Here is a 57,671-nt window from a genome sequence, read left to right as displayed (position 1 = left end):
AGGATTGTGCCCAGCGCCACCCCCAGCACACCGGAGGGCAATTCCATCAATCGGTCTGCGTAGTACATCCAGGACACCGACCCGGCCACCAGAAAGGAGGCAAAAATCGTGTTGATGATCAGCGAAATCTGACTGACCGACACCCCCAAAATGGCCGGCACCATCTGTTTCATCACGCGCCATACACCGGTATCGCGCAAATTGAGGCGCGGCAGCACCAGCATGCCGATTTTTTTCAGGTGCGGGAGCTGGAACAGCAACTGCGCAAGGCCACCGGCCAGCACCGCCCAGCCCAGCGCCATTACGGGCGGGTCAAAGTACGGGGTCAGGAACAGGGCAAAGATGATCATGCTGACGTTGAGCAGCGTCGGCACGAACGCCGGCACCGAAAAGCGGTTCCAGGTATTGAGGATCGCCCCGGCCAGCGATGACAACGAGATCAGCAATATATAAGGAAAGGTCACCCGCAACATGTTGGAGGTGAGCTCAAACTTCTCTGGCGTGCTGGCAAACCCTGGCGCCGTGGCCCAGATCACCCAAGGCGCAGCCAGCATGCCCAGCACGGTGACGATGGCCAGCACCAGCGTCAGCAACCCGGCGACATAGGCCACAAACGTGCGCGCGGCCTCCTCGCCCTGCTGATTTTTGTATTCGGCCAGAATCGGCACAAACGCTTGCGAAAAAGCGCCTTCGGCGAAAATCCGGCGCAGCAGATTGGGCAGTTTAAAGGCAATAAAGAACGCATCTGTGGCCATACCCGCGCCAAACATGCGCGCCACGATGGTGTCCCGGACAAAGCCCAGAACCCTTGAAATCATGGTGATGGAGCTAACAGCAGCCAACGACTTGAGCAAATTCATTGAAAGAGTTTTTGCCTTTAGAGAAAGAGCAGGCGAACAAAGCGTTCACTTATGCGATACTGCGCGCCGCAACAGCACAGAGCCAAGCTCGCGAGTTTACAGGTCAAGCGCCGGAAATAAATCTCCCGTCTCCCTCGATCAACCACTCAGCGGCTCGAATCAATCGCCCTTGACAAGAGTTGTCGTCATCGGCATGATTCGCGGCCTATTTTGTTTGTTAATTCCAAAAGTCTTTCGAGGAGCTCGACGGTGGCCAACACACCTTCCGCCAAAAAACGTGCAAAACAGGCTGAGAAGCGTCGCAGCCACAACGCCAGCCTGCGTTCCATGGTTCGTACCTACATCAAGAATGTAGTTAAAGCCATCGACGCAAAAGACGCTGTTAAAGCGCAAGCTGCTTATGTTCTGGCTGTCCCTGTTATCGACCGTATGGCCGATAAAGGCATCATCCACAAGAACAAAGCTGCTCGCCATAAGAGCCGCCTGAATGGCCACGTCAAGGCGTTGAACCTTGCGACTGCTGCTTAAGCGATAAGCTTTTAAAAAAACCGACCCTAGGGTCGGTTTTTTATTGCCTGCGATTTGGTAAAACCTTGTAGGAGCGAGCCTGCTCGCGATCTTTTGAGGTTAAAAGATCAAAAGATCGCAGCCTTCGGCAGCTCCACACAGTCACTTACCGCTTTTATCAGCGCTGCGGCCACGGCAAGATCGGGATCGCGGTCACCGCGTTCTGCGGGCTGCCTTCGATCAGACGATCGCTGTACACCAGATACACCAGTGTGTTGCGCTTCTTGTCGAGAAAGCGCACCACCTGCATGGTCTTGAAGACCAGCGAAGTGCGCTCTTTGAACACCTCTTCGCCATCCTTCAAATCGCCCTTGAAGCTGATCGGGCCGGTCTGACGACACGCCAATGACGCTTCAGCGCGATCTTCCGCCAGGCCCAGACCACCCTTCATGCCGCCAGTCTTGGCCCGCGACAGGTAGCAGGTCACGCCATCCACCTTCGGGTCATCGAATGCCTCGACCACAATGCGGTCGTTCGGCCCAACAAATTTGAACACGGTCGACACCGTGCCAATTTCCTCAGCCGATGCCAACAAAGGCACCGCCAAGATCAAACCCAACAGACCGCTAAGCAAGCGCATTCAACACCTCAATTCACACCAGGATCAGGTTATCGCGGTGAACCAACTCTGGTTCAGCCATGTAACCCAACAAGCTGACAATCGCCTCAGACGACTGCCCAATAATTTTTTGCGCTTCAGCCGCACTGTAGTTGGCCAGGCCTCGGGCAATTTCTCGCCCGTCAGGCGCCACACACACCACCATTTCGCCACGACGGAACCCGCCCTGCACGGCTTTGACACCTACTGGCAACAAGCTTTTATGCCCTTCGGACAATGCCGCCACAGCACCGGCATCCAGTACCAGGGTGCCGCGCGTTTGCAGATGCCCGGCCAGCCACTGCTTGCGCGCCGCCAGCATGCCACGCTCAGGCGACAACAATGTACCCAGGCGCTCGCCTGCCTTCAGACGGTCCAGCACACGCTCCAGGCGACCACCCACAATGATGGTATGCGCCCCGGAACGCGCCGCCAGACGCGCCGCACGCAGCTTGGTCTGCATGCCGCCACGACCCAGCGCACCGCCGGTACCACCCGCCACTGCATCCAGCGCAGGGTCATCGGCACGCGCCTCATAGATGAGCTTGGCGTCGGGATTGTTACGCGGATCCGCATCGAACATGCCGTCACGGTCGGTCAGGATCACCAGCAGGTCAGCCTCGACCAGGTTGGCCACCAGCGCCGCCAGCGTGTCGTTGTCACCAAAACGGATTTCGTCCGTGACTACGGTGTCGTTTTCGTTGATCACCGGGATCACACCCAACTCAACCAAAGCGCGCAAGGTGCTACGGGCGTTCAGGTAGCGCTTGCGATCAGACAGATCGTCATGGGTCAGCAGAATCTGCGCCGTGTGCCGCGAATGCTCGGCAAAGCTCGACTCCCACGCCTGCACCAGGCCCATCTGGCCAATCGCAGCGGCCGCCTGCAGCTCGTGCATCGCACTGGGTCGGACCGTCCAGCCCAAGCGGCTCATGCCGGCCGCTACTGCGCCCGAAGACACCAGCACCAACTCTACGCCCGCCTCATGCAAGGCCACCATCTGCTCGACCCACACGCCCATCGCGGCGCGATCCAGGCCCTTGCCATCTGCTGTCAGCAATGCGCTGCCGATTTTCACGACCCAACGCTGCGCACCTGTCACCTTGCTCCGCATCATCATCCAACCTATGCCTGAGAGCAGCGCGACCGAGCGCCACCCATGGATTTATTCTTGATTACAGTTTCACAGATACCAAAACGCCGCTCAATTGAGCGGCGCTGTAGTTTACTGCAACGAATCAGTCGCGGACGTAAATGATTTCTGGACCATCTTCGTCATCAACATCTTCTTCGTCCCAGTCATCATCACCCATGTCATGGACGCTCTTCACGCCGCTGCGACGCAGGGCACGCTTGTCATCCAGGGCTTGAAGCTGCGCACGCGCTTCGTCTTCGATGCGCTGATCAAGATCGGCCAGCTCTTCTTTGTACACCGGATCATTGGCCAGACGGTCAGCACGATCTTCAAGATAGCGCATGATGTCGTGGCACAGCTTGTCGGTACCGATTTTGGCAATCGCCGAAATCACGTACACAGGGCCGGTCCACTCCAGACGATCAACCACTTCTTTAACGCGCGCATCGTGCTCGTCTTCCGGCAGCGAGTCGCACTTGTTCAGCACCAACCAACGGTCACGCTCAGCCAGCGACGGGCTGAACTTGATCAGTTCGTTAACGATCACTTCAGCGGTATCAGCCGCGCTGTCAGTGCCTTCAACCGGCGCCATGTCGACGAGGTGCAACAGCAGACGGGTACGCGCCAAGTGCTTGAGGAAGCGAATCCCCAGGCCCGCGCCATCCGAAGCACCTTCGATCAAGCCCGGAATGTCGGCAATCACAAAGCTCTTCCAGCGATCAACACTCACCACACCCAGGTTTGGCACCAGAGTGGTGAACGGGTAATCAGCCACTTTTGGCTTGGCCGCAGACACCGAACGAATAAAGGTACTTTTGCCCGCGTTCGGCAAGCCCAGCAGACCGACGTCAGCCAGCACTTTCAATTCCAGCTTGAGGTCACGCTGCTCACCCGGCTTACCCGGTGTGGTCTGGCGTGGCGCACGGTTGGTACTGGATTTGAAACGGGTGTTGCCCAGGCCGTGCCAGCCGCCGTGTACAACCAGCAAACGCTGACCCGGAACCGTCAGGTCACCAATGATTTCCTGAGTACCAGCGTCAATGACGGTAGTGCCCACCGGCACACGCAGTACCAGGTCTTCGCCCTTGCGGCCGGTGCAATCGGTGCTGCCACCGTTAGAGCCACGCTGCGCGTCAAAGTGACGGGTGTAGCGGTAGTCAACCAGGGTATTCAGGTTCTCGTCAGCGACCATGTAGATCGAGCCGCCGTCACCACCATCACCACCGTTAGGACCACCGTTTTCGATGAACTTCTCACGACGGAAACTCATGCAACCGTTGCCACCGTCGCCTGCTTTTACTTTGATCGATACTTCATCTACAAACTTCATAACAAAACACGCCTCTCGTCATCAGGACGAGCCGATAAAAACCAAGACATAAGACTCTTGCAAAAATGAGCGCAGCGACCCAATCAACAGCCGTTAAATCCAGCGCCTAAGCCCATACAAACAGTTTTGCAAGAGACTCACCCCACAAACGAAAAAGCCCCGTCGCAAGACAGGGCTCTTCCAGCTACCAAGCTATTACGCTGCGACGACTTCAGTCTTCGGAACGATGCTTACGTAGCGGCGACCGAAGGCGCCTTTAACCTGGAACTTGATCACGCCTTCCACTTTCGCGAACAGGGTGTGATCTTTGCCCATACCAACGCCGTAGCCAGCGTGGAATTGGGTGCCGCGCTGACGCACGATGATGTTGCCCGGAACGATAGCCTGGCCGCCATACATCTTCACGCCAAGGCGTTTGGCTTCTGAGTCGCGACCGTTACGGGTACTACCACCAGCTTTTTTGTGTGCCATGAGTCAATTCTCCTAGTGAGGAATTAGGCTGAAATTAAGCCTGAATACCGGTGATTTTGATCTCGGTGTACCACTGGCGGTGGCCCATACGCTTCATGTGGTGCTTACGACGACGGAACTTGATGATGCGTACTTTATCGTGACGACCTTGGGAGATCACTTCAGCAACAACAGTGGCGCCAGCAACAACTGGAGCGCCGATATTTACGTCGTCGCCATTGGCGACCAACAGAACGCGATCAAAAGTGACGGATTCGCCAGTAGCGACTTCCAGTTTCTCGATCTTCAGGTATTCACCCGGTGCTACTTTGTATTGCTTGCCACCAGTAACGATTACTGCGTACGACATGGTATTTCTCCGATAATCCTGCTCACCCAGCGCTTTATAGGTAAAGGTATTGGCTGGCATGGCTGCATGGGGCTGGAACGGCCCAAGTGCAATTGCGTAAGGCAGGTGCTGCCCAGGAAGTTCAGGGTGCGCGATTGTACGCAAGCCTCGCGGGTGTTGCAAGGGGCCGTCCATCGCGCCTTGACAGGCCCAGCCCCCCGACCTAGCATGCCGCGCAACCCTTCTGGAGCACCTGTCGCTGATGCAACCCCAAGCTTTCTACCGCGCGGTGGCGGACGATTTTAGCGCCGTCGACGGCATCATCAAGAAGCAGCTGACTTCACGCGTACCGCTGGTCTCAAAAATTGGCGACTACATCACTTCGGCCGGCGGCAAACGCCTTCGTCCTTTATTAGTGTTGTTGTGCGGCAAGGCCCTGGGCCGTGAAGGCGATGACCTGCGCTTGCTGGCTGCCACCATTGAGTTCCTGCACACCGCGACCCTGCTGCATGACGACGTAGTCGACATGTCCGGCATGCGCCGTGGCCGCAAGACCGCCAACGCCACCTGGGGCAACGCCCCGAGCGTGCTGGTGGGCGACTTCCTGTACTCGCGCTCCTTCGAAATGATGGTCGAGCTGGGCTCGATGCCGGTGATGAAGATTCTTTCACAAGCCACCCGCATCATTGCCGAAGGCGAAGTGTTGCAGTTGTCCAAGGTCCGCGACGCCAGCACCACCGAAGAAACCTACATGGAAGTCATCCGCGGCAAGACCGCCATGCTCTTTGAGGCATCGACCCACAGCGCCGCCGCGCTGGCCGGTGCAACCCCTGAGCAACGCGAAGCCTTGCGCACGTTTGGCGACCACCTGGGCGTGGCTTTCCAACTGGTTGACGACCTGCTCGACTACCGTGGTGACGCCGAAACCCTGGGCAAGAACGTCGGTGATGACCTGGCAGAGGGCAAACCAACCTTGCCGCTGATCTACACCATGCGTGAAGGCACGCCCGAGCAGGCCGCTCTGGTGCGTACAGCCATTCAAAAAGGCGGCATTGAAGACCTCGAAAGCATTCGTGCGGCCGTAGAAGCCTCTGGCTCGCTGGAATACACCGCACAATTGGCCCGCGACTTCGTTGCCCGCGCCATTGCCTGCCTTGAAGCCCTGCCGCCAAGCGAATACCGCGATGCGCTGGTTGAGCTGAGTGAGTTTGCGGTAGCCCGAACACACTGATCCTTGTAGCCGCTGCCGCAGGCTGCGATAAGGGCCGCAGGACCTTCAAAAATTGAGGGTCGCTGCGCAACCCATCGCAGCCTGACGGCAGCGGCTACAGTGTTCGCCGTTCTTGCCCCACCCCTTCGACACAAAAACCCTATATAATGCGCGCCTTTTAGCCATCCTGACTTTTAAGGAGCTTTAGTGAGCACGTTGCCACCCTGCCCAAAATGCAATTCCGAATACACCTACGAAGACGGCGCACAGCTGATCTGCCCGGAATGCGCCCATGAGTGGTCCGCCAACGGCGACGCTGACGAAGCCAGCGATGTAAAAGTCTACAAAGACTCCGCAGGCACAGTGCTGAACGACGGCGACACCATCACCGTGATCAAGGATTTGAAAATCAAGGGCACGTCCCTGGTGGTCAAAGTGGGCACCAAGGTTAAAAACATTCGCCTGTGCGATGGCGATCACGACATCGACTGCAAAATCGACGGCATCGGCCCGATGAAGCTCAAGTCCGAGTTCGTGCGCAAAGTCTGATCCTGTGGCTGACCTTCCTGCGTCCGCGCAGGAAGGGGTCATTCCCCGCAACACTTTCCCCGCCCCGCCCAAAAGCCAGCCGACGTTGACCCACAGCAGTTTTTACGTAGAAAAAAAAGAAATCCGCCAATAGGCACTTGCTATTAACTGAATAAGAATTATTCTCATTGTCATTCATCTAGGAGATGACAACGATGACTTATTTAATTGATGCATGGCTGGACCGTCCACACCCTTACCTGCGAATCCTGCACCGGGAAACCGGCGAAGTCTGCGCGGTACTGGAAGAAGAAGCGCTGAACGAACTGCAAGACCAGGGAGACCTGGACTTCAACGGCCTCAACTCAAGCGAGCCGCTGGTGCTCAAAGAGCTGGTGCGTAACCTGTTCCTGTTTTGCTATGCCCGGGCATTGCGCCCCATCGGCACCGCAGAACCTCACGAACACCACGCCAAAATAGAACTATGACCGCACAATGCTAAACGGCCCTGTAGGAGCGAGCTTGTCTCGCGAGCTTTTAAAAGATCAAAAGATCGCGAGGCAAGCTCGCTCCTACAGCTAGAGCGCTGTGTTCTTACAGAACGTCCAGCAGCTCAACGTCGAATACCAGCACGCTGTGCGGAGCAATGCTGCCAACGCCTTGCGCGCCGTAAGCCAGTTCGCTCGGCACGTAGATGCGCCATTTGCTGCCGGCGTTCATCAGTTGCAGGGCTTCGGTCCAGCCAGCGATCACGCCGCCAACCGGGAATTCAGCAGGCTGGCCGCGCTCGTAAGAGCTGTCGAACACAGTGCCGTCGATCAGGGTGCCGTGATAGTGAACACGTACAGTGTCTTCGCGGGTTGGCTTGGCGCCTTCGCCAGCGGTCACAACTTCAAATTGCAGACCGGAAGCCAGCGTGGTGATGCCGTCTTTCTTGGCGTTTTCAGCCAGGAAAGCCTTGCCTTCGCCGGCAGCTGCTTCTGCCTTGGCAGCCGCTTCAGCTTGCATGATCTCGCGGATCACTTTGAAGCTGGCCGACATTTCTTCTTGGCCAACACGGCTTTCTTTGCCCGCGAAAGCGTCGGTCAGGCCCGCCAGGATGGCGTCCAGGCTAACACCCGGTGGCGGGTTGTCGCGCAGTTGGTCACCCAGCTGACGGCCAATGCCGTAGCTAACGCGCGTTTCGTCGGTCGACAGATTTACTTCGGACATAACACTGCTCCGCTATAGAGCGACTCAAAAAAGCCGTTTTTCAACCGCTTTCTCCCAGCCGCCCAAAACCAAAAAAGGGCGAGCAGACTACCACAGCCCCCAAAGCCTTCGCAGCCCGGGTTCGTGTGCTGCCCGTCACGACAACCGCATCAGTGCTTGGTCAGCTTGTCGAGGTAGCCCATGGCGAACGCCGACACCACAAACGTCATGTGGATAATCACGTACCACATCAGGTATTGGGTTTCGATGTTGCGCGCATCCATGAACACCCGCAGCAGGTGGATCGAGGAGATGGCCACAATCGACGCTGCGACTTTCATCTTCAGCGAGGTAGAGTCCATAGTGCCTAGCCAGCTAAGCTTCTCTTTGTTGGTGTCGATGTCCAGTTGCGAGACGAAGTTTTCGTAGCCCGAGATCATCACCATCACCAACAGGCCGCCCACCAGCGCCATGTCGATCAGCGACAGAATGACCAGGATCAAGTCCGATTCAGTTAGCGCGAACACGTTTGGGATAACGTGAAACACTTCCTGGAAGAATTTCAACGCCAACGCCAGTAAACCCAGGGATAACCCGAAGTAAATCGGCGCCAAAATCCAGCGTGAGGCGTACATTGCATTTTCGATAAAGCGTTCCATTGAATCTCGCAGGCTGTAAAAAAAATGGGCGCGAGTATATCAGCCACAAATGGGCAGAGATAAAGCCGTAGACACAGTCAGTAAAAACATTTTCTGCTAGTGTCGACCTCATCAGCATCGTTTACGGACAGGAAAACTGAACAATGTATCTGCGATTCCCCTTGGTCTGTCTCGGGCTTTCCACCGCTTTGCTCATGACGGGCGGCTGTTCGCCTGGCGACAAACACCCACAGGCCAGCCTGGAAGAAAGAACCGCAGCGTTCGAAAAGAGCCTCGATGCCATCAAGGACCCGCAGCTTAAAGACGCCGTGGCCGACCTCGGCGGCTCATTGCTGCTGCTGGAACGCGCCCGCATCAAGCTGGACGGCAAACCGGTCGACACCGAATACGGCACTGATGAACTCGCGCAACTCAAGCACTACCCCAACAGCCAGGCCCTGAGCGACACGTACATCAACGGCCTGTTTGTGGTGCGCAAAAACTCCAGCTCCGATTACCTGACCGATCTGGAGCCGATCTTCCCCTTCAGCCAGAACAACGAGTCCGATTTTCCGTTCCCGCATGCGCTGGAATGGCAGTCCGTGACGCTGAGCAACAAGCAAGTGGTGCCGTTCCAGGCGGAATGGTCAGAGACCGATTCCGGGATCCAGCTCAGCCCCTCCAGCGCCAACCTGAGCAACCCTGACGACCTAACCATCACCTACCCCTACATCGACGGCGTCGAAACCTCGAACATCCAGCAGCCTCAGCCCGTCACGCTGCACGGCGAAGCCGAGGTCATCGCCCCCGGCAAAGTGGCCAACGTCACCCTCACCAGCAAAGACGTGGGTAAAACCCGCACCGAGGGCAACATCAGCGTCACCCTGCTGGCGCTGGGTAAAAACTTTGCGGAAGTCGACATCAACAACAGCGCCCCGCTGGCCGAAGCCGTACGCGATACCGAACTCAACCCGCTGATCATCCAGGCCCGCGACGCGACCGGGCAGTACCTGGCCCGCGCAGGCTCTATCGACGAAAACGCCGAGCAACTGGCGTTCTACCAACAGCAACTGGCCGAAATGCTCAAGCAAACAGCCTGGAGCGATGAGTTCAGCAAAAAGCTCGACGACGAACAAAAAGCCTTTGATAGCCAACACCCGCATCACTACAGCAAGGTGTATTTCAACGGCCCGATTGAAAACGTCGACATCAGCGTGCTCGACTTCTCGACCGCCAACGTCACCCGCAAGACCCTCGACCTGCCGGTGGTGCGACTCGACAAAAACGTTATAGGCAAAGACATCCAGGCGCTGCCGCTGTCGGTGGTGGTGTATGACGACCAAGCCGTCAACTATCTCAAAGACGCCACCCTGGACCCCGAGCAACTGAAAAAAAGCGTGGTTATCAGCCAGTCGGTCGATGACGCCAGCGCCGCCACCCTGGAGTTCAGCCACCCGCCGACCTTCAATGACGAACTGCTGGGCGAACTGCCTGACTCGGCTGACACCCCGGTAACCTTCTTTGCAGAAGACCAGAACGGTAAACGCGGCGAACCGCTGGAACTGCCGGCCGAAGCCTTCGACGCCGACCCGAAAACCGGCGTCATCACCTACGACCTCAACCTGTTCCCGGAAACCCCGGCCTACGCCATCGGCTCAATGCCGCTGTATGTGGCCGATATTGCCAAACACACCCTGGACGTCGCCCACCTGCCCAAAGGGCTGGAGCTAAAAGGCAACGCGCTGGTGGTTGATCAGGCGCTGTTCCCGTCCGATGCCTGGCGCTTTTACGCCAAGGACGATACCGGCAACTACCTCAAGGAAGTCCTGTCTGTTAGCCACAGCGAAGAACCCAATGGCCCGACCATCTTCGACGTGCACTACTTCTATGGCCAGCCGACCCAGATCGAGAGCTACGCACGCACCGCACTGGAGCCTGTGGAGTACGGCTTTGAGGCCAAGCTGGAGAAAGTCCCTGAAGTCACGCCACCGCGCTGACAGACGCCTCAGCGCGAAGCCGGGCGGCGCTCACCATTGATCTGACGCAACTGGGCCTGCACATGCAGGCACCAGATTTGCGGCGTGTCGGCTAACCGATAGCCGTGCAGCGTCAGGCTTTCAACAATAGATTGCAAAATGGTTTCGGCCACAAACGGGCCGCGAAACGGGCCCTGAGATTTGATCGTGGTTGGCTGCTCGCCCGACAAACCTGCCGCGAACAGCAGTGCCCACAGGCCGGTATTGCCTGCCAAAGGGCGAATACTGCACTCAATGCGGGTTTCCAGCCCCAGACATTGGCGGGTAAGGCAAAGGTTGCGCGACATGGCGGCGCCCCTCGTAGAGCCTGTCTCAGACGACACTTACCTGAGCATAGAAGCAAAACCCCACCCGCAGAAGGCGCCAAGACCAACGGCTTAACACCTGCCCGCAACGGCTCTTGTAGCCGCTGACGAGGAACGAAGGCTGCGGTGCGGGCCCAGGACCGCCGTCTGACGGTCGTTTGGCACATCTCGCAGCCTCATGCTTCGGCAGCGGCTACAGACACCAAGGGATCAAACCGGCTTTTTCGCTGCCAGGGCTTCGGCCAGCAGTTCTTTCTCGGCTTCCTTGAGGTCGTCGTCGTTGACCATTTCGGCAATCACCCGTAAACGCTCAACCACGCGGGCGTTGACGCTGCCTTCCGGGAACTGGCCTTCTTCATCCGGCTCACCGGCAGGCTCGCCCACCAGCAGGCTCAAGGCTTCGTCCGCCTGACGCACGGCGTACACGTGGAACTTGCCTTCACGCACCGCCTTGAGCACCTTCTCATCGAGCATCAAGGTGGCGACGTTGGCCTGCGGAATGATCGCCCCCTGCTCCCCGGTCAGGCCGCGGGCTTCGCAGAGCCGGAAGAAGCCTTCGATCTTCTCGTTCACCCCGCCAACCGCCTGCACTTCACCAAACTGGTTGATCGAGCCGGTGATCGCAAAGCACTGCTTGAGCGGCGTTTTGGAGAGTGCCGAGATCAACGTGCAAGCCTCACCCAACGAAGCGCTGTCGCCATCGACGTAGCCGTAGGACTGCTCCAGGGCAATGCTCGCCGAAATCGCCAGCGGGAACTCCTGGGCATAGCGGCTGCCCAGGTAGCCGGTCAAAATCATCACCCCTTTGGAGTGAATCGGCTGCCCAAGGTTAACCTCGCGCTCAATGTCGACAATGCCGCTGCCCCCCGGATACACCGTGGCCGAAATCCGCGCCGGCACACCGAATGCCGAGTCACCGACTTCCAGCACGGTCAGCCCGTTGCACTTGCCCACCGCCGCACCGTCGGTGTCGATCAGAATGATCCCCGCCAGCATGTCGTCCAGAATACGCGCCGACACGCGCCCGGTCCGGGTCGCCTTAGCCTTGAGGGCACGTTCAATGTGGCCCGCATCGGTCATTTCATCGTTGGCCAGATGGCGGATGAAGTCCGCTTCGCTGACCAATTGGAACAGGTCGCCAATGCGCGCCGACAAGCGCCCCTGATGCTCGGCCAGACGCGCGCTGTAGGTCGCCAGACGCGCCACCGCGCCTGCCGTCAGCGGCGCCATGCCTTCTTCTGATGTGCGCGTGGTCAGCAACTGGGCGAACTGCTCCAGGCTTTCATCGACCATCGGGATGTCTTCGTCGAAGTCCACCAGCACCCGGAACATCTCCTGGAAGTCCGGGTCCAGGTCTTGCAGCGTGTAGTACAGCTGACGGGCACCGATGATGATGACCTTGACCTGCAGCGGGATCACCTGCGGGCTCAAGGTCACGGTGGCCATGCGCCCCAGTTCGCCCAGCGGCGATTCCATTTTCAATTTGCGCGACTGCAACGCACGCTTCAGCGCATCCCAGACAAACGGCTCGCTGAGCATCTTCTCGGCTTCAAGAATCAAAAAGCCGCCGTTGGCGCGGTGCAAGGCACCCGGCCGCAGTTGCCGGTACGTGGTGTACAGCGCGCCTTGGTCGGTGCTGTATTCGATGCGGCCAAAGAGGTTGTCGTAGGTCGGGTGCGGCTCGAACACCACCGGCGCGCCGCCGCTCATCGGCTGGCCCACCACCAGGCTCGGCAGGTACTGCTCTTCGAGCAGCTTGCGCGCCTGGGCGTCAGTTTTGCTGTCGTCGACCAGTTGCTCCACCACCGTTTTCAGCAGGTACACCTGCATGGCCTGCAAGTAGCCGCACACCGCGCCATTTTCGGCGTACTTCTGCGATAACGGCGACAACAGGGGCTGCAAGGCCAGGGTGATGGTTTCTTCGTTCAGTTGGCGCAGTTGGTTGTTGGACTCACGTTTCCACTGCGGCAGGCTTGCCAGTTCTTCGTTGAGGCGCTCTTCAAGCCCGGAAATATCCTCGTGAAAACGCTCACGTTCTTCTTCCGGTAGCTGCGAAAACTCGGCCTCGTCCAGCGCCTTGCCGTCACTCATCGGGGTGAAGGCCACGTTGCTGCTGTCGCGGTACAGGGCCACGCCCTTTTCCAGCGCCAGACGCTCGATCACATCCAGCGCACGGTCGTAGCGCTGGTTGAAACCACGGTCGATGGCGCTTTTGCGCTGCTGGTAGGTCGGGTGCTCAAACACCGCCGGAAACGTCGCCAGCAGGTTGTCGATCAGGCCGTTGATGTCTGCGATAAAGGCACCCGCCGTGCTTGCCGGCAACTCCAGGGCGCGCGGCTCACGGGGCTCATCAAAGTTATTGACGTACACCCAGTCGCTGGGCGACTTGAGGCGCTTGCCTTCAGCCTTGAGGTAGCGCTTCACAAACGAGAAGCGCCCCGTACCCGGCTCGCCCATCACAAATACGTTGTACCCCGGACGTGGCATGGCCACACCAAACTGCAAGGCTTCGACCGCGCGCTCTTGGCCGAGAATCCCGCGAAAGGGTTCTAAATCATTGGTGGTCGAGAAGCTGAACTGTTCAGCGGAAAAAGGACGGGTTAGCGCGTCAGGCGCTAGACGCAGGCTGGCAGCAACAGAATCAGGCATCGGGCTTCCTTACATCAGGCAGGGCAGATGGCAGCATTCTGGCGCTGGCTGTACGCCACTGGCAAGGCGCGTTACACCTGAATTATCGGGGCCCAATGTTTGCGGGCGAAAAAACCTCCCGCTCAACGATTGTTTTACAAAAAACCACGGAACCTGCTGATCGTGCCTAGACTCCTAAGTGTTGCGAGGCTGGATTGATAACCGGCCCGTTCTGGCTAATGACGGCCAGATACCCTTGTCCATTGGTTGCACGCATAGAGAACAATGATATGAAACGGATTCTTCTCGGCACTCTCTTTACAGTGGTTTCCCTCAACGCCATGGCGCAAGCACCCGGCGGCCCGAACTGCGGTTGGGGCAACATGCTGTTTGAAGGTCAGCGCGGCACCCCCGCCCACTTCCTGGCCTCCACCACCAACGGCACCTCCGGTAACGCGACCTTCGGCATGACCTCAGGTACTAACGGCTGTACCACCAAAGACGCCCTGACTTACGGCGGCAAATCGTGGATTGCCATGAATGGCATGATGAACGAGCTGTCCGAAGACATGGCCAAAGGCAACGGCGAAGCACTGACCACCTACGCGGTGGTACTGGGTGTGGCCCCAGAAGACCGCGAGCATTTTGCCGCTGTCACCCACGAGCACTTCCAGCAAATCTTCAGCAAGGCTGACGTAACTGCTGACGATGTGCACACCAACACACTGGCTGTTCTCAAAGGCGATGCCCGCCTGTCCAAGTACGCAACCGTTGCGTCGTAACTGAGACTTGCCCGCTCCTTCGGGAGCGGGTACTTCTGTTTCAATTCCATTCGCCTGACAACAGTTGCTCACCATGCTCAAACGCCTTGCCTATCTGGCGCTCTGTGCCTGCGCCCCGCTGTACGCCGCGCCTCAAATCGACAATCAACGTTTGCAGCAACTCGCCAACGACCCGTTCTGGATTTCTTTAGGCCATTACGAGGCCCGCAAACTGGGCGGCTGGCGCAGCTATGTCAGCGACGACAAATTCTTTCTGGCCGCCGACGGCGCCCACCACCCCGACGCCGAACTGCGCGCTACCGTTGAGGCGTTGTATGCCCCGGTGAGCCTGGGCGACAAACACCCGCAGTGCGTATACCCGGCCCGCACCCGCTGGCTCAAAGCGCAACTGAACCTCAACGACCTGCCCAAGGTTGAATGCGCAGAGTTCACCCAGTGGTTCACCGACGTCGCGCCGCACAGCACAGTGATGATCTTCCCGGCGGCGTACCTCAACAGCCCGTCGTCCATGTTCGGCCACACCTTGCTGCGCATTGACCAGGCCGATGTGCAAAGCAACAAAACCGCGCTGCTCAGCTACGCGATCAACTTTGGCGCCTACATCGAAGGCTCCGACAACAGCATTCTGTATGCCTGGAAAGGCTTGGCCGGTGGTTACCCCGGCCTGTTTGCCCTGGTCCCCTACCAGGAAAAACTCTCGGAATACCGCAGCCTGGAAAACCGCGACCTGTGGGAATACCGACTCAACCTGACCCCCGAAGAAACCCAACGCATGGTTGAACATGTATGGGAGCTGAAACAAATTCAGTTCGATTACTTTTTCTTCGATGAAAATTGCTCCTACCGCCTGCTTGAACTGCTGCAAGTGGCCCGCCCCGGCTTGCAATTGACCACCCAGTTCCCGCTGACAGCGATCCCCACCGACACGGTTAAAGCGGTCAAAGAAGCGGGCCTGGTAGAAAGCATCGAATACCGCCCGTCTCGCGAACGCGAGCTGCTGGACCGCGCCAAAGTGCTCGACCCCGAAGAACAGCAATGGGTACTGCAAGTCAGCGCCGATCAGACGCAATTGCAGAACCCGACCTTCATGGCGCTGCCCAAAGCGCGTCAGGCACTGATTATCGACGCAGCCTATCGCCTTGAACGCTACCGGGCCAATGGCCTTGAGCGCGACACCGGGCGCTCGCAGCGCAGCTATGAACTGCTGCGCGCCATCAACCAGAACCCGGCGCCAGAGCTGCAAGTCGAACGCCCCGAGCTTCCCGAAAACGGCCACGAGTCTCGCACCTGGCAACTGGGCGCGGGCAGCCGCGATGACAAAGCGTTCGCCGAATACGGCCTGCGCATGGCCTACCACGACCTCAACGACAACGCGCCGGGCTTTCCGCTGGGCGCGCAGATTGAAATCCTCCAGCTCAAGCTGCGCCAGTACGAGGGCAATAAATGGCAAGTCCAGCAACTGGACCTGGCCAACATTCGCTCCCTGACCCCGCGTAACGCCCTGCTGCAACCCTGGTCATGGCAAGTGGGCGGCGGCCTTGAGCGAGTACTCAGCAAACATGGCAACGAGCGCTTGGTCACCCACGTCAACGGCGGCGCAGGCGGTACCTGGCAGTTAAGCGACAACCTGCTGGGCTATGCCCTGGGCACCGTGCGGGTCGAGCACAACAACGACTTCGCCGCGTTTGTTTCACCGGCAGCGGGCTACAACACCGGCGTGTTGTGGCGTAACCCGGTGGGCAACCTGAGCCTGGAAACCAAGGCCGATTACTTCACCAACGGCGAAGTGCGCCGTAGCCTGAGCCTGAATCAGCAATGGGAAATCTCCCGTAATCTCGGCCTGCGGTTGACCGCGCAGCGTGAGTTCAGCCACCTTGCCTCACCGGTGAACGAAGTGATGCTCGAACTCAAGTGGTATCACTACTGATGCCACCCGCACTGTAGGAGCGAGCTTTTGATCTTTAAAGGCAAAAGATCGCGAGCAAGCTCGCTCCTACAAGGGCTAACGGTTAACAAAGGGACTGCCATCATGAGCCGTGCATTTGTAAACGAAGACAGCGCCGCCAATCAGGCCGATACGCCGGTTGAGCGTCAGGTCAGCGAACAGCCGAACTACGTCACCGCCCTTGGCCTTGAGCAACTGCAAGCCAAGGTCGCCGAGTTACAACGCCTGCACAGCCAGGAGGCCGCCCGCAAAGACTTGCCCGATAAACAGCACCTGGCCGACATGGAACGCGACCTGCGCTACTTCAATCAACGCCTGCACAGCGCACACGTGGTCGCCCCGGCGACATCAACGCACAAGGTGCAGATTGGCAGTTGGGTGACGTATGTCGATGAACACGGCATGCAAAAGCGCGTGCAATTGGTCGGGGAAGATCAGGCCGATGCGGCGCAGGGCCTGATTAACTGGGGCTCACCGCTGGGCCGGGCGCTGTTGGGCGCGCGGCTGGGTGATGAGGTGCTGTGGATCCGGCCTGCAGGCGATCTGCAGGTCGAGATCCTCGCGATCGAACCGGCTTACACCACGCCCTGAGCCAGCATGGCGTCAGCCACTTTGACGAAGCCTGCGATGTTCGCGCCTTTGACGTAGTTGATACGGCCGTTTTCTTCGCCGTAGTGCACGCACGCATGGTGGATGGATTGCATGATGTTGTGCAGCTTGTTGTCCACTTCACCGGCCGTCCACAACAGGCGCATGGCGTTTTGCGACATTTCCAGCCCGCTCACGGCCACGCCGCCTGCGTTTGAGGCTTTGCCCGGCGCAAACAGAATGCCCGCCTCGATAAACAGATCAACCGCCTCAAGGGTGGTCGGCATGTTCGCGCCTTCGGCCACACACAGGCAGCCATTGCTCAGAAGCGTACGGGCCGCGTCGGCGTCCAGCTCGTTTTGCGTGGCGCATGGCAGGGCGATATCGCACGCCAGGTTCCACGGGTGCTGACCGGCCAGGAACTCCAGGCCAAACTGGTTGGCCAACTCGCTGATGCGGCCACGTTTGACGTTTTTGAGGTCCATCAGCGCGTCCCACTGCTCATCGTTCAGGCCCGCTTCGCAGTACAGGGTGCCTTCGGAGTCCGACAGCGAAATCACTTTGCCGCCCAGGTCCATGACCTTGCGTGCCGCGTACTGCGCCACGTTGCCGGAACCGGAGATTGCTACGCGCTTGCCATCAATGCGCTGACCGCTGCGCTTGAGCATTTCCTGGGCGAAGTACACGCAGCCAAAACCGGTGGCTTCCGGGCGAATCAGGCTGCCGCCGTAGCTCATGCCCTTGCCGGTCAGTACCGAGGTGAACTGGTTGCTCAAGCGTTTGTATTGGCCAAACATAAAGCCGATTTCCCGCGCCCCCACGCCGATATCGCCCGCCGGTACGTCAACGTCAGAACCAATGTGGCGGTACAGCTCGCTCATAAAGGCCTGGCAGAAACGCATCACTTCAGCGTCGCTCTTGCCCTTGGGGTTGAAGTCCGAACCGCCTTTACCGCCGCCCATAGGCAACGAGGTCAGGGAGTTTTTGAAGGTCTGCTCAAACGCCAGGAACTTCAGCACGCCCAGGTTCACCGACGGGTGGAAGCGCAAGCCGCCCTTGTACGGGCCAATCGCGCTGTTCATCTGGATGCGGAAACCACGGTTAACGCGGACTTTGCCTTCGTCGTCGACCCATGACACGCGGAACACAATTGCACGCTCTGGTTCGCAGATGCGTTCAAGAATGCCTGAAGTCAGATAATGCGGATTGGCTTCAAGAAACGGCCACAAACTGCGCAGGACTTCTTCCACCGCCTGGTGGAATTCTGGCTGGTCCGGGTCACGTTTTTTCAGGCGGGCAAGGAAGTGGTCGACGGATTCGATCATGGGAAAAGTCTCGGCAAATTTGTTGTCGTTAAACGGAGATTGGCCAGAACTTTAACAAGTCATGCCGCACCGCGACAGCGCAAAATGTCGCAGTTATGAATTTAAATGGTGCTTTTATATAAATCGCCCCGGTTTTATGCGGTTTTTGCGCACCAAAAAAGTGATTTATGTACCCAGTTTTGCACCAATAAAAACACGCAATCTGTAGGAGCGAGCTTGCCTCGCGATCTTTTTAAACGATCAAAAGATCGCGAGGCAAGCTCGCTCCTACAGGGTCCCCAAAAAAAACGGAGCCCCGAGGGGCTCCGTTTTTCTTGCAAACCGGCCTTACTGGGCCAGTTTTTTGTGACGCACACGGTGCGGCTGGGCGGCCGCTTCGCCGAGGCGCTTTTTACGGTCAGCTTCGTACTCGGTGTAGTTGCCTTCAAAGAAGACCGCTTGCGAGTCGTCTTCGTACGCCAGGATGTGAGTCGCGACGCGGTCAAGGAACCACCGATCGTGAGAGATCACAATGGCAGCGCCCGGGAAGTCCAGCAGCGCTTCTTCGAGCGAACGCAAGGTCTCAACGTCAAGGTCGTTGGACGGTTCGTCGAGCAGCAGCACGTTGGCGCCCTCTTTCAAGGTCAGGGCCAGGTGCAAGCGACCACGCTCACCACCGGACAGGTCCTTGACGAACTTCTGCTGATCGCCACCTTTGAAGTTGAAGCGACCCACGTAGGTACGCGACGGGATTTCGTAGTTGCCGATACGGATCACATCGGAACCATCAGAAATCGCCTGGAATACGGTCTTGCTGCCATCCAGGTCGTCACGGCTTTGGTCAACACACGCCAGTTGCACGGTGTCACCCACTTCGATGCTGCCCGAGTCCGGCTGCTCTTTGCCCATCAGCATGCGGAACAGGGTCGACTTACCGGCACCGTTACCACCGATCACGCCGACAATGGCGCCTTTAGGCATCACGAACGACAGGTTGTCGATCAGCACGCGATCGCCGTAACCCTTGGACACGTTCTTGAACTCGATCACCTTGTCACCCAGGCGCGGACCGGCCGGGATGTAGATTTCGTTGGTTTCGCTGCGCTTCTGGAATTCCTGCGATTGCAGTTCTTCGAAGCGTTGCAGACGCGCCTTGGACTTGGACTGACGCGCCTTGGCGCCTTTACGAACCCATTCCAGCTCGTCTTTCATGGCCTTTTCATGGGCCGACTGCTGCTTGGATTCCTGGGCCAGACGGTCGGACTTGGCTTCAAGCCAACCCGAGTAGTTGCCCTCGTAAGGAATACCGGCGCCGCGGTCGAGCTCCAGAATCCAGCCTGCAACGTTGTCCAGGAAGTAACGGTCGTGCGTAATCGCAACCACGGTACCCGGGAAGTCGTGCAGGAAGTGCTCCAGCCAGGCCACCGAGTCGGCGTCCAGGTGGTTGGTTGGTTCGTCGAGCAGCAGCATGTCCGGGGCCGACAGCAGCAGGCGGCACAGGGCCACACGGCGCTTCTCACCACCCGAGAGGTGTTCAATTTTGGCGTCCCAGGCTGGCAGGCGCAGGGCATCGGCTGCCACTTCGAGCTGACGCTCAAGGTTGTGGCCGTCACCGGCTTGCAGGATCGCTTCGAGCTTGGCCTGTTCAGCGGCCAGCTTGTCGAAGTCGGCATCCGGGTCGGCGTATTCAGCGTAAACCTGATCCAGACGCGCTTGCGCATCCTTGATCACGCTCACCGCTTCTTCGACCACTTCACGCACGGTTTTGCTGGCGTCCAGTTGCGGCTCTTGCGGCAAGTAGCCCACGTTGAGCTCTGGCATTGGACGGGCTTCACCGTCGAACTCGGTGTCGACGCCAGCCATGATTTTCAACAGAGTAGATTTACCCGAACCGTTCAGGCCCAGTACGCCGATTTTGGCGCCAGGGAAGAACGACAAGGAGATGTTTTTCAGGATTTCCCGCTTCGGCGGAACAACCTTACTCAGCCGATGCATGGTGAAAACGTAAGAGCCTGTTTTGCCAGTTTTGTCACTTTTGGACATGGTATGATTCGCCTTTAATCCAGTGTCTTCAGTGCTAAAGTAGTAGCGAGAAGCGCTTAGACTCGGAAAGTAAAACGTTAGGTTTTGCGCTGATCAGCCGATATGCATGACTATACTCAAAAAAGTTATGTTTTAGGAGGGGGCATCATGGGTTTCCAGATCATAGAGCAGGTGGTGAATGCTGCTCGAAGAAAGCTGCTGGTACAAGACCACATCCCGATCTACTACCCCAACCTATTCATCACCATGGAGCACTCGGGCAGAGCCCTCGAAACGACCAAGAAGTACCTTGAGCATCTGGCAGTGTTCGAGGAGTTTCTGGCTTTTTCCTCCATTGATCTGATTTCTCATCTAGAACAGCGCCCTCATAGCCAATACCTAACAGACAGTGAGCTTTCTAGGTTTGTGTCGGACGCGGGGTTCAGCAAGGAATCCTTAGCCATGAAGTATGAGAGGATGCGTTTGCATCCGACTGCTTACAAATCCATTGGCAAAATCCATGCGCAGCAGCGGATTGAGGCGGTTCGCGACTATCTGGCCTTCCTTTATGACAAGTTGGGTGATCACTCAACGCGATATGGAGCGGTTGACGATCTGAAGGAGCGTATAAAGCGCAAGATCAAAGCGGCTAAGCCTGCGTGGAAAAAAACGCGAACGGAAAAAGTGAAGGGGCTCACGAGTCAGGAGCGAACTCGATTGCTGGAAATCATGCATCCGGACAGCGCCGAGAACCCCTTTTCAGATGAAGCCATCAGGCGGCGTAATTACATCATTTTGCTGCTGGGCCTCGACATGGGGCTACGGCGCTCCGAGATGCTGCTTATCAAGACCAGTGATATTCACTGGCATAGTCGTCAACTAGCGGTGGTTAACCTGGAGGATGAGAGCCGCGATCCACGAACGATGGCCCCGCAATTTAAAACCAACGAGCGCATGCTGGTAATGACCGATGACCTGTACGACGCGATAACTGAGTACGAATCGAAATATCGCCACAGAAAGCCCCGTAGTGGCAGATCGCAGGCGAATAGGCATCCGTTTTTATTGGTGGCTCACAAGCGAAATGAGGGCGGGCCTTTGACTATCAAGGCAGTGGATGGCGTTCTGTCCAAGGTCCGAGAAAAAGCGCCGGAACTGGCCCATGTGCACACGCATACTCTGAGGCATGACGCGGTTTACACGATGCTGGAAAGCATGAGTGAGGAACTGGCAGTGCTCACGCCGGAGGATCGCACCACGCAAGTACAAAAGACCCTCACATGGATGTTCGGCTGGAGTCCCGACTCGAACATGCCCGGCCTCTACGGCGCCAAATTCTGGAAGGAAGAGGCAGACAAAGCGATACAGAAACGTGCCGAGCGGTTTACTGCCCGCCGTCAGAAGGCCGTCACGACACAAGGAGGTTCATAATGAACATCGCCGTCGAAGCACTTCAGGCACCTACGAAGGATTGCCTCGATGTGTGGCTGAACACGCCTCGACTGGCGAAATGTGGGCAGGTGTTCACGCCCGCTGAACCGATGTGGAAACCGGATAAATCGGCTAATCATTCACTCAACTGGGAAGCGGCTATTGCGTGCGTCTCGCCGGATTGGCAACCCTGGTTGCACGCCGTCCTGGCGTACCGCATGGCCGATCAGGAAGCGGGCTCGGTTAATCTGGTCGCCGGCGTGTTGTCGCGGGCTGCTCAGGCCGGGATTGACCCGCTTAACGAGGATCACCTGATCGCTCTGCGGGAGCGCTTTAACGTTAATGAGTTTAGTTCCATCGCCACTTTCATGGCGTTTTGGCACGACTGCAAATCCCTCGAACAGCGCCCGTCGCAACCTCTTATCAAAGCCTACAAAGAACTGCCCAGGAAAAAGAAATCCAGCCACGATGTGATCCTCAGCCTGGACCCCGAACAGGGCCCGTTCACACAGTTTGAGCAGGACGCGCTATATCAATGGATACATGAGCAGTTCTGTCACGGACGGTTAGATTGCGAGCAGTACCTCTACCTGCGCATGCTGATGATTTACGGGCAGCGTGGCGTTCAGGTGCGAATGATGGTTTATGGTGATTTCACCAAGAGCGATCGGGGCTGCAAAGTTAGTATTCACTGGGCAAAGCAGAAAGGCGACGAGGCGGGTTGGCGAGTAAAGTCCGAAATATTCAGTCTGGATGAGGACCTATACAACACCGTGCAGGCCTACAAGGCAGTGGTTCTGGCGCAACTCTGGCAAACGTATCCAGACATTGCCGACTGGAATGCAGCCATTGAGAATGTCCCCCTCTTTCGTAAAAAGCTGGATCATGATGAAGCAGGACCTCAGGAGCGGCTGTCTCCCCCTGTTTTGCTCAACAGCCCCCTTCAAAAAAGCCTCGAAGACGCCCCGAACCCGATCTTTCATGCCGGATCAGGCACGATCAAAGGTTGGCTTGCGTGCATCGAGCGGATGCAGGGCTTTCCGATTTCGCCTCGCACCCATCAGCCGCTGAAAGTGACACGGGGGCACCGGTTCAGGCACACCCTAGGCACCGACCTTTCCAATGCGGGACTTGATGAGTGGACGATGGCTCGTGCATTGATGCACAAAGATACTACGACAGTGCGAAAGTACCGCGCCGTATCGCCGGAATTGCTGGCGTTGATCGACGCTAAGATGAGCGACCATTTGGCCGTGGTTGTGAATGCATTCACCGGGATCATCGTCACGGATCGTACCTCAGCAAAAAACGGGGATCGAGCGAATCGACAAATCGAGGATGTGGCAGTATGCGGTGCCACTTCCGCCTGCCATCTCGATGCGCCTTACACCTGCTACGCATGCGGAAAATTCCAGCCCCTTCTGCACGCCAATCACCGCGCGGTCCTTGAGCGATTGGACCGTCGTCGGGCGCAAACCATAGCCACGGATAAAACGACCGGTGTGCTCTGGGACCGGGCAATTCTGGCTTGCCGCAAGGTGATACTGGATTGTGAGGTAATGCTCCGATCGGAAAGGAAAAGCGAATGACCGATGCGTTTTATTCTGTGCCGACGAACAACATTGTCGATTTTAAGCCCAGGAACCAGCTGGCCGCGGAGGCTCAGCTCGCGGCGTTTATCGAATGGGCAAAACAGACCCTGCCCAAAGGCATTCCCACTCAAGTGCACTCAAGTATTCGCTGGGAAGACGGCAGTTGGCACAGGCACGGCTTCAATGGCTGTAGCTTCAGAAGGCTCGGATCGACCAACGTTGCCCCAGAGGCGATGCAGGCAACCTTCACGGACTTTGCCAAAGCCTTACTGGTGTACCGAAGGGTGTATTTGCAGAAAAAGGTGATGACAGATTGGCTTAGAGCCTTGGCCGCGATGAAAGTCGCCCTGCTCGAGTTGATCGGCACGCAGGATGTGACGAGGGTGTCCGCCGCTGTCTGTAATAACGCGTGCGAGGAAATGAGGCGTCGCTGGACAAAAGGCGACACCGCATACCAGCACGGCAGGACACTTGAGGCCATCATCACCCTGATGCGGGCCAAAAAATTGCTCAAGTCGGACTTCCGGTGGACCAGTCCGCTGACGCCCAGGCCGCGTGGCACGCTTAAGCAGCAAAAAGCGGATCGGGAACAGAAACTGCCCAACCCTGACGCGATCAGAGCCCTCGGGGAAGTGTTCTCAAACGATATGACAGACCCCCTCGATATCGTTGTGACATCCGCCTGTGCGCTGTTGCTGAGCGCACCTAGTCGCGTGGGTGAATTGGCGGATGTTGAATTGAATTGCCAGGTGTTCAAAGAGGATACCCAAGGCAATCGGCGCATGTTCCTGCGCTGGTACGCCGAAAAGATGAACCAAGTGATGCTGAAGCCCGTCGTTAGGCCTGAGATGGAGCCGGTCGTCGAGCGGGTCATCACGTTACTGAGACCGATCACCGACGAGGCGCGGGCTTACGCCGCCTGGCTGGAAGACCATCCCGATGAGTTTCCGCCCCATGAAGGGCTGCCACCCAAGGGGCCTGATGAACCGCTAACGTACGCCGAAGCCTGTGCCGCGCTAAAACTCTCCGTTAGTTATGTCAGCGGCTCGCGAGACGTATTCAATGTCAACTTCCTGAAATCCCTGGAGAAGCGACAGGCGCTCAGCCCCGCCTCCCGAGCCCTCTTGGCCGAAATCCGTGGCGGGTGGGATAGAGTAGGGACGCGCATATTTGTTAAGGGAAAGCCAGGAATACAGGGTTTTGCGTATGACGACCGATGTGCGATCACGCTGCGCAAGCTCAATGTGCTGTTGCGTGAAAAATATCTTCCAAAGGATTTTCCGTACACCACGCCCTACACGGAGGGCAAAGCTCGTGTGAAGTACCGTGATGCGTTGTTCACCGTGCGCACGGGAGCACTGACTGACGACTCAGCTCGCGTTGTGATACACGGGTTTGGCTTGGAGATCGCGGCAAATTATATCCGATTGAGTGCGCAACTAGGCGGTACGAACAACAAGAAAAAGAAAAGCCTGTTCGAGCGCTATGGCTACCCCGGTCTTAAGGTCAACACGCATGCGTTTCGGCACGAATTGAACACGCGGATGCACGAGGCCGGTCTGTCGCAGCTCCTGATTGACGCCTTCTCGGGACGCACGACGATGGGGTCTGTCTACAACCATGAGACCATCGAAGATCGCACCAAAAGGGTTGCGGCGAACCACCCCAAAACGAAGCACAGCACCGTTGCTCAGCGTTTGGACAAGGTCAAAACTAATCAGCCGCTGAATTTGGCTGACGTGAGGAAACTGCACGAGGGTGAACAGGACCGCATTGTCCATCAAACCCATCTTGGCGTTTGTGTGCACGACTTTGCATCCGAGCCCTGCCCGAAAATGGGTGCCTGTTTGGACTGCGGGCGGCTCGGTTGCGTCAAAGGGGATGACGTGAAGCTGGGCAACCTCATGGAAGAACGCGACGACCTTAAACGCCGCCTAGATAAAGCCATGGATGCGCAGTCTCGTGATGTGTTTGGAGCCTCGGAGTCGGCCAAAAGACTGGGTGAGAAGCTCTTTAAGTGCGAGGCGCTCATCCAAACGCTGGAAAGCCCTGAACTCAAAAACGGTGACATTGTGTGGAACGCCGACAACGGTTGGACAGTCACCAAGAACGCCGCCGCAATGGCGGGGTTGATCGAAGTCAAAGTCATTGAAGAGAACCAAGCGCGAAAGGCGTTGCCATCCTTGGATGACGTCTTGGCCTTACTAGATGAGATCGAAGCTTAACTATGCCCCATTTAACGCCCAAGGATGAGAAACGTATTATCAAGCTAATAGAGGAATGGTCAGAGCCGAAGCTGACCTGGCCTTTGCTCGTTGAGGCATGCAAAGAAAAGCTGGGTATCAGTCGTGCTCGCCAGTCCTTGATGAATCTACCTGCCGTGGATTTAGCGATGAAGAATTGCAAGGAGGCATTGAAAGCTCAGAAAATAAAGCCGGGCTGGATTGCCGATATACAAGCAGCCAACGAGCGCATTGAGGAACTGAAAGCGACTAACCAGAAGCTGCTAGCTGCTGTTCGAGATATGCATAGCCGTTTTTTGATCTGGCAAGCCAATGCCGATATGCACGGGCTAACGCAATCGATGTTAGAGCGGCCGGTTTCACAGCTTAAAAAGAAAACATGATTGAGTAATTGCGCGTACTTGACCGACCGCTTACATTCCAGCTGACTAGGAGTTGACCATCTTCACATCTGTAGGTTGGTCAACGACCTCGTAGTGTCGACCAACAGTTGCCGTCACGATGTCTCCTGCCCAAAAAGCTTTATAGCAATCAGCCCCTTCCAAGAGATTCCTGATTCGTGGCCGGCTGCTAAGGACTGCTACCCTCCATGAGCTCGCAAATCGCGATCTGCGGAGAAAATTATCTCAGTCACTTTTAGGTTGCTGTGACCGAGTGAGTGGTGGGTGCTGTAACTGGCTCCTCCCGCAACCTTGAACAGATACCCTTCGACCTCACCATTATTGTCTTGAGCAACACCTACCTCAATCAGCGGCTCCATTTTCCAGTTGTCCCCTCCTCGTAGATGGCCAGGAGACATCAGGTGTGCTTGGCCGAACCATGAGCGTTCATCCAGTTCCGAAAGCATCTGCTGAAGCATCGGTACCGTTGGGACCATCAACATGCTGCCCACGATGTCGTCGCCATAATCCCTCACCAATTCGATGTAGAACCAGGGATGGTGTACCTCCAGCTCAACAAACTGCCAGTAGCTGGCGACGCCGCCACCGAAAACGGCTGCTGGGCTGAGCTCTGCATGTCTGTACGTTTTGAACATTGAAAAAACCTCCAAAATATTAACAATAGTTAATGGATGTCTGACGTTCAAGACGGCTTCATCATTCCTTTTGTGGGAATGAAATAATGGAGCTGAAACAGGCATTTGGTAAGGCGTTGAGACAAATGAGGAAGTCTCGTCATCTCAACCAGGAAGACTTCGAGGGGCATAGCAGCCAGACTTACCTGAGCCAATTGGAAGGCGGTGGAAAGGGCCCTACCCTTGAGATGGTTCAAGCGCTGGCCTCTGCCATGGGTGTACATCCTTTGACGATTTTGACGCAGTGCTACCTTCTTATGGACGAAACCGCCACGCTGGACTCAATGATGGAGCGAGTTCGAACGGAAATTAATGGGCCTTCACCCCGCTAAGCTGTCTTGGTGTAGGCGTTTCCGGGGCTACTATCATTCGCATGGGCCGCAGCATGGCTGAGCTATCCTGTGAGGTGTGACTATGAAACGCGGTGCGTAAGTCGGCGGATGCTGATGCCAATGATGCCTGACATTGAGGAGATGAAATGAAAGGCCGGCGCAAAATGAAAACCCGTAAGTGGCATGATGTCGCTCAAATGAAAGCGGAAGCCCGAGAGCTGCTACAGAAAAGGTCTGAAAAACAAGGGAGGTTGCTCGAAATCGCCGTGCAGAAAGGTAGAGAAATGGAACCGATTGGTAGGCTGTGCGGTTAAGTGGTGACATCTTCGAGATGTATTCTATGAATGAATTGCAGATAGTTGCGTTAAGCCCTAGCGCCCCAATTGCGTGCTGGAGCATGGCTCACAGGTGCTTCGTGGGGCGATGCGAGCAGGTTCTGATGATAGCAACGCGGGTATTTGGAACGCGCAAGCATGCCGAACGTTGGTTGCGTGATCCGGCCTACGGGCTAGGACGGCAAGTCCCATGCGGTATGTTGGCAACGCGATCAGGATATGAAGATGTGGATAGGTTCTTGAATCAGCTGGAATATGGCGTTTACATCTAACATCCTTATGACTGGCGTTGCCCTGTAGAGGTGACTGCGAATCCTGCACCCCGCTTGTCAATGCTGCCCGACTGTGGCAGCCGGCAAACGGATAGCCCTAGCTTTTTTAAAGTCGTATGGGATTCTCCAATCCCTTGACATTTCCGAGTCCGTATCGCATCCACCAGAGCAACGCTCGCGCGATGGCCGGTCCTAATCAGACCTCTCTCCCAGGCGTTGATAGCGTCGCTCAAACGCCTCCGCGCCGCCCTCCATCACTTGGCAAACCTCTTGTCGCAGGTCTTGCTCTTGAAGTGAACCTGTCTGCTTACAGGGCACTGGTTGTTGAAATCCAATACATGAATCAACTCGGCATCACCATTTACAACGATGTTAGGGTTATGAGTCACGATGATCCGTTGGCGACGTGCTTGTTAGAGCGAATCTGCTGAACAACGAGCCCGTAAATCAGATGATTGTCCATGTCATCCTCTGGCTGATCGAGCACTACTGGCTCACCTCCATGTGCCAGCAAAAAAGCCAGCATGGCGGCTGCGCGCTGCCCCGCTGAGGCCTGCCCAATGGATTGAAAATCTCGGCCATTAGCTTTGCGACTGTATTCCAGCTGTTAGCCGTCTTCAGGGAACCAGCACAGCAAGTGATCCATGTATTCGGGCCGTCTTTCGGTTTCAGCTTTCAAAAATTTATTGAACCAGCCCCCAAATTCGGATTTGCCACGGCACGCCAGGGCTAGTCGAGACTTCAACGCCTTTATTGATTCTTCGAAGCTGAGCCTATCACCCTCTAAGCCAGCGACTTGATCGCTGGCTTCTTTGTGATCGGTAAAAAATAGCTAATCAGGCATAAGGCATCGAAGACCTCAGCCGATACAACGGAACATGGAAATTTCACGTATGGAGTGGTTGAGATGAAAATTGGATTGACCTTGGCATTTGTAGTGGTCTAATGAAACCGGACACCCTTTTAGGCGAGAATGCTCGCCAGATCGAGGTGTCAGATGACCAAACAACGCCGTACCTTTTCCGCTGAATTCAAACGCGAGGCTGCCGACCTCGTGCTCAAGCAAAACTACAGCTTCATCGAAGCCAGTCGTTCACTGAGTGTTGGTGAGTCGGCGCTGCGCCGCTGGGTCGACCAGCTTCAGCAAGAGCGCACCGGCGTCACGCCCCAGAGCAAGGCCCTGACACCAGAGCAGCAAAAAATCCAGGAGTTGGAAGCTCGGATTGCTCGCCTCGAGCGCGAGAAATCAATATTAAAAAAGGCTACCGCGCTCTTGATGTCGGAAGATCTCGAGCGTACGCGCTGATCAATCAGCTAAGCGTCCATGAGCCTGTTGACTGCTTGTGCGAGGCGTTTGAGGTCGCTCGTTCGGGGTACTACGCGCATCGTCTAAGGCGGCGAACACCAGATGTTGAGCGGCTCAGGCTGCGTAGCCGAGTGAGCGAGTTGTTCACCCAGGGCCGAAGTGCTCCCGGCAGTCGAAGCATCACGTTGATGATGCAAGAAGAAGGTGAGCAAATTGGACGGTTTAAGGTACGCAGGCTGATGCGTGAGCTGGAGTTGGTCAGCAAGCAGCCAGGATCACACGCCTATAAAAAGGCCACAGTCGAGCGGCCGGATATCCCAAATATATTGAACCGAGAATTTGATGTCGAAGCGCCCAACCAGGTCTGGTGCGGCGACATCACCTACATCTGGGCACAGGGGAAATGGCACTACCTTGCGGTTGTCATGGATCTTTACGCTCGCCGAGTGGTGGGCTGGGCGTTATCAGAAAAGCCGGATGCAGACTTGGTGATCAAGGCGTTGGATGTGGCTTACGAGCAGCGTGGCAAGCCGCAAGGCCTGCTATTTCACTCAGACCAGGGATCCCAATATGGCAGCCGCAACTTTCGCCAGCGGCTGTGGCGTTATCGCATGCGTCAGAGTATGAGCCGCCGAGGAAACTGCTGGGATAATGCGCCGATGGAGCGGGTTTTTCGCAGCTTGAAAACAGAGTGGATACCAACCACTGGCTACATGACCGGCCACCAGGCTCAGAGAGATATTAGCCAGTACCTGATGCATCACTACAACTGGATCCGACCTCATCAATTTAACGATGGATTGGCCCCAGCGAAAACGGAAGAAAAACTCAAAACCGTGTCCGGGATGAGTTGACCACTACAATTAGCCCTCTCGATCTTCGCCGGCGGGGCTTCTGCGGCCAGTTTTGATTGTGCGAAAGCTTCAACGTTTGCAGAACGATCGATTTGCCAAGACGGGTTTCTGAGCAAGGCAGATGAGATTCTGGCGAGGACTTACACAAAAGCGCTCAACGACTCCACAGATCCTGCAGCCCTTCGCCAATCGCAACGCGAGTGGCTCAAGGAGCGGGACGCATGCACAGTTCAAAAATGCCTCGACCAAACCATCGGCGCACGTATTCAGGCTCTGGGAAACTACGCGCTCAAGGAAAGAAACAAGACTTATGACGCTCAGGCCAAACTGGAAGCTGAGCAGCGCCAGGCTCAACGAGATGAGCAAGACCGATTGGCTGACGAAAAAGCCGCAGTTGCAGCAGAGCAGGAAGCTCAACGCAAAGCAGCAGTGGCGGAACGCAATGCGAAAATTGACCAGGCTGTCCGCAACGGCACCTATGTTTCTGGCTCGGTAGCTGCGCCTTCTACCACCCCGCAGACACTCTCCCCATCGGTCAAGCCGGTTGCGCCGACTGCAGCCGTACAACCCTCTCAGCCTAATCCATTCCTGAAGTGGTTTATCAGCGGCCCGGGGTGGAAATATCTCTTGTTGGTGTGTGCAATTGTCTCGGCCTTTGCTGTTTATTGCCATCATGCAGGGTCAGCGACTATTTATAGCGACTACACAGACGCGTTGATTACCAATGCACTCCCAGCGGCCGGCATACTGATTGGCGTGATATTTCATTGGCTCGAAATGCCCTGGGCAGTATCAGTTCTCTCAGCGGTCGTGGGCTTTGCTCTATCGATCGCTTACGCCGTCTACGCGACATTGAAGAGCAATCGAGGCGGCCTGAGTATCTTTCTATCGATCGTGGCCAAGCTGACTTTGGTCGCAGTCTTCTTCGCCGTCATCGGCATGCTCATCGCATCGTTGTTCGTGGGCGGCACCCGCCGCAAGGGCGAATCACAAGCTCGTGCTGATGCAAGGAATCGCCGGCAGAACAAAGCCACAATGGCGCAGATCTTCGCGCTGTCTGCAGGCTATACCGCCTTTACAGTCTGGGTATGCAGAAATCCGCAATTCACCCCGATCGGGGAATGCCTTGAGTTCAATCGCCCTCCTCAGCTGACCTGATCCCAAGGGCACTCCGAATGACCGCGATTTAACGTCGCGCCTTATGAAGCCACTCCCCCAGAGTGGCTTTGTTGTGTATGGACCCGGCAGTTCTGCCAGTGGGGACAGGGCCGGCCAGCAATAAAACGACCAATTTCGCGCCTAATGTGAATTCTGATTTACCCACAGCATGCACCGGCATCGATCCGTTAAACTGACTCGATAGGCCTAACAGCGCAGGCCTCTCGCGCGCTGACATCTGTTGGGGATACCACTTTATGAGCAATTGGACCATCGCCCTTGGCGATAAAGTATTGGGTCCTCTTAGCGACGAACAAGCAATGCTCGCAGCCCGGGAGAATCCGGGCGCATGGTGTTGGCAACCTGGAATGAGCGATTGGCAGCTGGTCTTTCAAAATTCGGTGATTCGCCCGATGAAAAAGGACAAAGTCACCCCAATGCCGGCTCCTCCGGCAAGCATGATGTTTCCTAAACCTACGGCATTGCCTGCTCAATCTGGTGCGGGAATTCCATCAAGCAGCCCACCCTCACACTCGCCAGCGCCAGCGCCAGCGAACCAAGACCCTACGCAATCCTCTATTGGGCATTCCTCGGCGGGCTTTGGATCTGGCCAGCGCACGGATGGGATCGACTACCGGATCTATGGTCACGAAACCCAGTATCTGGAAGTCGAACTGGACCAGGGTGAAAGCGCCGTCGCCGAAGCTGGAGCCATGATGTACAAGACTGGCTCCGTTGAGATGGCCACCATATTCGGTGACGGCAGCGGTAACGATTCTGGAATCATGGGCAAGCTGTTAGGAGCGGGCAAACGCCTCCTAACGGGCGAGAGTCTATTTACCACGGTGTTTACTCAGCAAGAGCCCGGAAAAGGCGTGGTCGCGTTTGCAGCCCCTTTCCCGGGCACCATCCTTCCCTTGAGCCTGGCTGACTACGGCGGGAAGCTGATTTGCCAAAAAGACAGCTTCCTAGCTGGCTCTAAAGGGGTGAGCATCGGTATCCATTTTCAGAGAAAGATTCTGACTGGGCTGTTCGGGGGCGAAGGCTTCGTCCTCCAGAAACTTGAGGGTTCAGGACTTGCCTTCGTGCATATGGGTGGTTCGATTCGCAAGATCGAACTCAAGCCGGGCGAGCGGCTTGATGTTGACACTGGATGTCTCGCTGCCATGACTTCGAGCGTGGACTTCGATATCCGCCGTGCCGGCGGCCTCAAAAGTATGCTGTTCGGGGGTGAAGGCGTGTTCTTGGCCACTGTGACTGGACCAGGAACAGTGTGGTTGCAGAGCCTTCCCTTTTCTCGTCTTGCAGGTCGGATGCTTGCCTCTGCCCCTCAGGGCGGCGGTGAGCGCAAGGGCGAAGGATCTATCCTCGGCGGACTGGGCGACATCATCGGTGGTCGCAACTAGCGGAAAGCTACGCCCGGGCTGTAGCAGCTTGCAACAATCCAAGCCTTCGGCTCGGGTGCATCTCTGGTACATAGTGACCGTTTTGATCAACGGTGATTTCGCGATGGTTCGCTGGGCAAAACGGTCGGTTGGTATCCTGTCTTTGGTTTTGGTTTGCGCGGCGGCATTGGCCTTCTACTACTTCCTCCCGCGACATGAGGTAGTGCTTGTCACCGGTGTGGAGGTCAAACGCATGGATGCCGACGGCGTCATCAATGCCGAAAACCCGGCCGATGGCCCGACGCGGGACGTGTACTTCATCAACACGGAAAACCCGGACACCAAGGACGTAGCGGTCTACCGCAATGAAGACACGGGGTGGAGCTTCCCTTGGTATTTCAAGTTTGACTCAGCAGATATCCAAGCCAAAGCTCAGGGGTATTCGCGGGACGCGCAGCAGCTTGCGGTAATACGCTACTACGGATGGCGATTCCAGATCTTTTCGATGTTCCCCAACGTCACCGATATCAAAGCGACCACCGGCCGTACTGAGCCTTTCCCATTATTCAACACAATATTCTTTGTAGCACTGGCGCTCGTGCTGGTCGTGACTGGCCTGTTCGTGAAACGATTGCTTGTGCGCCGGCCGCGGGGGATGGTGCCTAAGTAGCTCCGGGTTTTCTTCGGGTGTCGAAAACCTCTACGAGGGCGTTATCCTGACCCTAGCGCTGCCGGGAAAGCCCTCCGGCAGCAGGATTATTGCCAAATTCTCGACCCCATCAAGGAAGCATATGAAGATCTCCCAAGGTCAGCGTTTACCTCTGGCCAGCATCGGAATATCCGATCGCTTCACCCTCGATGTACAAATCGCGACTTCACATGTCATCGATTTCGTTTGCTTTGGCCTTGACGCCAATCAGAAGCTATCCGATGACCGCTATATGGTTTTCTTCAACCAGCCGAACGCTCCCCAGGACTCGGTCGTGCTGAAAAGTAAGGGGGCATTCTCGATCAACCTGGCTGCGCTTCCTGCCACGATCGATCGGTTGGTATTTACCGCATCGATTGACGGCACTGGCGCAATGAAAGACATAGGTGCAAGCAGCTTTGACTTGAGCGCCCCAGGTGAAGTGCCTGCGGCGATCTGTGATTTCTCCGGTGATACCTTCAGCGCTGAGAAGGGCATCATGGTTGCCGATATTTACCGCAAAGACGGTGCTTGGCGCTTACAGTCCAACCTGCAGGGCTTCAACCAAGGCCTCGATGCGCTGGTGCGTCATTTTGGCGGTGAAGTCGCTGAAGAAGCTGCGGCGAGCCCTCCTCCACCGATTCCGACTCCGCCACCAGCACCCGCGCCCGTTGTAGCCACATTCTCACTTGAGAAGAAGGTTGCGGCCGCAGCGCCAGCGCTCATCAGCCTGGCGAAAAAGGCTCAGATCACGCTCGAAAAGAAAAATCTGACGCAACTCAAGGCTAAGGTCGCGGTTGTCCTTGACGTATCAGGCTCCATGAACGGTCAATACAGCCGCGGCCGTGTACAGGAAGTTCTGAATCGGCTTATTCCGCTGGCAGTTGCTTTCGACCTCGACGGAGAGCTTGATGTATTCGGCTTCGGGGCCAAGCCTGTACAGCTTTCACCAGCGACGCTCTCGAACTACAGCGACTACGTCAACAAGGATCACGGCGGCTGGAAAAAATGGGATGTCGGCTCTCGTATCAACGATGAACCTAAAGCCATGCGGATGGTGATGGACTACTACGGTCGTCAGGGCGACAAGATGCCGGTCTACATCATGTTCCTGAGCGATGGTGGAGTACATGAGAACCGTGCCATCACGAAGCTGATGACCGAAGCCGCCAGCCAGCCTTTCTTCTGGCAATTCGTTGGGCTAGGTGGCTCATCCTATGGGATCTTGGAGAAGCTTGACGACATGCCCGGCCGTTTAGTCGACAATTGTAACTTCTTCGCGGTCGATGACCTGCACGATATGACTGAGGAGCAGCTTTACGACGCCTTGATGGAGGAGTTCCCAGGCTGGCTCAAGGAAGCCAAGGCCAAGTCGATCATCGACTAATCACTCCCCCCATACTCCCGCGGCACCATGTCCGCGGGAATCCAATCACACTATCCCAGCGCTGCAATACCGTGCGGTTCGATCTCGCGGAAGCGGGAAGACCTGTCGAGGCTAACAACGGCACCGAAGCTGTTCAGAGTTGCAGCAGGATCGATGTCCTCAAGCCTTGCAAAGTCCAACGTCTCCCATTCTGCTCTCGTGACCAAAACCGAAAGGATGTAGGGCTCATCTACCTTGCCGTTTGCTGGGTTAGGCCGCTGCAGATAACCGGATACCAAACACTTGTCGATCGCCGGCAGCAGAGCAAATACCTCGCCCACCACCCTGAACAACGACCCGTAGCAGAGCCCAACGAAATCGCGGCGCACTTGGGCGTCAGTTCGGTTCTTGAAGCTCAGCTTGCCATTCCCTTTCGCTTCCGCTGTTCGGCGAGGAATATCGTCCTCATCAGGAAGGTCGACGTCGAGAGCAACACCGGTGACATCGTGGGTGAACTCGTAATCGACGATCGTTTCTTTGGGCCAGGCGATATCGCTGAGCACGTAATCAAGGGCCTTTTCCATTTGTGCGCTGAAGCCCTGAGCTGCCAACCTGAATGCCTTCCGGGTTTCATTGATCAGCGTTTCTTGCGCGTCCCGAGCTGCAGTCCAGTCCGCGAGATCTTGCTGGTACTGCAACTCAAGTCTGAGACGCTCTGCCTCAATTTCTTTCCCCCTGAACAGTCGCTCCATCATCCCGCTTGAAGGTGCAGCAGCCATGACTGGTTGCTCTTCAGCGAAAGCCGGGGGTAGCTTTGGTGAGGCCCCAGGCCCGGGAGTCGCCATGTACACCCCGAGACAGGCTTCAAGCTCCTGATTGACCTTCTCAGCGGCTTTCTCAAGCAGCTGTTGGATCGCTTCAGCCTGTTCGGTTTTCGCCCGGCGAACAAGCGCTGGGGGAAGATCATTGCCGTCCTCGTCCGTGATGAGAAGAGTGCCGTCATCTTCAACCTTGATTTTGATCGAGCCGCTGTAGTCATCAGAATCGAACGCAGGTGTGGAACATCCTTGTCTTCCGCCATCGAGGCGATGTCGGTACGACAAGCCAGTGCCTGGTAGCCCTGCATTGAGAAAGGTGCCGTTCCGGCCCATTGTCATGCTGAGCCCGCGCGGTCCGATCGAGGTGCTCACACCTTTCGCCGATATGTTCAAACGAACCCCGGGGACAATAGTGACTCGTTTCGAAAACCTAAACCCCATGACTGCTTCTCCTTCGCATAGATGGCCAAGCCTAAGCTTGGCGCTGGAGTGTTTTACGTTCTGCCGGCGATGTAATCATCGATATGCGAGAACTGACGATTTCGGCACATCCATCCAGTGAGCACGGCGAACAACACGCTACCTGCCAGGGCCCAGTTGCGGCGTCGACGACGATCGGACGCTGTCCTTCCCCCGCCAAGGATCAATGCCCCGATGGACAGGAAGTAGATCGAAAACAGGATGATCTTCGCGTAGAGGGCCAGCAGGAAAAAAAGCGAGAACCCATTGCTTCGGAACGTCTGAATGATGATTTGCAAAGACATCAGGCCGGCAACCACTGCAGCGGTGATGAATGAGGTGCTTTGTGAGAACTCAAGCCAGCTAGCCAGGAAGTACGATCCCACTGATACGAACGGTGTCAGTGTGGTCCAGAGCGCGTCTGTGTAACAGCTGTAGATCACCATCGACCCGCGGCTATGCAGCCAGATGCAGATCAGAAGCAGGAAAGCCATGCCGACTGCCCCGATCTTTAGCGTGCGGGTGTCAATCGTTTCCGTGCTACTCCCTGCGCCCCGAGGTGATTCGGGATTCACGCTTGGCTGGAGTGCGCGCTTCGTCTCAGTAGATCCTCCCAAAATCGGACTAATCTGGTGCGCGTTTTTGGTTGAGGGCTGACTCTGAATAGAACTTGCCATTGGTATTGATGTTGGTGGTTGCGGCCCGCTGGAGTCAGTCAGAACCTTAATGCGCCCTTCAAGCGACTGGGATACACACTCGAGCGACTCACACAAATCGCGCTGCTTGATCCAAGCCCTTTGTTCGGATCTCAACCTTGTCTTATCGGCGGAATTTCCAAGTGCCTGAACGTAGGCAGTATTGAGCTTCTCGTCCTGAAGCTGCAGAGACTGGCTGCCGCAAATTTGGAGCTCTGAAAAGGTGACTGCCTTTTTACAATCGAAGCTTGTCGCCCCCGCAGGGGGCGTGAATGCAAGCGCCCAAGCTAGCGCCATACAAAGTGAACCAAAATACAGACGCATTTATCCCTTACTCCCCGACATCCTTGGAAGCGCCCCACAGGGGCGCGAAGACATACTGAACTACTGCTGCGCGCCGGAGATTTTTAGCCCGGTCACGTCGACGAACCTGGTGCCGTCCCAAACATACTTCTGCTGGTTCTGCACAGATGGGCAGCAGTCAGGATCATCTGGCCCCGACGTTAGGGCGTCAACCAGTACTGTTTTCCAGCCACCATTAGTCATGCTCTGTACGCTTCCATTGATCACAGCGGATCCTGGCATAACGCGCCATTTCCCATTCTCATACACGAAGCCTACGAGAGTCTGATACCCATTCTGAGCACCACCCGAACCTTCGATGGTGTACACCACAGCTGCGTCGAGATGCTTATCAGCGTTGAAGTCAATGCGAAGAGTGTGGCGGCCTTCCAGATACTCCTCCCCACCATCCTTGTCTAACGTGCCGATGTACTCGGTGACAGCTGCATTAAGAGCTTCGGTCTCGGCTGATGCATTCTCTTGAGGGGCAGTGACTGATTCGCCTCGAGCTTCATTGTTAGCGGCAGCAGCCTGTGGCGCGCTCGCTGCACTGCCTTTTGTAGAGGTCCCTGCGAGAGCTTTCTGAGCATCTTGATCCAGCTTCAATCCGGCAACCTGAGCACGATCCCGGAATCGTTTGAGAATTACCGGGTACGCAGAAGCAATGTCTGAGGGAAGCATCTGGAGAACGTGCCCCTTTGGCGAAGGCGGGTGATTATCACCGAGGAACCACCTTGCGAAAATATTCGGCCGCATCTCATCAAACTTGGTGGTGTATTCCTCGACAAACTCGTCTGCCACTTTTTGGTAGAGATCCCAGCCTTTATCACCATAGAGCTTCGTGATCGTTGTTTCCGCGTCGGAATCTTTGAAGTCAGTTAACTCCAAGGCTTTGATATTAAAGTCAACTGTCATATCGCGGCAGTTATAGGTATCGTTTCCCGCACACTGCGATCGCAACTCGTTTTGGGCGATGCTCAGTCGAACATCATTCGCTTTTTGCCCGCAGCCCGCTAGCATCGCTGCCGCTACAGCGCTGATCAAAACTCTTCGTAACATCAGATTCTTCCGTAATCTATACGCTCGTCAACACTGCTGTGCTGACACCGAAACGCTGAACGGCATACGCTCGTCAGCCGCCGCCGCCTTTGAATTTTTTGAAGGATGCATAAAAAAGCCCCTGCACTGCAGGGGCTTTTTGCAATGGCTAGTATCAGCCGATGCTTACGCCGTGAGCTTCAGCCAGTGGCTTCAAGCCGCCAGCATAGCCTTGGCCGATGGCCTTGAACTTGAATTCTGCACCGTGGCGGTACAGCTCGCCGAAGATCATCGCAGTTTCGACGGAAGCATCTTCGCTCAGGTCGAAGCGCGCGATTTCTTTGCCGTCAGCTTTGTTCACAACGCGGATGTAAGCGTTGCTAACTTGACCGAAGCTCTGCTTGCGCAGTTCAGCGTCGTGAATGGTCACCGCGAACACCAGCTTTTTGACATCCGCAGCCAGGCCGGTCAGCTTGACGTTGACCTGCTCGTCGTCACCTTCGCCAGCGCCGGAACGGTTGTCGCCGAGGTGCTCGATCGAACCATCAGCAGAAGTTTTATTGTTGTAGAAAATGAAGCTCGCGTCGTTGAGAACCTTGTCGTTCTCACCAGTTACAAATACCGAAGCGTCGAGGTCGAATTCAACGCCGTCGGTCTTGCGCGCATCCCAACCCAGTCCAACAACGATCTCGGTCAGACCTGGAGCCTCTTTTGAAAGGCTCACGTTCCCGCCTTTAGAGAGCGACACCGCCATGAGTAATTATCCTTAAATATCAATAGGTTATTCAGGCATAGCACTGGTTTGCGCTATACCTAAATAGGTCTCAGAAGGACAGGCCGTAGCCTACTGCAACTGCCTTCAAACCGCCGGCGTAGCCTTGACCGATGGCGCGGAATTTCCACTCACCACCATTGCGATAAAGCTCGGCGAAGATCATCGCGGTTTCAGTCGAAGCATCTTCTGCGAGATCGTAGCGAACGACTTCAGCGCCGGTGACTTCGTTAACGATGCGAATGAACGCGCCGCCAACTTGGCCGAAGTTCTGCTTACGAAGTTCAGCGTCGTGAATGGTCACGGTGAATGCAACCTTATCGATGTCGGCAGGCACACGGCTCAGGTCGACCTTGAGAACTTCGTCGTCGCCATCGCCAGCACCAGTACGGTTGTCGCCGGTGTGTTCGATCGAACCGTCCAGGCTTTTCAGCTGGTTGTAGAAAATGAAATCCGATTCACCGCGGACCTTGCCGGTGCTGCTCAGCAGGAACGCACTGGCGTCCAGGTCGAACTCAGTACCATCAGTGACGCGTGGGTCCCAGCCCAGGCCAACGATGAGCTTGGACAGCGATGGATCTGTCTTGGTAAGCGAGAGATTCCCGCCTTTCGAAAGCGACAATGCCATTACTTAACTCCTTGTTTCGTCAGTGATTTTCAGTTGGATTCTGCAGTCGGCTCTTCCTTTTCAGGGAAGATCAGACTCGCGACAATACCGATGACCAAAACGACCATGACGATGATCAAGCTGGTGTTTGCATCGATGCTGTAGCCATGGTGGAACATGTGATCAGTAGCATTCAGGCCTAGCTTCACCGCGATGAAGAACAGCAAAGCGATTACGGCTTTCTCGAGGTGAACCAGATAACGCTTCAGCGCCTCCAGAACAAAGTACATGGTGCGCAACCCGAGAATTGCAAACAGCATCGCAGAGTAGACAATCAGAGGCTCACGGCTGACCGCGATGACTGCTGGCACAGAGTCAAAGGCGAACAGTACGTCAGAGATCTCAGCCACGACAAGACAGAGGAACAAAGGAGTGGCGAAAATCGCACCCTTCGCTGCCAGGGTCATACCTTGGTTTTCTGGCTTGCGCAGCTCACCTTCCAGCACCTTGCGGCTCACGAAGAACTGGTTCTTGTAGAGCTTCGGCCACACGGGAAACAGCTTCTTGGCGAAGCGGTAAGCCATGTGAGTCGAATAGTCTTCCTCTTCTTCGTCATCACCGCCGCCCTTCAGCATCATGATTGCCGTCCAAGCGACGATCACAGCGAAGACGACCTCAACCCATGGACCGAAGGCAAGCAGCCCGGTACCGATGGCGACGAAGATTCCGCGGAACACGATCGCACCGATGATGCCCCAGTAGAGTACGCGGTGACGCAGGCCATCAGGCACTTTGAACCAGGCGAAGATCGCCATGAATACGAAGAGATTGTCGACGCTGAGTACCTTTTCAAGCGCATAGCCCGTTACGAACAGGCTGGCAACTTGTGGCCCGTGCTGAACGTATAGAAAGCCGGCGAAGCCGAGCGATATTGCAATCCAGAAGATAGACCACGCCGAGGCCTTAGCCAGCGACACAGGTTTGTCGCCTCGGTGCGTGAGCATATCGAGCAGCATTGCGCCGATGGCAAGGCCGACAAAAACGGCCATGGTCAGCGGGGGGAATCCAATATGGGTAACTTCCACGATGCGGTACCTTAGAGTTCGAAATCAGCTGGGTTCAGACCCAGCTCGAGACAGATCTGGCGGCAAGCCGCTTTCTCTTTATCATCAAAGTTTCCGTCGGACGCGCCGATAGCGCATGCCACACGGACCAGCAGACGGGCAGCCCCATCGTTGCCTTTGATCTTGTTGATCGTTTTCAGCGCTTCAGCCTGACCGATCTGGAAGTCGAATTCGAACTTCCCGACCGAATCATTGAAGGCCGCGATCACGTCGGACAGGTTGAACACCTTCAACTCAGGCGAGTTGTTGATGAAACCGGACATCTTCATTTTTTCGGCAGACGACACCTCGCCGTCAGCGGCGGCGATCATGGCGCAAGCGGCCGCAGTGGCCTCCATGAAGTTGCGGTTTTTGAACTTGGTCACTTCCGTGGTGAGCGCCGCACGGGCTTTCTCAGCGTTAGTCTTCAGCCATCCCAGCATGTTCTGTACCTCTCAAGGCGGGGCCAGATGCCCCGCGTGAATCAGATTATTTAGAGCCAGCGCGCCAGCGCATGCCCCAACCGTAGGCTTTGTCCATTGGCTCTTGATTGCTATGGAAATCGACCCTACGAGTGACCTTAACGGCACCGTTGTCGTTTTCAAGGAGAGCGATAGCGCAGCAGCCCAGACGGCCGCCCTCCTCGTTCAGACGAACCTCGATCTCTGGCTGACCAGGAACGAAGATGGTGACCACACCGTCGGTAGCCTTCCAGTCAGGCGCGCCATCGTAGATGAAGGCAAAGATTAGAATGCGTTTGATCTCGCTCCACTTCTTACCATTGATGTGCAACCACTCACCGCCAGCTACAGCACCTGTACGGTCATCGCCCATCAGCTTGATGAACGGCTCGTAATCGAGATCGCCGAAGCTGTTTCCGAGAGCCTGAACGACGCTCTTTTCACCATCCTGCAGCTCGTACAAGCACCCCAGATCCAAGTCGATTTCCTTCGACTTGGTGAAGAAGCCGCTCTTACCGCGGTTCCAGTTCAGGTTGACCCGTATTTCACCAAAGCCAGCCGCAGTCTTCTCCAGGCTGATCGAGGTGCGAGACTTGTCGAGGGTGACCTTGCTCAGGCTAATCGTTGATTTCGCGGGCGCTGGTGCGGGCGCAGCCGGCGTCGGTGTTGGCGTTGGCGTTGGCGTTGGGGCTACCGAAGGAGGGGGGGCATCTGAGATGTCCACTCCGAAGTGAGTGGCCAATGGAGCCAGTCCGCCAGCAAAGCCCTGCGCAACACAGCGGAACTTCCATTGACCTTGGCGGCGATAGAACTCGCCCAAAATCAAAGCTGTCTCTTTCATCCCCGCAGTCGGGATTTGAGCGTCAACGCCACCACTGACGGTGACCTTCAAGCTCGATACGCGATCGAAGCTGGCCTTGTTCTCGTGGATGGTTGCTGTCAAAGCAACTTTATCTACTGCCGATTCAAGGCGGCTCAAGTCGACGTTGAAGACGGCGCGACCACTTGAGGCGTCCGTCATCTGTACCGCTCCGCCCAGCACATTTGGCTGGCCGTAGAAGCACATATCGTTGTCACCGCGAACCTTGCCAGACTCAGTCAGTGCAAAGGCCGAAACGTCAATATCCGCGCCGGGGATTGGTGTATAGGCGATCTCGATACTGATCGAGCCGGTGGCGACCGGCGCATTACCGCCCGGGACCAGGCTCGTCATGCGCGCACCGCCTGAACAGCCAGGCTGACCAGATCATCAGCTGTGCGGCCGCGAGTGGTTTTACCGATGGCCTTGAACTCCCAGCCCCCAGCACTACGGGTCAGGCTCGCCATGACGACGCCAGTGTGTGCACCCTGTTCGGACAGGTTAAAACGTGCGAGTTCGTTGTTTTTGCCGAAATCAACGATACGGCAATAGGCGTTCTCGATGCGCTCGAAGTTTTCGCCGGTAAAGCTGTTCACAGTGAACACCAGGTGGGTTACCGCCGACGGCAGCTTGGAAAGGTCAACGAAGATGGTTTCATCATCGCCTTCACCTTCACCAGTGCGGTTGTCACCGGAATGGCTGATCGAACCGTCTTTGGATTGGAGCTGGCGGAACCAGACCAAATCCACCGGTTTCAGATTGGCGTCGAAAAGGATGCAGGATGCGTCCAGATCGATATCGCCGCCTTTACCGAACAACTTGCCGAGCAGGCCAGATTTGACTGGGTCCCAACCCAGGCCCAGGGAAATCTTTGTCAGACCAGCGCCTGCGGTTTTCTCAAGACTGATCGACTGATTCTTAGAAAGGGTAAGTGCCATCGTTACGCTCCTTGTTGATCGTTGGTCTACTGCTTGTCGGCAGCGGTGCCAGTTACTGAATTCTTGCGGGCTTCGTTCTGACGAACGCGAGCCTCGATTTTTTCTATCTTTATGCGACCGCGCTGCCAGCGCGGGTGAAAGTAACGCCAATGTGGCTCTTGCGCTGCGGCCAGCAACTCATGATCTCCACGCGTATCTCCCCAGGCACGCAGCCTGAATTTTTCCAAAGGCCCATATACGGATTCGAGACGAAGCACCTTGGCTTCGCAGCGACAATTACTGCCGCTGATCCTGCCCGTGAGCACTCCATCGGCGACTTCAAGCTCTGTGGCTATCAGCTTGATCCCCAGCTCATTTGCAAAAGGGGCCAGTACCAGTCGTGGTGATGCAGAGCAGATCGTTACTTCTGCGCCACTGGACAACTCTGCGGCGACCGATTGTAAACCGGCTGGGCGCATGAGCCGGCTCCAGTAGGCCCTTCGAAATTCAACTGCTCGTTGCTCAACCCAATCGACCGGTACGCCTTTGAGAAACGAGGCGATAAGAACGGCTTTAAGCTCATCGCGGCTCATCCCCTTGCCGAGGTAACGAAGAGCGGCGGGAAGCATGCGCATGACGCGAACGGAAAAGATGCGCACGCCAAACGCATATCTCAGGAACGGAACGAAACTATCCCGCCGGGTTAGCGTGCCGTCGAAATCGAATACAGAGAGGATGGGAGCTGCCACCGGGCCTGCTTCAAGCATTTCCTGAGTCACCGACCTACCTCTGCGAGACGGATTGGCTCTGACATGGAAATTTCCGCCGGTTTCACGCCATGCCATTTCGCTCGCTCAATCACCTTTATCGCCCAGTTGTAATGCGTGGCTGGCTCAACCATCGCGTCGTCGTGCTTGAACACAGCGGGTGCTGAGTCGTTGACGATCAGCTTTGCGCAATTCAGATCCTCAATCGACACACGGAATGCATCATGAATTTGAGAGATCTGCGATGGATGAATCGCGGTCTTGCCTACCAATCCGTGTGAGATATCCAAGGCAAGCTCCTCTGAGAACAACTCAGGGGTCGCAAGCTGCTCAAACACCGGTGCGGTGAGTGCGAAACCTTGAGCACCCAGCACGCCAGCCAGCATCGGTATGACGTATCCCATAGGCGTGTTGTACAGCGTTGCTGTGGGATTTCGGCGAAGCCCAAGGCATCCCATCAAATCATTGCCACCGATACGAAGCGCCAGGATGCGATCGCCAAAATCGGAGCGCAGTGCTGCGCCCAGATCAACCATCGCCGCCGGGTTGTATACCTCGGAAGTTTCCAAGGTAGGCATAAGCAAAAGTGCCGGATTCGTCACTGCCTTTACCCACTGCCCCTGCGACGAAAAAGTGAGTTTCGGAACTACAAAACCGTCGACGGCACAAATTTCTGGCCAGTCATTCAGCATCGCTGCCATTTCCGAATCGCGGGGCCGAATAAAAACGAGCGGACCATCACCGTTACGAAGATGCTCAAATTGAATAGCCTTCAGCACACCGCGCAACTGCTGAAGTGCTGCATCAACATCAGACACTGCAACCGCATCTTCGAGACATACCACCACAGAGCGAAGCCCGGGCAGCTTTACACCTCGGATGACGTCGAGAATGTCAGAGCGTGTCGCAGGCATGTACAGCGTTGCGCCGAGAGCATACGGAGAGGTTCTGCTCATCAGTTCACACTCCTGATGATGGTTACAGCGCGGTACGGGCCAAGCTCTTCACCAGCCTCTTGCACCTCAATGCCAGCTCGGTCAGTCAGATGCATCAACAGTTGAACGTCCGCATCTGTACGGTCCCGAACGAGCACCTGATCAGGCACGCGGCGCAGCACCGCCCGAGTCGCTTCAGCGATACCAGGCTTTACGCGGTTGAGATTCGAGACGCCGAACCGTGCGGCCAGACCATCGACTACCCCCAAAGCGCTCCGCTGAAGAGCCAGTGCTTCATCTGGAGTCCAGGGTGCTGCAGGACTAACTTCAACGGACATACGCGCTGCTTCAATGCGGTCGATGAACTGTCGAGTAACGTCGTGCTCATGCAGATGGTCGTAAACCACGCAGCCATGAAGGCCACCTTCAGCTGGCCAGATCGAACGCGAGACCAACCCAGATACGGTTGCACCGAGGATGCCAGAAGGAATGATCCAGTCATCGGCGGAGGCAGCTAGCCACGCACGGCCGCATGGATCCGCCAACACGACAAGGCGAGGCTCCTCGGGGAAACGTGTGTCGCCGGCGAGGCAGCGCTTAATCTCGCCGGAGATGGCACCTTTACCGGTCCAGCCGTCAACGAAGACGATATTCTCGGCTCCGTGCTCTGCGATGATGCTTTCGAGGGCGACCATGTCGATGCCGCGATCACGGACAATGCTGATTCCGTAGTGGTGCGCATCGCGTCCAAGCCCCAGCAGGGCACGGCGCAGGAGAACCCCAAGTGGCAGTCCAGCGCGCACGAATGAAACCAACGCGATGGTCGGGCCGCGGTAGCGCTCTTCGAGCGCCAGCGCCAACGCCAACGCCTGAACATCCTCAGCCATGCGCATCGCGTTCTGGCTCATGGCTTTCTCGAACAAGCCCATGTGTGTACTGGAAGGGGCGCTCTCCTGACTGATCATCTCGGAGTAGTGTTTTTGATTGGTCTGAATCAGACGTTCCTTTTCGAGAACATCAGTAAGGCCGATCTGCACTGGTCGCAAGAGAAAATGGACGTCTTCGGGCAAGTAGCTGCCACTTCCAACTGTAAGGCTTGCCAGCGAAGGATTAAGCATTGATCGAACCCTCCACCAATGCCGCGAGTTGGCTTTTAGCCGGCGTCGACCAGAAATGGCAAAGATTCATGAAACCCAAATCAGTGATGCTGTCGCCGAAACCCAACACAGGCCGCACCGCATTCAGGTCGTGATCAATCGAAAGGAAATGTTCAACAGCCGCGCGCTTGGAAAGGCCGGTTGGAAGCAAAGCCAGGTTGTTACCGTTGGTGTGGGTATGTAGCCCGTCCAACAGGCCTGCAGTACGCAATTGCTCCAGCACGAAGGTCAGATGCTCATCCACTCCGGTGTTGTGCTTCACGACAACGTAGTGGCGCTGGTTTGCTTCCTCAACGACCCAGCCGCGCAGCGAGATACCGTTTTGCGACCCGAGGTCCAACGCGGCTTCACATAGCAACGGAAGGCGTTCGTGATAGCTGGCCAACTTGTCACTCATGATCTCGTGCCACTGCTCGTTCACAGCGCCATCGGGGTTCAAGATCAGACCGCCATGGGAACAGACAGCTCCAGCGGTGAAGTTCAGACGTACACGCCCGAATGCCTCAGCGCTGCGCGCAGTGACAGGCACCACATCTGCTACCTGTAGCAGCCACTCCAGAAAATCCTTCTGGACCTGCGTTTGGTAGCCGCTCACACCGCCGTTCACGTCGTAGGATGCTGGATAGCGGAATTGGTCCTCCTCGGGCATTTTGCGGGCAGTCTGGAAGAGGGTGTCATCAAGGTCGATCAGCACAAGTGGTCGATTAAAGGCCATCGACGATCACCTCTGCGTTCAATGCCTCGATCAGAGATTGAGGAACAGCCTGCGCAGCGGTTTCGCTGCAGATGAACACGCGATCGAACTGACCGGGCGCAACGTTGTAAAGGAAATTCACGATGCCCAGGCCGTAGTTGTCGGAGAAACTGAGGGCATGCTCGATGGAGTGGCCCAACGCAATTGGCGAGCGAGTGGTCGAGCTGAAGTGAACATTAGCGCCAGCGCGCTCCAGCCGTTCTGCCAACAGGAAAGGTTTCCAAACGAACTCTCCGGTGCCCAGCACGATCACCTTCTCACCCGGTTTGACTTGGATATCGCGGCCGAGGGTGTCTTCGACCTCTCGAACACCGAGACGACCCCAGTCATTGGCAGGATCAATAGGCCAGTCGCCCACAGCCACGATGCCAGTTTCTGGCATCTCAGGGAGGGATGCCTCGGGGTTCTCTGTGAACTGATATGCGCCACTGAGCAGCGAAATCTGATCAGCAGCGCCGCCGAAGTTCGAACAGACCGCGCCAGCGGACCAGTCGGTCAATACACACGTCACCACGCGCTCTAGGTTGTGCAGGCCGGCATCGGCCAAAGCGCGGTGCAGATTGACGAAGGTCTTGCCGGTGGAAGCTTCATCATCAACCAGAACCAGAGAGCGGGCGCTGCGCAGCAAGGTGTTGAGCTCGGGGTCTTGAGGTTCATGAATCAAGTGAGCACTCGCATGTGAGTGCTCTTCCTCGAAACGCACAAATATCTGATCACCAACTGGATGGCGAGTGCTCACGATGTACATCGTGTCCGGCCGAGTCTTGGCGTACGAGCGGTGAACACCGGCACCCAGCCCTACAGCAGTCTCAGCCATACCGATAACCAACACCGGCCCTGGCAGATCAGCGGGAATTTTTGCTGCCAGGCTCCCGTAGGTGAATTCCATCACTGACGGTTTGACAGGGATATGCTTGCCTAGCACCCGTGAAACGAACAAGAAGGCACGTTTTGGATTGCGGCGCTCGGCAAATCCAAAAAGAGATTCTGGCGATACAGAAGACAGGTGGACGTCGACCTCAAGCACCCCCCGCATCAAAGATGCACTGAGCTTGGTCGACTCTTGACTAACTGCGATATGTTCCATGTCTAGGTTCCTGTGGACGTTAGATGAGAACCTAACGGCCACCCTTAAATCTTCAATGAGTCGATTTGGCTTAGCTGCGAGCTTCGATTTTCCAAAGCGAAGGCTGTACGCCTCGCGCTATGTCGGCTGCGGTAAGCGTGGTATGTGCGTCATTACGGAAGATCGAGATGTGACAGGCGTCCAAGAAGGCAACCAGTAGGTTCGACTTAACAGCGAAGTTCATATTCTGAGCATCAGGTACGGTCGAGGTGACCATTCCTACGACGCTCCCGTGCACATCAAACAGAGGGCTGCCCGATGAGCCTGGCTGAATTGCCGCTGTGAACTGCATCAGGCTTGCGTCATTGCGCAGACCAAATAGTGCCGACACGCCGCCTTGCGTGACGTGAGCTCCGCCACCAGCAAAACCCGACATCGGGAAACCAACCGCAGTTACAGGGTCGCCGAGTGAACACCCGGCAGTCGGAGCGAAGCGGACTGGCACAAGCTGAGCGCTCTTCACCCGAAGCAGGGCCATGTCATTTCTTGTGTCGACCATCACCGGCTCGGCACGATAGCGGCCATTGAACGAGTTGATCTCAATGTCGGACATACCCTCTATTACGTGGGCACACGTGATGATGGCTGTTTCGGACACCGCAAACCCCGTCCCCGTCGCCCCAGTTGGCGAACCATTCGGGCGCGAACTGCCGTTACCGGCCGATGGCTGGTCAGGATTTGCTTCATCGATGTCCAAACCGATTCGACGACCAAAAGCGGACAGTCCATAAGCCGAGCCCTCAGCCAGGGCGCGAAACTTCCATTGGCCTTGTCGCGTGTAGAACTCGCCGAGAATCAGTGCTGAGTCACCGAACTTGCTGACATCAAGATCATAGGTCGCGTGCTGCTCGATGGTGAACTTAAGCGATTTGAGCTGACCAATAGGGCCCAAGTTTGAATAGCGATAAACGACCATGAGGACCCTATCGCTACCCCCTGGCAGACGGTCCAGATGGATAGTACTGCCGACACAGGATGGGTCGCCGCTCCAGAACATCCACTTGGACTGCTCTACATGAAAAAGCGCTGCCTCACCCTTCGAATTGCGCTTGTCATCCACGGGGATCAGGGCCACAGCTGCCGTCGAGCCGAAAGCTGTGGTCAGTGAGGATTCCAATGTCCATGAGATTGAAGGCGCACTAAGTGCAATGTTCGCGCCTGGCGTCAGCATGTCTCGCTCCCTGAGGTCCCTGAATCTCTATGTAGAGTATGAGTACATAATGTACCGAAATTGAAGTCATTTTAATATCAGCTAAAAGGCACAGGCACAGCAACCGTAATCGCCTTCACACGCACGCCGCTGATCCAATTTGTCGCCGGTTCCGGAAAGCCAAGGCGCCGAGTCGCAAAAATGCCGGCGAGATTGACCCCCGTTTCGCGTGTGTATCCGATGCCACCTGAATAGCGAGGATTGATTTCCAGCAAGTGCGGGTTGCCACTCGCGTCGTCCCGGGTCTGGACGTTCACGATACCGTCGCAGCCAAAATGTTCGGCGGCTGCGATCGCTAAATCAGTCGCTGGGGATCGCCGTTCAAAGGTTTGGTGGACATCCGCCTTGCGTCGACCGACAAAAGCCACGACCTTGCCGGCCTCACATACCATGTCAACCGAACACTCGCTACCAGGCAGATAAGGCATGATCAACATTGGCTCGCGCGCGGGTGCTGCGCCGAAGATACGGTGATAGGTCTCGAAATCGACCTGACGGGCATCGGGATTTTCAAAACAGCGAAACGGGTCAACACCTTCTTTAAAGCGCCAAAACCCCTGTCCGTAAATACCCACCACTGGCTTGATGCAGACCTCCCCGCTTGGACGGAAAGTGTCATACGCCGCACGTAGTTCTTCTGCGGTCTTCACCGTGATAGCAGGAATGCAAGGGAGGCCCACTCGCTCTGCTTCAGCAGTGAACAGGGCCTTATCATCCACGAGATCGAAGGTGCGTGTGTTTACGCCACCAGTCACAAGCGTGATGCCTGCTGCCTCGAACTTCGCTCTGTGCGCCTCATAGGCACCACCCACACGCCCAGCGACAACGACCTTGATCGAATGCTCGAGCGCCGTACGGATGACCCAGTCAATTCGCTCCCCGCGGTCCTGCGGCTCGACGAAGCTCAGGTGAGCTACCCTCGTGATCTCAGGTCGGTCCCGACGATGGGATGCCAATACCTGGACTGAGGCAGGGAGAGCTTCGATGGCTCCCAATATAATCTCGCGTTGGGAGGCCTGCCCTTCTAAAAACCAGATCATGAACGTTCCTTGAAATTGAGTGTGCTGACGTACAACGGACACTTTGCCCATTCCCGTATCCGCATAGTAACGGCGCCACTTTGAGGTTCAAGGAGCGTTCATTATGAGGCCGAGACAGGGGCGTTTGCAGTAAGCCAAACGGACAGCAACACCGGTAAAGTGTTGCTATGTATGACATATACGGAAATCTCAGGATGGCCTTTGAGATCAGAGGTGCAGCCAAATCTTGATGGCTAGATTTACACAGCTATGTGCATGACGCACGTCAAAAGAGGGCTTCGAATTTCAGGCAGTCGTGTTGCCTGGCTATGGATGGTGAATCCAGCCATCGAGCACCTCGCCGAAGGCCTTACCCTCATAGGGTGCATCCAGCACAGCAAGTAATGCAGATAGCTGGGCTCTGAAGAACTTCGCAGCCCAATCATCCCAACTGGCCGCGTGTGCATCATGCCATGCGTCGGTGAATAGAATTCGAGATGAAAACACCATTACAGGTCCATTCTCGGTTCGACCAAGACGTTGCCAGTTCCAATCTCCAGGACAAATGCTAGCCACGCTAGCCTGAAAGGCCTCCAATGAACGGGCGTCCGGGCCATCGAAAGTAGGCAGCTCGCACCAAAGAGCCAGCCCCACGCTGACTTCGGGGATGTTCGGATTCACTGGGCTAATCCAGTCCACGTCGGCCGTCATAACACCAGCCCAAGCCACAAAGGCTGAGCTGTTGAACGGTTCGCCGTTCTTCGTGAGAACCTCACCGAAGAACCATGGGGACCGAAAATCGCCACGATCAGCGATCGTGCCTCCACACGGGATGAGTCCTGCAGAATTGGAGGCATGCAGGGCATATGATGCTTCTCGTACAGCCAGTGCGCCCATCTGCCCGAATGCTGTCTCAAGCCGCCTCAAAGCTGGCAGCGCAACCATGTCGCTTTCCCGCAGATCGATACTTCCCATGTCGTGATCCTCTAAAAACACAATCAGCTGCTTGGTTAAATATCCGAAGGCTGAGTTTGGATCAATGCCCCCTTGGGACAGATCCGCTCTGATCGAATGATGTAGCTCGGTCCACCAGCAGATTGCTCCGTTCCATCCCAACGGAGGTGGCGTAGCAAAGGTGAGCAGGCAAAGCCCTCCTTTCTCTTTGATACCGCGATCGATCCTCTGATCGAGGTAGCTTTGATAAAGATCAAGCTGTGGCGTCTCTTCACCGGCAGATTCGTCGAAATGCGACGTGAAGCTTGCACTCACCTTGTTTTCGACCAGGAAAAGAAAGCCAGGAGCTGAACCTGCAAGATCTGGTTTGCGGCGCGATGATCTGCCATAGCCCTGCGGGATTACATGCTGCGTCGACCATGTGATTGGGCCAGTTGGTAACTGGCCTGCCGGCAGCTTGAAAAGCATCACTAAGGCTCGTTCGCTGTAACCGCTTCGATCTGCCAGCCTGAGCCATTCTGCCAATAGCTCGGTAAGAAAGTCCTCGAAAGCACCGCGTTGGGCTGATTGCTTGTAGGTATAGAGTTTGGACAGAAAGGTCATCGGATTCCTCTGGCCTTGATTAGACGGTTGTTTAACGCTGCGCCTACTCGTGACATCGCGGTGCTGCGTGGGCAGCCCAACGCGGCAAAGACGATAAGCGGTGCGATAAGTTAGAACGGAGATAAGCTGCGCCGGTGATATGACTCTGCAAATCAACTGTAGGCGCCTGCCGAACACACCTCGCAGAGTTGGGCCCTACACCCGTTGACGCGGTAACTATGTCAGCAAGTCTGTAAAATGGGCCAATATTGTTCGTACAATTTTTCGCGTTCATCAGCCGCCTTTACTGACCCAGAGATTGCATTTCGCGATCAATTCGATCAGTAGCTTGAGCCCGGTGGGCACTTGCCGGCGGCTTGAATAATAAATGTGGCAGCCGGGGCTGGTAGTGACCTAATCCTCCGGCACAAGCCGCAATTCGTCACCCAGTGCAGCGTCCCTGAGTCGCTCATCGTGCTTACTAAGGAGCATGGAGTGGGTCAAATAGAGCCCATGCAGGTCGCCGTGATTCGGAGCAAGGCTTCCGGTGGCTCTATGGCAGTGGATAGTCTGCACAAATTCACCATCGGTGCGCTGAGGCAGGCTCGTTAGCACTGCATGCACAATCAGATATGCAAGGTGTAACGGCCAGACGCGTACGCCGAGTCAGGCTAATCAGCATCTGCTATCAACGTGGGATGAGGTCATCGGCTTCGGCACATTTGCGGTGATATCTGCATCTTGATACCTGAAAAAGAGCAATCAGAGGTACGCTTAAAAAGTTAGGTTTCGGAGCCGAAATTGCCTCAAAATCGTCAAAAGCTAACTAAAAGCTATGCCCTGATGCAGGATCGAGAGCAAAAAAAAATGCTGGACAGGCTGAAAACCTAGTAGCCGTAAGGGTTGGGCTTCAGATCGCAAAACATGACTGAGATCTAATAGGGTAGATAGTAGCATTGAGCCATGGATAACCTAGCGTCAGTGACTGATGAATAAGGCGCGAGCGATGCCCTGATCAGGCCATAGCACAAAGACAGAAATTGAACGGATCAATGCCTGCTCGCAGAAAAAGCCTGAGTGTAGGAGCTAAAATGCCCTCGCGTAACCGGCAAAGCTACCTGAATGCGCGGGACAGGGCAAACCAGCGCGAGCCGCGGCACTGGCACTTTGCCACGACCCAAGGCATGCTAGCCGTCCCGTACGCGTCCAGCTAATAATACGTGTTGCACCTTAGTCGCCAAACCGCAGGATCGCAGCTTGCCTAATGTAGCTCCGCCAACACTCACCCATGTGCCAGGCCAAACCCTTGGCCCACCCGTGCGCGGGACGTTAAAGGGTGCCTTGGCTGCGCTGGTGCTGTTTTTGCTGGGGATCCTGATTTGGTTATTAATTGAACAGTTCCAGGAGACCCTCGAACAAGAGCACCTGGCCAGCGTCCATTACAGCGCAGACCTGGCTGACCACATCAGTTTGAGCCTGGCGCTCAAGGCCGAAACCGCCCTCAACCAGCTCCCGCTTTACGAACTCCCCCGCACCCAAAGCCAGCAGCAAGCTGTGGTGAATCAACTGCGTGCAGTGGTGCCGAATGTGCAAAGCCTGGCCTTGCTCAGCCCTGCTGGCGATATCGTGCTCGACAGCAGCAGCGCCAGCCCCGACGCGGCTTTTTTGAAAGAGTGGGTACGCAGTAACCCGCCGCAAGGCCGGGGCGATGTCTATTACTACGGCAATAACCGTGATGCCAGCGTCATTTACCTGCGCTTGCGCCCGCCTAATGACACCTTCAACGGGTATTGGCTGCTGCGCCTGAGCACTGGCATGCTGCACTCGCTGACGCGCCGAACCGCCGAGAAGAACCGCCCGCAATGGCTGATCGAAAACGGCCAGACCGACACCGTGCTCAGCCGTATGGCAACCGCGTCCAGCGCCAGCACTGTCACCCCGGGCGACGAAGCCTCAACGGTGCTGCTGGTGCCCTTGAGCCACAGCGACTGGGAACTGCGCGGCCTGTTCGACCGCAACGAAGCCAAGGCGCATTTGCTACCCGGCCTGATCGGCAAATGCCTGCTGGGCCTGATGTTCTCGTCATTGCCGCTGCTGGCGCTGCTCAACATGCGCCGGCGCCAACGGCAACTGCATGAAGGTCGGCGGCGCTACCACGACATTTTCGAAGGCACCGGCGTGGCCTTGTGCGTGCTTGACCTGGCCGGTTTGCCGGGCCTGCTGGAGCGCGAAAAGCTGCACGACCGCGAGGCGCTCAAGCAATGGCTGCAAGACAACCCCGAACGGCGGCGCCTGTTATTTGAGCAACTGCGCGTCACCGAAGTGAACCAGGTGGCGTTGCAACTGCTGGGCATCAGCTCGGGCCATGAAGCCTGGATAAAACTGATCAACGGCTGCCCGGCCAACCCCTCAGCCATTGGTTATCAGTTGGTTGAAGCGGTGCTTGAACAACAGCACCAGCTTGAACTGGAAATAACCCTTACCGATACCCAAGGCCATGACCAGCATTTATGGCTGGTGCTGCGCCTGCCCGAAGACCGACAGGACTACCACGCGGTCATTCTGAGCATCAGTGACATCACCAGCCGCAAGCTGATCGAGCTGTCACTGCAAGAGCGGGAAAGCTTCTGGTCGGACGTGGTGCGTACCGTGCCTGACCACCTGTACGTGCAGAACGTGATTAGCCAGCGGATGATCTTCAGCAACCACCATTTGGGCCAAACCCTGGGCTACAGCAGTGTTGAGTTGCAGCAAATGGGGCCGTACTTCTGGGAGCTGTTGCTGCACCCCGAAGACGCCGAGCACTACAGCGAACTGCGCCAGCAACAACGCGACGGCGGTTATGCCCAGCAGCTCGATTGCCAACTGCGCTTTCGCCACCGCAGCGGCGTGTGGCGCCGTTTTGATATTCGCGAGCAAGCCCTGGCCCGTGACACCGGCGACCAAGTGACGCGCATTGTCGGGGTCGCCAAAGACATTACCGACCAAATCGAAGCCAGCGAGTCCTTGCGCGACAGCGAGCATCGCTACCGGATGCTGGCCGAGAGCATCAGCGACGTTATTTTCTCTACCAACAACAGCCTGCAACTCAACTACGTCAGCCCCTCGATCGAAACCGTGTTGGGCCATGACGCCGACTGGGTGCTCAAACACGGCTGGCAAGCCACCATCGCCAAACCACAACAGTTGACAGGCCTGTACAGCCTGATCGAACGGGTCAAGAGCGCGCTCGACAAACCGGCCCAACTGGCGGCCCTGCGCACCCAATTGCAGACCCAACTATTCCTGCTCGACTGTGTGCGTGCTGACGGGCGCAAAATACCGGTGGAGCTGCGCCTGATTCTGGTGTGGGATGAGCACGATAAATTTGAAGGCCTGCTCGGCGTTGCCCGTGATATCAGTCAGCAGCGCAGCGCCGAAAAAGACCTGCGCATGGCTGCCACGGTATTTGAGCATTCCACCTCAGCCATCCTGATCACCGACCCGGCGGGTTACATCGTGCAAGCCAACGAAGCCTTTAGCCGGGTGAGCGGCTACTCCGTTGAGCAGGTACTCGACCAACTGCCGAACCTACTGACTGTCGATGAACAGCAGCAAGCGCACTTGCAGTACGTGATCAAGCAACTGAACCAGCACAACACCTGGGAAGGTGAAGTGTGGCTCAAGCGGCGCAATGGCGAACATTACCCGGCGTGGGTCGGGATTACGGCGGTGTTCGACGACGAAGGCGACCTGGCCAGCTATGTATGCTTCTTCAGCGACATCAGCGAGCGCAAGGCCAGCGAACAACGCATCCACCGTCTGGCCTACTACGACGCCCTCACTCACCTGCCGAACCGCACGTTGTTCCAGGACCGCCTGCACACCGCCTTGCAGCAGGCCGAACGGAACAAGTCGTGGGTGGTGTTGATGTTCCTCGACCTTGACCGCTTCAAGCCGATCAACGACTCGCTGGGCCACGCCGCGGGCGACCGCATGCTCAAAGACATGGCAACGCGCCTGCTGGCCTGCGTGGATGACGACGACACCGTTGCGCGCATGGGCGGCGACGAATTCACCCTGCTCTTGCAGCCCCGCGCCACCCGCGTCATGGCGCTCAACCGGGCGGTCGGGGTGGCTGAGCAAATCCTCGCCAGCCTGGTGCAACCGTTCGTTCTTGAGAGCCGCGAGTTTTTCGTCACCGCCAGTATCGGCATCGCCTTGAGCCCTCAGGACGGCAACGAACTCAGCCAACTGATGAAAAACGCCGACACCGCGATGTATCACGCCAAAGAGCGCGGCAAAAACAACTTCCAGTTCTACCAGGCCGACATGAACGCCAGCGCCCTGGAACGCCTGGAGCTGGAAAGCGACCTGCGCCATGCGCTGGAACAGCAAGAATTTATCCTCTATTACCAACCGCAATTCAGTGGCGACGGCAAACGCCTGACCGGGGTTGAAGCGCTGTTGCGCTGGAACCACCCACGCCGCGGCCTGGTACCACCGGGGGACTTTATCCCGGTGCTGGAAGAGTTGGGGCTGGTGGTGGATGTCGGTGACTGGGTGCTGGCCGAATCGTGCCGCCAGCTCAAGCGCTGGCACCAAGAGAAAGTGCGCGTGCCTAAAGTCTCGGTCAACATCTCGGCACGGCAGTTTTCGGACGGCCAGCTTGGCACACGAATCGCCAGCATCCTCAAGGAAACCGGGCTCTCCCCGGCGTGCCTTGAGCTGGAACTGACCGAAAGCATCTTGATGCGCGAAGTCAGCGAAGCGCTGCAAATTCTCGCCAGTCTGAAAAACCTCGGCCTGAGCATTGCCGTTGACGACTTCGGCACGGGTTATTCATCGCTTAACTACCTCAAACAGTTCCCGATTGACGTGCTCAAGATCGACCGCACGTTCGTCGACGGCCTGCCGTCAGGCGAGCAGGATGCGCAAATTGTCCGCGCCATTATTGCGATGGCCCACAGCCTCAACCTGGCGGTGATCGCTGAAGGCGTCGAGACCCACGAGCAGCTCGAGTTCCTGCGCGAACACGGTTGCGACGAAATTCAGGGCTACCTGTTTGGCCGCCCCATGCCCGCGCACCTGCTGGTCAAGCAATTGCAGGCCTATGGTTTCAAGCTTGCAACATGATCACGCACGCCGTGAATCGCTTTCATATGCCAGTTAATACCCATTGGGTTAGAATGCCCTCCTTTTCTGCCCCCCGATCCTTGAGGACCGCCATGTTCAGCCGTGATTTGACACTTGCCAAGTTCGACGCCGACCTTTTTGCCGCCATGGAGCAAGAAGCTCAGCGCCAGGAAGAACACATCGAGCTGATCGCTTCGGAAAACTACACCAGCCCAGCGGTGATGGAAGCTCAAGGCTCGGTCTTGACCAACAAATACGCGGAAGGCTATCCAGGCAAGCGTTACTACGGCGGCTGCGAATACGTCGACGTGGTTGAGCAACTGGCCATCGACCGTGCAAAAGAACTGTTCGGTGCCGATTACGCCAACGTTCAGCCGCACGCGGGCTCCCAGGCCAACAGCGCTGTTTACCTGGCCCTGCTGTCGGCCGGTGACACCATCCTGGGCATGAGCCTGGCTCACGGTGGTCACCTGACCCACGGCGCCAGCGTTTCGTCCTCGGGCAAACTGTACAACGCTGTTCAGTACGGCATCGACGCCAACGGCCTGATCGACTACGACGAAGTTGAGCGCCTGGCGGTTGAGCACAAGCCAAAAATGATCGTGGCCGGTTTCTCTGCCTACTCGCAGATCCTGGACTTCCCGCGTTTCCGTGCGATCGCTGACAAAGTGGGCGCGTACCTGTTCGTTGACATGGCTCACGTAGCCGGTCTGGTGGCTGCTGGCGTTTACCCGAACCCGGTTCCATTTGCAGACGTCGTAACCACCACTACGCACAAAACCCTGCGCGGCCCACGTGGCGGTCTGATCTTGGCCAAAGCCAACCCTGAGATCGAGAAAAAGCTGAACTCGGCCGTATTCCCGGGCGGTCAAGGTGGCCCACTGGAACACGTTATCGCCGGTAAGGCCGTGTGCTTCAAAGAAGCCCTGCAGCCTGAGTTCAAGGTGTACCAGCAACAAGTGGTGAAAAACGCCCAGGCCATGGCCTCGGTGTTTATCGAGCGCGGCTACGACATCGTGTCGGGCGGTACTGAAAACCACCTGTTCCTGCTGTCGCTGATCAAGCAAGACATCTCCGGTAAAGACGCTGACGCCGCGTTGGGCAAAGCCTTCATCACCGTGAACAAAAACTCCGTACCTAACGACCCACGCTCCCCGTTCGTCACCTCGGGCCTGCGTTTCGGTACCCCGGCTGTGACCACTCGCGGCTTCAAAGTTGAAGAGTGTAAAGAGCTGGCGGGCTGGATCTGCGACATCCTGGACGACATCAACAACGAAGCCGTGATTGATGCAGTTCGCGAAAAAGTAAAAGCTATCTGCAAAAAGCTGCCTGTTTACGGCAACTGAGTGTAATTAGCTGAATAAGAAGCCCGGCCTTGAGCCGGGCTTTTTTGTGGCCGCCCTGTAGGAGGGGCCGCCCCGTCTTCGACGCCGCGCTGTCGCGCAGCAAACAGGACAGCGAGTATCTTCAGCATCCCC

The 57,671-nt window shown here is 56.5% G+C and carries 51 protein-coding genes and 2 pseudogenes (1 of these 53 running past the window's edge); 22 read left to right on the top strand and 31 right to left on the bottom strand.

Features of this window, described 5'->3' with window-relative positions:
- Nucleotides 1-860: the 5' portion of a murein biosynthesis integral membrane protein MurJ gene (murJ, locus tag GHO32_RS00255; protein WP_153334938.1), read on the bottom strand. Its footprint begins 679 nt before the window's first position; only the first 860 of its 1,539 coding nucleotides appear in the window; its start codon is at nt 858-860; its stop codon lies beyond the left edge, outside the window.
- Between the two features lie 249 nt (nt 861-1,109).
- Here murJ and rpsT point away from each other — a divergent pair, with 249 nt between their 5' ends.
- Nucleotides 1,110-1,388, top strand: a complete 279-nt coding sequence (gene rpsT / locus GHO32_RS00250) for a 30S ribosomal protein S20 (protein ID WP_048367387.1) — start codon at nt 1,110-1,112, stop codon at nt 1,386-1,388.
- Nucleotides 1,389-1,545: 157 nt separating this feature from the next.
- Here the strand turns inward: rpsT and GHO32_RS00245 are convergent, their stop codons facing one another.
- From GHO32_RS00245 to rplU, 5 genes are all read right to left on the bottom strand, one after another.
- On the bottom strand, nt 1,546-2,007 hold the full coding sequence (locus GHO32_RS00245) for a CreA family protein (RefSeq protein WP_048367388.1): 462 nt from the start codon (nt 2,005-2,007) through the stop codon (nt 1,546-1,548).
- 13 nt (nt 2,008-2,020) lie between these two features.
- Nucleotides 2,021-3,139: a glutamate 5-kinase gene (gene proB / locus GHO32_RS00240; RefSeq protein ID WP_048388168.1), complete on the bottom strand. Its 1,119-nt coding sequence runs from the start codon at nt 3,137-3,139 to the stop codon at nt 2,021-2,023.
- 124 nt (nt 3,140-3,263) lie between these two features.
- Nucleotides 3,264-4,490, bottom strand: a complete 1,227-nt coding sequence (cgtA, locus tag GHO32_RS00235; protein ID WP_048388086.1) for an Obg family GTPase CgtA — start codon at nt 4,488-4,490, stop codon at nt 3,264-3,266.
- A gap of 195 nt (nt 4,491-4,685) precedes the next feature.
- Nucleotides 4,686-4,961 carry a 50S ribosomal protein L27 gene (gene rpmA, locus GHO32_RS00230; RefSeq protein WP_047273595.1) on the bottom strand — a complete coding sequence of 92 codons (276 nt, stop codon included), beginning with the start codon at nt 4,959-4,961 and terminating at the stop codon, nt 4,686-4,688.
- Nucleotides 4,962-4,995: 34 nt separating this feature from the next.
- The gene (gene rplU, locus GHO32_RS00225; RefSeq protein WP_007950961.1) at nt 4,996-5,310 is read right to left on the bottom strand and encodes a 50S ribosomal protein L21; all 315 of its coding nucleotides are present in this window, start codon (nt 5,308-5,310) and stop codon (nt 4,996-4,998) included.
- Between the two features lie 241 nt (nt 5,311-5,551).
- Here rplU and GHO32_RS00220 point away from each other — a divergent pair, with 241 nt between their 5' ends.
- From GHO32_RS00220 to GHO32_RS00210, 3 genes are all read left to right on the top strand, one after another.
- Nucleotides 5,552-6,520: a polyprenyl synthetase family protein gene (locus GHO32_RS00220; RefSeq protein ID WP_048388088.1), complete on the top strand. Its 969-nt coding sequence runs from the start codon at nt 5,552-5,554 to the stop codon at nt 6,518-6,520.
- Between the two features lie 186 nt (nt 6,521-6,706).
- Nucleotides 6,707-7,048, top strand: a complete 342-nt coding sequence (locus GHO32_RS00215) for a zinc ribbon domain-containing protein YjdM (RefSeq protein WP_048367396.1) — start codon at nt 6,707-6,709, stop codon at nt 7,046-7,048.
- A gap of 194 nt (nt 7,049-7,242) precedes the next feature.
- On the top strand, nt 7,243-7,515 hold the full coding sequence (locus GHO32_RS00210) for a hypothetical protein (RefSeq protein WP_123751288.1): 273 nt from the start codon (nt 7,243-7,245) through the stop codon (nt 7,513-7,515).
- 106 nt (nt 7,516-7,621) lie between these two features.
- On the opposite strand, the gene GHO32_RS00205 is transcribed toward GHO32_RS00210, so the two are convergent.
- Nucleotides 7,622-8,239, bottom strand: coding sequence for an FKBP-type peptidyl-prolyl cis-trans isomerase (locus GHO32_RS00205; protein ID WP_048367400.1), 618 nt, complete (start codon nt 8,237-8,239; stop codon nt 7,622-7,624).
- A gap of 149 nt (nt 8,240-8,388) precedes the next feature.
- Nucleotides 8,389-8,877, bottom strand: coding sequence for a TIGR00645 family protein (locus GHO32_RS00200; protein WP_048367403.1), 489 nt, complete (start codon nt 8,875-8,877; stop codon nt 8,389-8,391).
- A gap of 143 nt (nt 8,878-9,020) precedes the next feature.
- Between GHO32_RS00200 and GHO32_RS00195 the strand changes: the two genes are divergently transcribed.
- Nucleotides 9,021-10,853: a hypothetical protein gene (locus GHO32_RS00195; protein WP_153334936.1), complete on the top strand. Its 1,833-nt coding sequence runs from the start codon at nt 9,021-9,023 to the stop codon at nt 10,851-10,853.
- An 8-nt stretch (nt 10,854-10,861) separates the two neighbouring features.
- On the opposite strand, the gene GHO32_RS00190 is transcribed toward GHO32_RS00195, so the two are convergent.
- Nucleotides 10,862-11,179, bottom strand: a complete 318-nt coding sequence (locus tag GHO32_RS00190) for a hypothetical protein (protein ID WP_048367407.1) — start codon at nt 11,177-11,179, stop codon at nt 10,862-10,864.
- Nucleotides 11,180-11,407: 228 nt separating this feature from the next.
- Nucleotides 11,408-13,846, bottom strand: coding sequence for a Lon protease family protein (locus tag GHO32_RS00185; RefSeq protein WP_153334935.1), 2,439 nt, complete (start codon nt 13,844-13,846; stop codon nt 11,408-11,410).
- Between the two features lie 269 nt (nt 13,847-14,115).
- Between GHO32_RS00185 and GHO32_RS00180 the strand changes: the two genes are divergently transcribed.
- The 3 genes from GHO32_RS00180 to GHO32_RS00170 all read left to right on the top strand — a co-directional run bounded on the left by GHO32_RS00180 (nt 14,116) and on the right by GHO32_RS00170 (nt 17,143).
- On the top strand, nt 14,116-14,607 hold the full coding sequence (locus GHO32_RS00180) for a DUF3015 domain-containing protein (protein ID WP_123751285.1): 492 nt from the start codon (nt 14,116-14,118) through the stop codon (nt 14,605-14,607).
- A gap of 73 nt (nt 14,608-14,680) precedes the next feature.
- Nucleotides 14,681-16,534, top strand: coding sequence for a DUF4105 domain-containing protein (locus tag GHO32_RS00175; protein ID WP_153334934.1), 1,854 nt, complete (start codon nt 14,681-14,683; stop codon nt 16,532-16,534).
- Nucleotides 16,535-16,636: 102 nt separating this feature from the next.
- Nucleotides 16,637-17,143 (top strand): GreA/GreB family elongation factor, encoded by a 507-nt coding sequence (locus GHO32_RS00170; RefSeq protein ID WP_153334933.1) that lies wholly within the window; start codon nt 16,637-16,639, stop codon nt 17,141-17,143.
- Here GHO32_RS00170 and gdhA read toward each other — a convergent pair.
- Complete coding sequence (gdhA, locus tag GHO32_RS00165; RefSeq protein ID WP_153334932.1) at nt 17,128-18,465, bottom strand: NADP-specific glutamate dehydrogenase; 1,338 nt, start codon at nt 18,463-18,465, stop codon at nt 17,128-17,130. The two genes, GHO32_RS00170 and gdhA, sit on opposite strands and share 16 nt — an antisense overlap.
- Before the next feature lie 327 nt (nt 18,466-18,792).
- A complete protein-coding gene (gene ettA, locus GHO32_RS00160) occupies nt 18,793-20,487 on the bottom strand; it encodes an energy-dependent translational throttle protein EttA (protein WP_153442711.1) in 1,695 nt (564 codons plus the stop codon).
- Between the two features lie 147 nt (nt 20,488-20,634).
- Here ettA and GHO32_RS00155 point away from each other — a divergent pair, with 147 nt between their 5' ends.
- The 4 genes from GHO32_RS00155 to GHO32_RS00140 are packed head-to-tail and all read left to right on the top strand — an operon-like array spanning nt 20,635 to nt 26,115.
- Nucleotides 20,635-21,897, top strand: a complete 1,263-nt coding sequence (locus GHO32_RS00155; RefSeq protein WP_153442709.1) for a site-specific integrase — start codon at nt 20,635-20,637, stop codon at nt 21,895-21,897.
- Nucleotides 21,897-23,486: a tyrosine-type recombinase/integrase gene (locus GHO32_RS00150; protein ID WP_153442707.1), complete on the top strand. Its 1,590-nt coding sequence runs from the start codon at nt 21,897-21,899 to the stop codon at nt 23,484-23,486. Before GHO32_RS00155 ends, GHO32_RS00150 begins: the two co-directional genes overlap by 1 nt.
- Nucleotides 23,483-25,714 carry a hypothetical protein gene (locus tag GHO32_RS00145; RefSeq protein ID WP_153442705.1) on the top strand — a complete coding sequence of 744 codons (2,232 nt, stop codon included), beginning with the start codon at nt 23,483-23,485 and terminating at the stop codon, nt 25,712-25,714. Before GHO32_RS00150 ends, GHO32_RS00145 begins: the two co-directional genes overlap by 4 nt.
- 2 nt (nt 25,715-25,716) lie before the next feature.
- On the top strand, nt 25,717-26,115 hold the full coding sequence (locus tag GHO32_RS00140) for a hypothetical protein (RefSeq protein ID WP_153442703.1): 399 nt from the start codon (nt 25,717-25,719) through the stop codon (nt 26,113-26,115).
- Nucleotides 26,116-26,312: 197 nt separating this feature from the next.
- On the opposite strand, the gene GHO32_RS00135 is transcribed toward GHO32_RS00140, so the two are convergent.
- Nucleotides 26,313-26,819, bottom strand: a complete 507-nt coding sequence (locus tag GHO32_RS00135) for a hypothetical protein (protein ID WP_256678604.1) — start codon at nt 26,817-26,819, stop codon at nt 26,313-26,315.
- Between the two features lie 35 nt (nt 26,820-26,854).
- Here GHO32_RS00135 and GHO32_RS00130 point away from each other — a divergent pair, with 35 nt between their 5' ends.
- Nucleotides 26,855-27,139 carry a helix-turn-helix domain-containing protein gene (locus tag GHO32_RS00130; protein ID WP_153442701.1) on the top strand — a complete coding sequence of 95 codons (285 nt, stop codon included), beginning with the start codon at nt 26,855-26,857 and terminating at the stop codon, nt 27,137-27,139.
- Nucleotides 27,140-27,470: 331 nt separating this feature from the next.
- Nucleotides 27,471-27,746, top strand: a complete 276-nt coding sequence (locus tag GHO32_RS27030; RefSeq protein ID WP_306106466.1) for an antitoxin Xre/MbcA/ParS toxin-binding domain-containing protein — start codon at nt 27,471-27,473, stop codon at nt 27,744-27,746.
- Between the two features lie 192 nt (nt 27,747-27,938).
- Here GHO32_RS27030 and GHO32_RS27105 read toward each other — a convergent pair.
- Nucleotides 27,939-28,530, bottom strand: a pseudogene (locus GHO32_RS27105) (chromosome segregation protein SMC); the annotation flags it as partial.
- A 213-nt stretch (nt 28,531-28,743) separates the two neighbouring features.
- Between GHO32_RS27105 and GHO32_RS00120 the strand changes: the two are divergent.
- The 6 genes and pseudogenes from GHO32_RS00120 to GHO32_RS00100 all read left to right on the top strand — a co-directional run bounded on the left by GHO32_RS00120 (nt 28,744) and on the right by GHO32_RS00100 (nt 34,524).
- Nucleotides 28,744-29,906, top strand: a protein-coding gene (locus tag GHO32_RS00120; protein WP_095019831.1) for an IS3 family transposase whose coding sequence is annotated in 2 segments (ribosomal slippage) — nt 28,744-28,999 and nt 28,999-29,906 — 1,164 coding nt in all. Because the reading frame shifts where the segments join, the coding sequence is not laid out codon by codon here.
- Between the two features lie 21 nt (nt 29,907-29,927).
- Nucleotides 29,928-30,119: pseudogene (locus tag GHO32_RS27100) on the top strand (lysozyme inhibitor LprI family protein); the annotation flags it as partial.
- A gap of 159 nt (nt 30,120-30,278) precedes the next feature.
- A complete protein-coding gene (locus tag GHO32_RS00115) occupies nt 30,279-31,064 on the top strand; it encodes a hypothetical protein (protein WP_256678602.1) in 786 nt (261 codons plus the stop codon).
- Nucleotides 31,065-31,321: 257 nt separating this feature from the next.
- Nucleotides 31,322-32,470, top strand: a complete 1,149-nt coding sequence (locus tag GHO32_RS00110) for a TIGR00266 family protein (protein ID WP_153442699.1) — start codon at nt 31,322-31,324, stop codon at nt 32,468-32,470.
- Nucleotides 32,471-32,573: 103 nt separating this feature from the next.
- Entirely contained in the window at nt 32,574-33,119 is a 546-nt protein-coding gene (locus tag GHO32_RS00105; protein WP_153442721.1) for a DUF1523 family protein, read from the top strand.
- A 121-nt stretch (nt 33,120-33,240) separates the two neighbouring features.
- Entirely contained in the window at nt 33,241-34,524 is a 1,284-nt protein-coding gene (locus GHO32_RS00100; RefSeq protein ID WP_153442697.1) for a VWA domain-containing protein, read from the top strand.
- Between the two features lie 50 nt (nt 34,525-34,574).
- On the opposite strand, the gene GHO32_RS00095 is transcribed toward GHO32_RS00100, so the two are convergent.
- The 17 genes from GHO32_RS00095 to GHO32_RS00015 all read right to left on the bottom strand — a co-directional run bounded on the left by GHO32_RS00095 (nt 34,575) and on the right by GHO32_RS00015 (nt 51,099).
- Nucleotides 34,575-35,762 (bottom strand): DUF4236 domain-containing protein, encoded by a 1,188-nt coding sequence (locus GHO32_RS00095; RefSeq protein ID WP_153442695.1) that lies wholly within the window; start codon nt 35,760-35,762, stop codon nt 34,575-34,577.
- 53 nt (nt 35,763-35,815) lie between these two features.
- Nucleotides 35,816-36,799 (bottom strand): lysozyme inhibitor LprI family protein, encoded by a 984-nt coding sequence (locus GHO32_RS00090; protein ID WP_153442693.1) that lies wholly within the window; start codon nt 36,797-36,799, stop codon nt 35,816-35,818.
- 60 nt (nt 36,800-36,859) lie between these two features.
- Entirely contained in the window at nt 36,860-37,876 is a 1,017-nt protein-coding gene (locus GHO32_RS00085) for a hypothetical protein (RefSeq protein WP_153442691.1), read from the bottom strand.
- 154 nt (nt 37,877-38,030) lie between these two features.
- Entirely contained in the window at nt 38,031-38,609 is a 579-nt protein-coding gene (locus GHO32_RS00080; protein WP_153442689.1) for a TerD family protein, read from the bottom strand.
- Nucleotides 38,610-38,679: 70 nt separating this feature from the next.
- The gene (locus GHO32_RS00075; protein ID WP_153442687.1) at nt 38,680-39,255 is read right to left on the bottom strand and encodes a TerD family protein; all 576 of its coding nucleotides are present in this window, start codon (nt 39,253-39,255) and stop codon (nt 38,680-38,682) included.
- 29 nt (nt 39,256-39,284) lie between these two features.
- On the bottom strand, nt 39,285-40,319 hold the full coding sequence (locus tag GHO32_RS00070; RefSeq protein WP_372239777.1) for a TerC/Alx family metal homeostasis membrane protein: 1,035 nt from the start codon (nt 40,317-40,319) through the stop codon (nt 39,285-39,287).
- Between the two features lie 11 nt (nt 40,320-40,330).
- Complete coding sequence (locus GHO32_RS00065; RefSeq protein WP_153442685.1) at nt 40,331-40,780, bottom strand: tellurite resistance TerB family protein; 450 nt, start codon at nt 40,778-40,780, stop codon at nt 40,331-40,333.
- A gap of 46 nt (nt 40,781-40,826) precedes the next feature.
- A complete protein-coding gene (locus tag GHO32_RS00060) occupies nt 40,827-42,011 on the bottom strand; it encodes a TerD family protein (protein ID WP_153442683.1) in 1,185 nt (394 codons plus the stop codon).
- Nucleotides 42,008-42,595 carry a TerD family protein gene (locus tag GHO32_RS00055; RefSeq protein WP_153442682.1) on the bottom strand — a complete coding sequence of 196 codons (588 nt, stop codon included), beginning with the start codon at nt 42,593-42,595 and terminating at the stop codon, nt 42,008-42,010. The genes GHO32_RS00060 and GHO32_RS00055 overlap by 4 nt, the downstream gene beginning before the upstream one ends.
- Nucleotides 42,596-42,621: 26 nt before the next feature.
- Nucleotides 42,622-43,341 carry an HAD-IB family hydrolase gene (locus tag GHO32_RS00050; RefSeq protein ID WP_153442718.1) on the bottom strand — a complete coding sequence of 240 codons (720 nt, stop codon included), beginning with the start codon at nt 43,339-43,341 and terminating at the stop codon, nt 42,622-42,624.
- An 8-nt stretch (nt 43,342-43,349) separates the two neighbouring features.
- Nucleotides 43,350-44,297, bottom strand: a complete 948-nt coding sequence (locus tag GHO32_RS00045; RefSeq protein WP_153442680.1) for an HpcH/HpaI aldolase/citrate lyase family protein — start codon at nt 44,295-44,297, stop codon at nt 43,350-43,352.
- Nucleotides 44,297-45,394 carry a cysteine protease StiP domain-containing protein gene (locus GHO32_RS00040; RefSeq protein ID WP_153442678.1) on the bottom strand — a complete coding sequence of 366 codons (1,098 nt, stop codon included), beginning with the start codon at nt 45,392-45,394 and terminating at the stop codon, nt 44,297-44,299. The genes GHO32_RS00045 and GHO32_RS00040 overlap by 1 nt, the downstream gene beginning before the upstream one ends.
- A complete protein-coding gene (locus tag GHO32_RS00035) occupies nt 45,387-46,148 on the bottom strand; it encodes a trehalose phosphatase (protein WP_153442676.1) in 762 nt (253 codons plus the stop codon). The genes GHO32_RS00040 and GHO32_RS00035 overlap by 8 nt, the downstream gene beginning before the upstream one ends.
- Entirely contained in the window at nt 46,138-47,274 is a 1,137-nt protein-coding gene (locus GHO32_RS00030) for a phosphoribosyltransferase domain-containing protein (RefSeq protein ID WP_153442673.1), read from the bottom strand. Before GHO32_RS00030 ends, GHO32_RS00035 begins: the two co-directional genes overlap by 11 nt.
- A gap of 70 nt (nt 47,275-47,344) precedes the next feature.
- Nucleotides 47,345-48,484, bottom strand: a complete 1,140-nt coding sequence (locus GHO32_RS00025) for a trypsin-like peptidase domain-containing protein (protein ID WP_153442671.1) — start codon at nt 48,482-48,484, stop codon at nt 47,345-47,347.
- A gap of 77 nt (nt 48,485-48,561) precedes the next feature.
- Entirely contained in the window at nt 48,562-49,563 is a 1,002-nt protein-coding gene (locus GHO32_RS00020; RefSeq protein WP_153442715.1) for an ATP-grasp domain-containing protein, read from the bottom strand.
- Nucleotides 49,564-49,869: 306 nt separating this feature from the next.
- Nucleotides 49,870-51,099, bottom strand: a complete 1,230-nt coding sequence (locus GHO32_RS00015) for a hypothetical protein (protein WP_153442669.1) — start codon at nt 51,097-51,099, stop codon at nt 49,870-49,872.
- A 1,236-nt stretch (nt 51,100-52,335) separates the two neighbouring features.
- Here GHO32_RS00015 and GHO32_RS00010 point away from each other — a divergent pair.
- On the top strand, nt 52,336-56,193 hold the full coding sequence (locus GHO32_RS00010) for an EAL domain-containing protein (protein ID WP_153334930.1): 3,858 nt from the start codon (nt 52,336-52,338) through the stop codon (nt 56,191-56,193).
- 92 nt (nt 56,194-56,285) lie between these two features.
- On the top strand, nt 56,286-57,539 hold the full coding sequence (gene glyA / locus GHO32_RS00005; protein ID WP_048367420.1) for a serine hydroxymethyltransferase: 1,254 nt from the start codon (nt 56,286-56,288) through the stop codon (nt 57,537-57,539).
- Nucleotides 57,540-57,671 lie beyond the last annotated feature (132 nt).

Origin of the sequence: Pseudomonas sp. FSL R10-2189, assembly GCF_009600325.1 — a bacterium.
Classification (GTDB): Bacteria; Pseudomonadota; Gammaproteobacteria; order Pseudomonadales; family Pseudomonadaceae; genus Aquipseudomonas; species Aquipseudomonas helleri.
Note: the sequence above shows the minus strand (reverse complement) of the source record. Positions and strands in the feature narration are given on the sequence as shown.

Bases quoted from the DNA above. Each gene is read 5' to 3' on its own strand.
- GHO32_RS00185 (WP_153334935.1), bottom strand. From the start codon at position 13,846: ATGCCTGATTCTGTTGCTGCCAGCCTGCGTCTAGCGCCTGACGCGCTA.
- ettA (WP_153442711.1), bottom strand. From the start codon at position 20,487: ATGTCCAAAAGTGACAAAACTGGCAAAACAGGCTCTTACGTTTTCACC.
- GHO32_RS00025 (WP_153442671.1), bottom strand. From the start codon at position 48,484: ATGCTGACGCCAGGCGCGAACATTGCACTTAGTGCGCCTTCAATCTCA.
- GHO32_RS00035 (WP_153442676.1), bottom strand. From the start codon at position 46,148: ATGGCCTTTAATCGACCACTTGTGCTGATCGACCTTGATGACACCCTC.
- cgtA (WP_048388086.1), bottom strand. From the start codon at position 4,490: ATGAAGTTTGTAGATGAAGTATCGATCAAAGTAAAAGCAGGCGACGGT.
- GHO32_RS00020 (WP_153442715.1), bottom strand. From the start codon at position 49,563: ATGATCTGGTTTTTAGAAGGGCAGGCCTCCCAACGCGAGATTATATTG.
- GHO32_RS00055 (WP_153442682.1), bottom strand. From the start codon at position 42,595: ATGGCACTTACCCTTTCTAAGAATCAGTCGATCAGTCTTGAGAAAACC.
- GHO32_RS00245 (WP_048367388.1), bottom strand. From the start codon at position 2,007: ATGCGCTTGCTTAGCGGTCTGTTGGGTTTGATCTTGGCGGTGCCTTTG.
- GHO32_RS00145 (WP_153442705.1), top strand. From the start codon at position 23,483: ATGACCGATGCGTTTTATTCTGTGCCGACGAACAACATTGTCGATTTT.
- GHO32_RS00090 (WP_153442693.1), bottom strand. From the start codon at position 36,799: ATGCGTCTGTATTTTGGTTCACTTTGTATGGCGCTAGCTTGGGCGCTT.
- GHO32_RS00015 (WP_153442669.1), bottom strand. From the start codon at position 51,099: ATGACCTTTCTGTCCAAACTCTATACCTACAAGCAATCAGCCCAACGC.
- GHO32_RS00200 (WP_048367403.1), bottom strand. From the start codon at position 8,877: ATGGAACGCTTTATCGAAAATGCAATGTACGCCTCACGCTGGATTTTG.
- GHO32_RS00060 (WP_153442683.1), bottom strand. From the start codon at position 42,011: ATGACGAGCCTGGTCCCGGGCGGTAATGCGCCGGTCGCCACCGGCTCG.
- GHO32_RS00095 (WP_153442695.1), bottom strand. From the start codon at position 35,762: ATGGGGTTTAGGTTTTCGAAACGAGTCACTATTGTCCCCGGGGTTCGT.
- GHO32_RS00085 (WP_153442691.1), bottom strand. From the start codon at position 37,876: ATGTTACGAAGAGTTTTGATCAGCGCTGTAGCGGCAGCGATGCTAGCG.
- GHO32_RS00170 (WP_153334933.1), top strand. From the start codon at position 16,637: ATGAGCCGTGCATTTGTAAACGAAGACAGCGCCGCCAATCAGGCCGAT.
- GHO32_RS00040 (WP_153442678.1), bottom strand. From the start codon at position 45,394: ATGCTTAATCCTTCGCTGGCAAGCCTTACAGTTGGAAGTGGCAGCTAC.
- glyA (WP_048367420.1), top strand. From the start codon at position 56,286: ATGTTCAGCCGTGATTTGACACTTGCCAAGTTCGACGCCGACCTTTTT.
- GHO32_RS00210 (WP_123751288.1), top strand. From the start codon at position 7,243: ATGACTTATTTAATTGATGCATGGCTGGACCGTCCACACCCTTACCTG.
- GHO32_RS00155 (WP_153442709.1), top strand. From the start codon at position 20,635: ATGGGTTTCCAGATCATAGAGCAGGTGGTGAATGCTGCTCGAAGAAAG.
- GHO32_RS00220 (WP_048388088.1), top strand. From the start codon at position 5,552: ATGCAACCCCAAGCTTTCTACCGCGCGGTGGCGGACGATTTTAGCGCC.
- GHO32_RS00105 (WP_153442721.1), top strand. From the start codon at position 32,574: ATGGTTCGCTGGGCAAAACGGTCGGTTGGTATCCTGTCTTTGGTTTTG.
- GHO32_RS00175 (WP_153334934.1), top strand. From the start codon at position 14,681: ATGCTCAAACGCCTTGCCTATCTGGCGCTCTGTGCCTGCGCCCCGCTG.
- rpmA (WP_047273595.1), bottom strand. From the start codon at position 4,961: ATGGCACACAAAAAAGCTGGTGGTAGTACCCGTAACGGTCGCGACTCA.
- GHO32_RS00205 (WP_048367400.1), bottom strand. From the start codon at position 8,239: ATGTCCGAAGTAAATCTGTCGACCGACGAAACGCGCGTTAGCTACGGC.
- GHO32_RS00075 (WP_153442687.1), bottom strand. From the start codon at position 39,255: ATGGCATTGTCGCTTTCGAAAGGCGGGAATCTCTCGCTTACCAAGACA.
- GHO32_RS00140 (WP_153442703.1), top strand. From the start codon at position 25,717: ATGCCCCATTTAACGCCCAAGGATGAGAAACGTATTATCAAGCTAATA.
- rplU (WP_007950961.1), bottom strand. From the start codon at position 5,310: ATGTCGTACGCAGTAATCGTTACTGGTGGCAAGCAATACAAAGTAGCA.
- GHO32_RS00150 (WP_153442707.1), top strand. From the start codon at position 21,897: ATGAACATCGCCGTCGAAGCACTTCAGGCACCTACGAAGGATTGCCTC.
- GHO32_RS00110 (WP_153442699.1), top strand. From the start codon at position 31,322: ATGAGCAATTGGACCATCGCCCTTGGCGATAAAGTATTGGGTCCTCTT.
- GHO32_RS00045 (WP_153442680.1), bottom strand. From the start codon at position 44,297: ATGAGCAGAACCTCTCCGTATGCTCTCGGCGCAACGCTGTACATGCCT.
- GHO32_RS00065 (WP_153442685.1), bottom strand. From the start codon at position 40,780: ATGCTGGGATGGCTGAAGACTAACGCTGAGAAAGCCCGTGCGGCGCTC.
- GHO32_RS27030 (WP_306106466.1), top strand. From the start codon at position 27,471: ATGTATTCTATGAATGAATTGCAGATAGTTGCGTTAAGCCCTAGCGCC.
- GHO32_RS00130 (WP_153442701.1), top strand. From the start codon at position 26,855: ATGGAGCTGAAACAGGCATTTGGTAAGGCGTTGAGACAAATGAGGAAG.
- GHO32_RS00100 (WP_153442697.1), top strand. From the start codon at position 33,241: ATGAAGATCTCCCAAGGTCAGCGTTTACCTCTGGCCAGCATCGGAATA.
- GHO32_RS00050 (WP_153442718.1), bottom strand. From the start codon at position 43,341: ATGCTTGAAGCAGGCCCGGTGGCAGCTCCCATCCTCTCTGTATTCGAT.
- proB (WP_048388168.1), bottom strand. From the start codon at position 3,139: ATGCGGAGCAAGGTGACAGGTGCGCAGCGTTGGGTCGTGAAAATCGGC.
- GHO32_RS00180 (WP_123751285.1), top strand. From the start codon at position 14,116: ATGAAACGGATTCTTCTCGGCACTCTCTTTACAGTGGTTTCCCTCAAC.
- GHO32_RS00030 (WP_153442673.1), bottom strand. From the start codon at position 47,274: ATGGAACATATCGCAGTTAGTCAAGAGTCGACCAAGCTCAGTGCATCT.
- GHO32_RS00190 (WP_048367407.1), bottom strand. From the start codon at position 11,179: ATGTCGCGCAACCTTTGCCTTACCCGCCAATGTCTGGGGCTGGAAACC.
- gdhA (WP_153334932.1), bottom strand. From the start codon at position 18,465: ATGATCGAATCCGTCGACCACTTCCTTGCCCGCCTGAAAAAACGTGAC.
- GHO32_RS00080 (WP_153442689.1), bottom strand. From the start codon at position 38,609: ATGGCGGTGTCGCTCTCTAAAGGCGGGAACGTGAGCCTTTCAAAAGAG.
- GHO32_RS00195 (WP_153334936.1), top strand. From the start codon at position 9,021: ATGTATCTGCGATTCCCCTTGGTCTGTCTCGGGCTTTCCACCGCTTTG.